At 71.1% G+C, this 46456-nt stretch carries 57 protein-coding genes and 1 riboswitch (1 of these 58 running past the window's edge); of the genes, 18 read left to right on the top strand and 39 right to left on the bottom strand.

Annotation, left to right across the window (positions count from 1 at the left end; genetic code table 11):
- Positions 1-222: the 3' portion of a DUF5684 domain-containing protein gene (locus tag RWH44_RS01065; RefSeq protein WP_298874848.1), read on the top strand. It extends 174 nt beyond the left edge of the window; only the last 222 of its 396 coding nucleotides appear in the window; its start codon lies off the left edge, out of view; the stop codon is at positions 220-222.
- A 43-nt stretch (positions 223-265) separates the two neighbouring features.
- Here the strand turns inward: RWH44_RS01065 and RWH44_RS01070 are convergent, their stop codons facing one another.
- The 5 genes from RWH44_RS01070 to RWH44_RS01090 all read right to left on the bottom strand — a co-directional run bounded on the left by RWH44_RS01070 (position 266) and on the right by RWH44_RS01090 (position 3419).
- Positions 266-577 carry a hypothetical protein gene (locus RWH44_RS01070; RefSeq protein WP_316003148.1) on the bottom strand — a complete coding sequence of 104 codons (312 nt, stop codon included), beginning with the start codon at positions 575-577 and terminating at the stop codon, positions 266-268.
- A gap of 145 nt (positions 578-722) precedes the next feature.
- Entirely contained in the window at positions 723-1892 is a 1170-nt protein-coding gene (locus tag RWH44_RS01075) for an RtcB family protein (RefSeq protein WP_298874844.1), read from the bottom strand.
- Positions 1893-2261: 369 nt separating this feature from the next.
- On the bottom strand, positions 2262-2585 hold the full coding sequence (locus RWH44_RS01080; protein WP_316003149.1) for a hypothetical protein: 324 nt from the start codon (positions 2583-2585) through the stop codon (positions 2262-2264).
- A gap of 103 nt (positions 2586-2688) precedes the next feature.
- A complete protein-coding gene (locus RWH44_RS01085; RefSeq protein ID WP_298874838.1) occupies positions 2689-2826 on the bottom strand; it encodes a hypothetical protein in 138 nt (45 codons plus the stop codon).
- A 38-nt stretch (positions 2827-2864) separates the two neighbouring features.
- On the bottom strand, positions 2865-3419 hold the full coding sequence (locus RWH44_RS01090) for a MarR family winged helix-turn-helix transcriptional regulator (RefSeq protein ID WP_298874835.1): 555 nt from the start codon (positions 3417-3419) through the stop codon (positions 2865-2867).
- 114 nt (positions 3420-3533) lie between these two features.
- On the opposite strand from RWH44_RS01090, the gene RWH44_RS01095 reads away from it, so the two are divergent.
- From RWH44_RS01095 to RWH44_RS01105, 3 genes are all read left to right on the top strand, one after another.
- Positions 3534-3911: a DUF7882 family protein gene (locus RWH44_RS01095; RefSeq protein WP_316003150.1), complete on the top strand. Its 378-nt coding sequence runs from the start codon at positions 3534-3536 to the stop codon at positions 3909-3911.
- Between the two features lies 1 nt (position 3912).
- Entirely contained in the window at positions 3913-4254 is a 342-nt protein-coding gene (locus RWH44_RS01100; protein ID WP_298874829.1) for a hypothetical protein, read from the top strand.
- 189 nt (positions 4255-4443) lie between these two features.
- The gene (locus RWH44_RS01105) at positions 4444-4593 is read left to right on the top strand and encodes a hypothetical protein (protein ID WP_298874826.1); all 150 of its coding nucleotides are present in this window, start codon (positions 4444-4446) and stop codon (positions 4591-4593) included.
- 62 nt (positions 4594-4655) lie between these two features.
- On the opposite strand, the gene RWH44_RS01110 is transcribed toward RWH44_RS01105, so the two are convergent.
- The 5 genes from RWH44_RS01110 to RWH44_RS01130 form a co-directional block, all read right to left on the bottom strand.
- Entirely contained in the window at positions 4656-5726 is a 1071-nt protein-coding gene (locus RWH44_RS01110; protein WP_316003151.1) for a spore photoproduct lyase family protein, read from the bottom strand.
- 9 nt (positions 5727-5735) lie between these two features.
- Positions 5736-6560: a DNA-formamidopyrimidine glycosylase family protein gene (locus tag RWH44_RS01115; RefSeq protein ID WP_316003152.1), complete on the bottom strand. Its 825-nt coding sequence runs from the start codon at positions 6558-6560 to the stop codon at positions 5736-5738.
- A gap of 2 nt (positions 6561-6562) precedes the next feature.
- Complete coding sequence (locus tag RWH44_RS01120) at positions 6563-8044, bottom strand: phytoene desaturase family protein (protein ID WP_316003153.1); 1482 nt, start codon at positions 8042-8044, stop codon at positions 6563-6565.
- Complete coding sequence (locus tag RWH44_RS01125; RefSeq protein ID WP_437127254.1) at positions 8041-8601, bottom strand: SRPBCC family protein; 561 nt, start codon at positions 8599-8601, stop codon at positions 8041-8043. Before RWH44_RS01125 ends, RWH44_RS01120 begins: the two co-directional genes overlap by 4 nt.
- Before the next feature lie 82 nt (positions 8602-8683).
- On the bottom strand, positions 8684-9841 hold the full coding sequence (locus RWH44_RS01130; protein WP_316003154.1) for a sensor histidine kinase: 1158 nt from the start codon (positions 9839-9841) through the stop codon (positions 8684-8686).
- A gap of 128 nt (positions 9842-9969) precedes the next feature.
- Between RWH44_RS01130 and RWH44_RS01135 the strand changes: the two genes are divergently transcribed.
- Positions 9970-10233, top strand: coding sequence for a hypothetical protein (locus RWH44_RS01135; protein ID WP_316003155.1), 264 nt, complete (start codon positions 9970-9972; stop codon positions 10231-10233).
- An 83-nt stretch (positions 10234-10316) separates the two neighbouring features.
- Here the strand turns inward: RWH44_RS01135 and RWH44_RS01140 are convergent, their stop codons facing one another.
- From RWH44_RS01140 to RWH44_RS01160, 5 genes are all read right to left on the bottom strand, one after another.
- Complete coding sequence (locus RWH44_RS01140; RefSeq protein ID WP_316003156.1) at positions 10317-11633, bottom strand: hypothetical protein; 1317 nt, start codon at positions 11631-11633, stop codon at positions 10317-10319.
- Positions 11634-11762: 129 nt separating this feature from the next.
- Entirely contained in the window at positions 11763-12086 is a 324-nt protein-coding gene (locus RWH44_RS01145) for a DMT family transporter (RefSeq protein WP_316003157.1), read from the bottom strand.
- A gap of 13 nt (positions 12087-12099) precedes the next feature.
- Positions 12100-12164, bottom strand: a riboswitch (guanidine-III (ykkC-III) riboswitch).
- A gap of 207 nt (positions 12165-12371) precedes the next feature.
- Positions 12372-13232, bottom strand: coding sequence for a CPBP family intramembrane glutamic endopeptidase (locus RWH44_RS01150; RefSeq protein ID WP_316003158.1), 861 nt, complete (start codon positions 13230-13232; stop codon positions 12372-12374).
- On the bottom strand, positions 13229-13954 hold the full coding sequence (trmB, locus tag RWH44_RS01155) for a tRNA (guanosine(46)-N7)-methyltransferase TrmB (protein ID WP_316003159.1): 726 nt from the start codon (positions 13952-13954) through the stop codon (positions 13229-13231). The genes RWH44_RS01150 and trmB overlap by 4 nt, the downstream gene beginning before the upstream one ends.
- A 104-nt stretch (positions 13955-14058) precedes the next feature.
- Positions 14059-14892 (bottom strand): DUF3097 domain-containing protein, encoded by an 834-nt coding sequence (locus RWH44_RS01160; RefSeq protein WP_316003160.1) that lies wholly within the window; start codon positions 14890-14892, stop codon positions 14059-14061.
- A gap of 126 nt (positions 14893-15018) precedes the next feature.
- On the opposite strand from RWH44_RS01160, the gene RWH44_RS01165 reads away from it, so the two are divergent.
- The 4 genes from RWH44_RS01165 to RWH44_RS01180 all read left to right on the top strand — a co-directional run bounded on the left by RWH44_RS01165 (position 15019) and on the right by RWH44_RS01180 (position 19294).
- Positions 15019-17121 (top strand): TPM domain-containing protein, encoded by a 2103-nt coding sequence (locus RWH44_RS01165; RefSeq protein ID WP_316003161.1) that lies wholly within the window; start codon positions 15019-15021, stop codon positions 17119-17121.
- Positions 17122-17210: 89 nt separating this feature from the next.
- Positions 17211-17966: a PspA/IM30 family protein gene (locus RWH44_RS01170; RefSeq protein ID WP_076674533.1), complete on the top strand. Its 756-nt coding sequence runs from the start codon at positions 17211-17213 to the stop codon at positions 17964-17966.
- 63 nt (positions 17967-18029) lie between these two features.
- Positions 18030-18842 (top strand): arginase family protein, encoded by an 813-nt coding sequence (locus RWH44_RS01175; protein ID WP_316003162.1) that lies wholly within the window; start codon positions 18030-18032, stop codon positions 18840-18842.
- Positions 18839-19294, top strand: coding sequence for a Fe-S oxidoreductase (locus RWH44_RS01180; RefSeq protein ID WP_316003163.1), 456 nt, complete (start codon positions 18839-18841; stop codon positions 19292-19294). The genes RWH44_RS01175 and RWH44_RS01180 overlap by 4 nt, the downstream gene beginning before the upstream one ends.
- 119 nt (positions 19295-19413) lie before the next feature.
- On the opposite strand, the gene RWH44_RS01185 is transcribed toward RWH44_RS01180, so the two are convergent.
- The 3 genes from RWH44_RS01185 to RWH44_RS01195 form a co-directional block, all read right to left on the bottom strand.
- Positions 19414-19878 (bottom strand): SIP domain-containing protein, encoded by a 465-nt coding sequence (locus tag RWH44_RS01185; RefSeq protein WP_298874783.1) that lies wholly within the window; start codon positions 19876-19878, stop codon positions 19414-19416.
- A 69-nt stretch (positions 19879-19947) separates the two neighbouring features.
- Positions 19948-20661 carry a tyrosine-protein phosphatase gene (locus tag RWH44_RS01190; protein ID WP_316003164.1) on the bottom strand — a complete coding sequence of 238 codons (714 nt, stop codon included), beginning with the start codon at positions 20659-20661 and terminating at the stop codon, positions 19948-19950.
- Complete coding sequence (locus tag RWH44_RS01195) at positions 20658-21203, bottom strand: carboxymuconolactone decarboxylase family protein (RefSeq protein ID WP_298874780.1); 546 nt, start codon at positions 21201-21203, stop codon at positions 20658-20660. Before RWH44_RS01195 ends, RWH44_RS01190 begins: the two co-directional genes overlap by 4 nt.
- A gap of 149 nt (positions 21204-21352) precedes the next feature.
- Here RWH44_RS01195 and RWH44_RS01200 point away from each other — a divergent pair, with 149 nt between their 5' ends.
- The 8 genes from RWH44_RS01200 (at position 21353) to RWH44_RS01235 (ending at position 28943) form a co-directional block, all read left to right on the top strand.
- The gene (locus RWH44_RS01200) at positions 21353-22276 is read left to right on the top strand and encodes an alpha/beta fold hydrolase (protein WP_316003165.1); all 924 of its coding nucleotides are present in this window, start codon (positions 21353-21355) and stop codon (positions 22274-22276) included.
- A gap of 150 nt (positions 22277-22426) precedes the next feature.
- Positions 22427-23938 carry an ABC transporter substrate-binding protein gene (locus RWH44_RS01205; RefSeq protein ID WP_316003166.1) on the top strand — a complete coding sequence of 504 codons (1512 nt, stop codon included), beginning with the start codon at positions 22427-22429 and terminating at the stop codon, positions 23936-23938.
- Complete coding sequence (locus RWH44_RS01210; RefSeq protein WP_316003167.1) at positions 23935-24885, top strand: ABC transporter permease; 951 nt, start codon at positions 23935-23937, stop codon at positions 24883-24885. The genes RWH44_RS01205 and RWH44_RS01210 overlap by 4 nt, the downstream gene beginning before the upstream one ends.
- Positions 24882-25751: an ABC transporter permease gene (locus RWH44_RS01215; RefSeq protein ID WP_316003168.1), complete on the top strand. Its 870-nt coding sequence runs from the start codon at positions 24882-24884 to the stop codon at positions 25749-25751. Before RWH44_RS01210 ends, RWH44_RS01215 begins: the two co-directional genes overlap by 4 nt.
- Entirely contained in the window at positions 25748-26617 is an 870-nt protein-coding gene (locus RWH44_RS01220) for an ATP-binding cassette domain-containing protein (protein ID WP_316003169.1), read from the top strand. The genes RWH44_RS01215 and RWH44_RS01220 overlap by 4 nt, the downstream gene beginning before the upstream one ends.
- Positions 26614-27405 (top strand): ABC transporter ATP-binding protein, encoded by a 792-nt coding sequence (locus tag RWH44_RS01225; RefSeq protein WP_316003170.1) that lies wholly within the window; start codon positions 26614-26616, stop codon positions 27403-27405. Before RWH44_RS01220 ends, RWH44_RS01225 begins: the two co-directional genes overlap by 4 nt.
- 160 nt (positions 27406-27565) lie before the next feature.
- The gene (locus RWH44_RS01230; protein WP_298874760.1) at positions 27566-28624 is read left to right on the top strand and encodes a M4 family metallopeptidase; all 1059 of its coding nucleotides are present in this window, start codon (positions 27566-27568) and stop codon (positions 28622-28624) included.
- Positions 28611-28943 carry a protealysin inhibitor emfourin gene (locus tag RWH44_RS01235; RefSeq protein WP_298874758.1) on the top strand — a complete coding sequence of 111 codons (333 nt, stop codon included), beginning with the start codon at positions 28611-28613 and terminating at the stop codon, positions 28941-28943. Before RWH44_RS01230 ends, RWH44_RS01235 begins: the two co-directional genes overlap by 14 nt.
- Before the next feature lie 21 nt (positions 28944-28964).
- Here RWH44_RS01235 and RWH44_RS01240 read toward each other — a convergent pair whose 3' ends face one another.
- The 4 genes from RWH44_RS01240 to RWH44_RS01255 all read right to left on the bottom strand — a co-directional run bounded on the left by RWH44_RS01240 (position 28965) and on the right by RWH44_RS01255 (position 31446).
- Positions 28965-29576, bottom strand: coding sequence for a GNAT family N-acetyltransferase (locus RWH44_RS01240; RefSeq protein WP_316003171.1), 612 nt, complete (start codon positions 29574-29576; stop codon positions 28965-28967).
- A gap of 68 nt (positions 29577-29644) precedes the next feature.
- A complete protein-coding gene (locus RWH44_RS01245) occupies positions 29645-30331 on the bottom strand; it encodes a uracil-DNA glycosylase (protein ID WP_316003172.1) in 687 nt (228 codons plus the stop codon).
- Positions 30328-30813, bottom strand: a complete 486-nt coding sequence (locus RWH44_RS01250) for a phosphoribosyltransferase (RefSeq protein ID WP_298874751.1) — start codon at positions 30811-30813, stop codon at positions 30328-30330. Before RWH44_RS01250 ends, RWH44_RS01245 begins: the two co-directional genes overlap by 4 nt.
- Before the next feature lie 84 nt (positions 30814-30897).
- Positions 30898-31446 (bottom strand): hypothetical protein, encoded by a 549-nt coding sequence (locus tag RWH44_RS01255; RefSeq protein WP_316003173.1) that lies wholly within the window; start codon positions 31444-31446, stop codon positions 30898-30900.
- A 347-nt stretch (positions 31447-31793) separates the two neighbouring features.
- Between RWH44_RS01255 and RWH44_RS01260 the strand changes: the two genes are divergently transcribed.
- A complete protein-coding gene (locus tag RWH44_RS01260; protein WP_298874746.1) occupies positions 31794-32879 on the top strand; it encodes an AAA family ATPase in 1086 nt (361 codons plus the stop codon).
- A gap of 26 nt (positions 32880-32905) precedes the next feature.
- On the opposite strand, the gene RWH44_RS01265 is transcribed toward RWH44_RS01260, so the two are convergent.
- The 17 genes from RWH44_RS01265 to RWH44_RS01345 form a co-directional block, all read right to left on the bottom strand.
- Positions 32906-33214 carry an HU family DNA-binding protein gene (locus RWH44_RS01265; protein WP_316003174.1) on the bottom strand — a complete coding sequence of 103 codons (309 nt, stop codon included), beginning with the start codon at positions 33212-33214 and terminating at the stop codon, positions 32906-32908.
- Between the two features lie 458 nt (positions 33215-33672).
- A complete protein-coding gene (locus tag RWH44_RS01270) occupies positions 33673-34104 on the bottom strand; it encodes a flagellar assembly protein FliW (RefSeq protein ID WP_316003175.1) in 432 nt (143 codons plus the stop codon).
- The gene (flgL, locus tag RWH44_RS01275) at positions 34101-34988 is read right to left on the bottom strand and encodes a flagellar hook-associated protein FlgL (protein WP_316003176.1); all 888 of its coding nucleotides are present in this window, start codon (positions 34986-34988) and stop codon (positions 34101-34103) included. Before flgL ends, RWH44_RS01270 begins: the two co-directional genes overlap by 4 nt.
- Positions 34989-35001: 13 nt before the next feature.
- Positions 35002-36408 carry a flagellar hook-associated protein FlgK gene (flgK, locus tag RWH44_RS01280; protein ID WP_316003177.1) on the bottom strand — a complete coding sequence of 469 codons (1407 nt, stop codon included), beginning with the start codon at positions 36406-36408 and terminating at the stop codon, positions 35002-35004.
- A 3-nt stretch (positions 36409-36411) separates the two neighbouring features.
- Positions 36412-36894 carry a flagellar export chaperone FlgN gene (gene flgN / locus RWH44_RS01285; protein ID WP_316003178.1) on the bottom strand — a complete coding sequence of 161 codons (483 nt, stop codon included), beginning with the start codon at positions 36892-36894 and terminating at the stop codon, positions 36412-36414.
- Positions 36895-37026: 132 nt separating this feature from the next.
- Positions 37027-37275 carry a carbon storage regulator CsrA gene (gene csrA / locus RWH44_RS01290; RefSeq protein WP_298874728.1) on the bottom strand — a complete coding sequence of 83 codons (249 nt, stop codon included), beginning with the start codon at positions 37273-37275 and terminating at the stop codon, positions 37027-37029.
- Positions 37276-37367: 92 nt separating this feature from the next.
- Positions 37368-39428, bottom strand: coding sequence for a flagellar biosynthesis protein FlhA (locus RWH44_RS01295; protein ID WP_298874725.1), 2061 nt, complete (start codon positions 39426-39428; stop codon positions 37368-37370).
- A gap of 58 nt (positions 39429-39486) precedes the next feature.
- Positions 39487-40590, bottom strand: a complete 1104-nt coding sequence (locus RWH44_RS01300; RefSeq protein ID WP_316003179.1) for an EscU/YscU/HrcU family type III secretion system export apparatus switch protein — start codon at positions 40588-40590, stop codon at positions 39487-39489.
- Positions 40587-41348: a flagellar biosynthetic protein FliR gene (locus RWH44_RS01305; protein ID WP_316003180.1), complete on the bottom strand. Its 762-nt coding sequence runs from the start codon at positions 41346-41348 to the stop codon at positions 40587-40589. The genes RWH44_RS01300 and RWH44_RS01305 overlap by 4 nt, the downstream gene beginning before the upstream one ends.
- Positions 41345-41623: a flagellar biosynthesis protein FliQ gene (gene fliQ / locus RWH44_RS01310; RefSeq protein WP_076674472.1), complete on the bottom strand. Its 279-nt coding sequence runs from the start codon at positions 41621-41623 to the stop codon at positions 41345-41347. The genes RWH44_RS01305 and fliQ overlap by 4 nt, the downstream gene beginning before the upstream one ends.
- Positions 41620-42444 (bottom strand): flagellar type III secretion system pore protein FliP, encoded by an 825-nt coding sequence (gene fliP, locus RWH44_RS01315; protein WP_437127255.1) that lies wholly within the window; start codon positions 42442-42444, stop codon positions 41620-41622. Before fliP ends, fliQ begins: the two co-directional genes overlap by 4 nt.
- A 116-nt stretch (positions 42445-42560) precedes the next feature.
- A complete protein-coding gene (locus tag RWH44_RS01320; protein ID WP_316003181.1) occupies positions 42561-42992 on the bottom strand; it encodes a flagellar biosynthetic protein FliO in 432 nt (143 codons plus the stop codon).
- Positions 42989-43645 (bottom strand): FliM/FliN family flagellar motor switch protein, encoded by a 657-nt coding sequence (locus tag RWH44_RS01325; RefSeq protein WP_316003182.1) that lies wholly within the window; start codon positions 43643-43645, stop codon positions 42989-42991. Before RWH44_RS01325 ends, RWH44_RS01320 begins: the two co-directional genes overlap by 4 nt.
- The gene (locus RWH44_RS01330; RefSeq protein WP_298874703.1) at positions 43642-44538 is read right to left on the bottom strand and encodes a flagellar motor switch protein FliM; all 897 of its coding nucleotides are present in this window, start codon (positions 44536-44538) and stop codon (positions 43642-43644) included. The genes RWH44_RS01325 and RWH44_RS01330 overlap by 4 nt, the downstream gene beginning before the upstream one ends.
- Before the next feature lie 27 nt (positions 44539-44565).
- Positions 44566-45378, bottom strand: coding sequence for an OmpA/MotB family protein (locus tag RWH44_RS01335; RefSeq protein ID WP_298874700.1), 813 nt, complete (start codon positions 45376-45378; stop codon positions 44566-44568).
- Positions 45375-46178 (bottom strand): motility protein A, encoded by an 804-nt coding sequence (locus tag RWH44_RS01340; protein WP_316003183.1) that lies wholly within the window; start codon positions 46176-46178, stop codon positions 45375-45377. Before RWH44_RS01340 ends, RWH44_RS01335 begins: the two co-directional genes overlap by 4 nt.
- Positions 46179-46183: 5 nt before the next feature.
- Entirely contained in the window at positions 46184-46402 is a 219-nt protein-coding gene (locus tag RWH44_RS01345) for a flagellar FlbD family protein (RefSeq protein WP_298874694.1), read from the bottom strand.
- Positions 46403-46456 lie beyond the last annotated feature (54 nt).

Below are 46456 nucleotides of genomic sequence, written 5' to 3' on the forward strand. Positions count from 1 at the left end.
GTCGTCATGGTGCGCATCGCCGGTTTCTCGGGGTGGCTGACCCTGCTGTACATCGTGCCGATCGTGAACCTCGTGTTCCACATCATCGTGCACATCCGTGTGGGCCGTGCGTTCGGCCACGGGTGGGTGTTCTCGCTGCTCCTGCTGGTGATCTTCTACGTCATCGGCTATCTCGTCATCGGTTTCAGCGACGACAAGTACCGCCCCGAACGACTGGCCTGAGCGGACGGGGCCCGCGCGGACGGGCCGATGCGGCGGCTGCGGCTCAGGCGAAGCGGAGGCGATCGTCGGGGTGAAGGCTGCGCAGCGGCACCGACCCGTCGAAGATCGCACGGAGGGCCCGCGGGCTGACCTCCAGCTCCGCCGACACGCGCTCCACCCCCGCACCCGACGACAGAGCGCCGCGCAACGCCGCCTCCGCGGCGTGGGCGGCCTCGGCGACGTCGTCTGCTGAACTGCGGACGAACGCGGCGAGCTGCGCCTGCGCGTGTCGGATGCTGCGGCGCTGACGTTCGCGGCCGTCCGCGGGCTCGGCGGTGGGGGCGATTCGCTGCGTGTCGGGCGACATGATCTCCACTCCGGGGGAAGCGTTCGGCTCGCGCGGCTGCGAGCACTTCTCCAGCCTTTCCGACGGCCGGGCGTCCCACATCATCCCTGAGGACGATTTCCGGGCCGTGAACGACGGATGCCACGATCGCGCGGTCGCGATCGTGGCATCCGGTTCAGTCCCCCTTCACGTTGACGATCTGGCGGAGCGTGTGACGCACGGTCACCAGGTCGGCGGCATCCGCCATCACCCGGTCGATCGGCTTGTACGCCTGCGGGATCTCGTCGATGAAGGCGTCGGTGTCGCGGTACTCGATTCCGGTCATCGCTTCACGCAGCTGCTCGTGCGTGAAGGTCTTCCGGGCGGCCGACCGGGAGTACTCCCGGCCCGCACCGTGCGGGGACGAGTTGAGGGCGACGGGGTTGCCGCGGCCCTCGACCACGTAGGAGGCGGTGCCCATCGACCCGGGGATGAGTCCGGGTCGACCGGCGTCGGCCATGATCGCGCCCTTGCGCGACACCCACACCTGCTTGCCGAAGTGCCTCTCGGACTCCGTGAAGTTGTGGTGGCAGTTGATCCGCTCCCGTTCCTCGACGGGGGTGTCGAGGAACCGACCGAGCTGGTTCGCGACCCGGTCCATCATCTCCTCGCGGTTGAGCAGGGCGAAGTGCTGGGCCCACCGCAGTTCCCGGATGTACCGCGTGAACTCGGGCGTCCCCTCGACCAGGTAGGCCAGGTCGGGGTGCGGAAGCTCGATCCACCACTGCTTCGCGAGGCGCTGCGCGACCTTGATGTGGTGCTGCGCGATGCGGTTGCCGACCCCGCGGGATCCGGAGTGCAGGAACATCCACACGTCGTCGTTCTCGTCGAGCGAGATCTCGATGAAGTGGTTGCCGCTGCCCAGCGACCCGAGCTGGTGCCGCCAATGGCCGGCGTAGGACGCGGGGTCGAACTCCGCCTTCTCGGCCAGCGCTTCGAGCTCGGTGACGCGTGGCTCGGCCGTGGCGACGATCTTCCGGTTGTCGCGACCGGCCGAGAGCGGAATGGCGCGCTCGATCTGCTGCCGCAGCTCGGCGAGCTCGCGCCCGTCCAGGTCGGAGGCGTGGAACTGCGTCTTGACGGCGATCATGCCGCAACCGATGTCGACGCCGACGGCGGCCGGCATGATCGCGCCGAGCGTCGGGATGACCGAACCGACCGTTGCACCCAAGCCCAGGTGGGCGTCGGGCATGAGGGCCAGGTGGGGGTGGATGAACGGCATGGTCGAGGAGGTACGGGCCTGCTCGATGGTCTTCTCATCGATCAGGCTCGCCCACGACACCAGTCGTTCGGTGAGCTTCTGCATGGATCCTTTCCTTCTTGTGGAGGCGAGCGCACAACGAGGTGCGGTGCTCGCGCGGGGAGTGAGCCTCAGGTACGGGCGCACTTCCCCCTCCAGGGAAAGGGAAACGCCCCGACCTGACGGTGCGGGGCGTGAGAAGACGGGTGTCTAGACGACCGGCGCCGGAGGGTACGACGAGGGGAGGAACGGCAGGTACTGCTGCTGCTTCCCCTGCTGCTCAGCGCGGCGATCGCGGTTCGCGGTCATCGTCTCGTCTTTCCTCGGCTGTCGTGCCGGTCGGCACGGACTTGCGAACATAACGGATGCCGCCGACTCGGCGCAAGAGTCGCGGCATCCATCCTTCGTCTTCACCCGGACTCCGCCGGGCGGAGGTCAGGCCTGCGTGGGTTGGTCGAAATCCCAGTCGATCGGCTCGTCGTCGTCCTCGCCGGACGTCGGCTCGACCGCGCGCAGGTGCGGCCGCGGGAACAGACGGTGATTCTTCAACTCCGCCGCTGCGTGGGCGAAGTCGGGCTCCTCGTCGTGCCAGTCCATGGGCGCGGACAACACGTCGTTGCCGACGCCGATCACCAGCTCGGCCTGCGCGACCCGCTTGTCGTCGGTGACGATGGGGATGCTGACCGCTTCGGCCTGCCCCTCCTTCGCCACCGCCGCGGTCAACTCGACGAGCGACGCGGCGACGTCGTCGGTGGTCATCACGGTCTCGCCGGCATATGTCACGCATCGCATGGGTTCCACCCTGCGGTCCCCGAATCGACGCGCGGGGTGGGTTGCCTGGACCGCGCGCGTGGGATACGCGTCAGTCCCGGCGCTGCGTGGAACGGAACATCGACTCGTCGAGCTCGAACCAGACCGCGCGGACGGTGTCGAACTCGGCGAACTGTTCCGGCTGGGGATCGGTGAGGGAGAGGCGGTAACCGCGAGGAAGATCATCCACGTGCTGTCCGTCGCGCGGGCCGCCGACGAGCACGTAGATCACGGAGAATCGACCGCCTGCTTGTCGACCGCCACGCCGTCGACGGCGTCGCTCATGCGGTGCAGGAACGCGACCACCGCCGCGGACTCCTCGGGCGTCATGTCGATGACGGCCGCGAGCATGCGGTCGTGCATGTTGCCCAGGGTCTGACGCACCTCGGCATCGGCGCGCGGCGTGGCCTGGATGAAGATGCTGCGGCGGTCGTCGGGGTTGGCGACACGCGTGATGTGGCCGGAGCGCTCGAGACGGTCGAGGATCGCCGTGGTCGACGCGGTCGAGAGCCCGAGGTATCGCGTCAGCTCGCCCGGGCGCACCCGGCGGGTGGCGTCGCGCAGCAGGTAGCGCAGGACGAGGAGCTCGTTCTCTCCCATCGACATGGAATCGCGCGTGCGCCGACGCATGGCGACCTCGGCCGCGCGATAGATGCGCAGGGCTTCGAGAACGGCTTTACTGCGTCGTCGGCGGTCGGTCGGCTCGTCGCCGTACCAGTAGGTGACTTCTTCGGTTGGTCCCGTGGTGGTGAGTCCGCGGGACGTGGTTTCGACGTCTGTCATGACACACTCCTCCCCGCTCGTGCCACGACTATACCGCGTTAAGAATAGTTAGACAAACTAGTTACTAAGCGAGTATGTTCTACACGCAGCTAATCGCTCACGAAGGGAGTTCCCATGGGCCACTTGTTCTACGGCACCGCGACCGAACCGATCCGCATCCCGGACCGCCTTCTCTCGCACCTCAAGGTCGTCATGACGACCAAGCTCCGCCGCAGCGAGAGCTTCACCCTGAGCTGGACCCACGTCGACGGCACCCCCGGCCGCTCCACCCTCTGGCTGCAGCCGGCGATCCCGCTGCGCTTCGTCTTCGACTCGGCAGAACCCGAGACCCTCGACGCATCGACGCTCAGGAGCATGGCGGACATGGCCAACTCCTCCGCGGGCCTCATCGTCGATCTGCAGGTCGAGATCCCCGAGGCGTCGTCGACCCGTGTCGCTCCCGCGCGCACCGCGGCTCCCGCCCGCCGTCGTTCCTTCTCGGTCGCCGCCTGACATGAGCGCTCCCGTCATCCCCGCTCCCCCGACGCCGACCTCGGCCCGCGTTTTGTGGGCGAAAGTCGACACCGGCTTCTGGGTCGCCCATCGCGGCGGCGAGTACGACGGCTGCGTCGACGCGGTCGCCGGTGGATTCGTGTCGCGCGACGCGCACGGCGTCCCGATCGGCCGCTACGACAGCCTCGACGCCGCGAAAGCATCCCTGCGGTCGACGACGCATCCCGCGAACGCGTGGCGCCGACACAAGCTGGAGCGTGCCTCGTTGATCGCCGCGACCTCCGTCGGGGGCACCGCGCTCGCGTTCGCCCTCACCGCGGGCGCCCTGGCGCCCCTGCTGTGAACGACGTGACCGACGTCGAGCTGCGCGACGCCGCCGACGATTTCGAGGACGCCGCGAGCGCGGAGTTCGCCGCCCGGTACGGCGTCACGCCGCTCTGACCGTCGACACGGCGCGGTGACCCTCGTCGACCCCCTGGACGCCGCACCGTCGACGTGAGATCGTCGCCGTCCACCAATGGATGGAGACCCCATGACGATCGACAACGGACGAACGGATGACGCTCCCGACGAGCAGTCGAACGGCTCCGGCAGCGAGTCCCCCGAAGAGGGCGCCGCAGCGCAGCGCGACGCCGACGAGGCCGCGACGACGGACGGCTCCCCCACGGGCGACATCGGCTGAGTGCACGACGACGGCCGACGCGGCTCCCTCTCGGGACGGCGTCGGCCGTTTCGTCTGCCCGGTCAGAACGCGTAGCGCACCCGGCAGTACGGCAGCTTCCGGGCGATGAGTTCGGTGAGCGTCGCGACGCTCTGCGCCTTGAGCGGATGCCGATAGCGCACGTTCACCGCACCGTTCTGCGATCGCTTCTCCTCCTGCACGGACGGCGTCCACAACAGCTCCTCGCCCTTGGGGTGCCACCCGAGGTTGACCTCGTGCAAGCCCCCGTTGTGGGTCAGGAAGATCACCTCGCACGCGAGCTGGGCCTTGGCGCGCGGATGCAGGGCCGCATCGAGCTGGTCGAAGAGCTCGCTCCAGTCCGCGAGCCATGTCGGCGTGAGGATGACCGGCGAGAAATTGACGTGCACCTCGAATCCGGCGTCGACGAAGTCGTTGATCGCGGCGATACGCTCCGCCATCGGCGAGGTGCGGAGATCGGTGACCCGCGCGGTGCCGGCCGGCATGAGCGAGAACCGGATGCGGGTGCGACCCGCCGGGTCCCACTCGAGCAGATCGCGGTTCACGAACTTCGTCGCGAACGACGCCTTCGCCGTCGGTGTCATGCGGAACAGGTCGCACACGTCGCGGACGTTCTCGCTGATGAGCGCATCGACCGAGCAGTCGCCGTTCTCGCCGATGTCGTACACCCAGGCGTCGGGATCGCACTGATTGGGCTCGGTCTTGGGCCCTCTCGCCGCGATGTGGCGCGCGAGGTGTCGGGTGGTCTGATCGATGTTCGCGAACACGGTGATCGGGTTGCTGTAACCCTTGCGGCGGGGCACGTAGCAGTAGGCGCACGCCATCGCGCAGCCGTTGGAGAGCGAGGGGGCGATGAAGTCGGCGGAGCGGCCGTTCACGCGCGTGGCGACGCTCTTCTTCACCCCCAGCACGAGGGCCTCGGTCTTGATGCGCACCCAGCGGGCGACGTTGGTCTCATCGCCGTGAACCTCGGGGATCTGCCAATGCGAGGCGATCGGAACGATGTCGGCGTCGGGCCAGCGCGCGACGATCTCCCGCCCGCGCTCGAGCTCGAGGGCGGCGTCCTCCGCGTAGATGCGCGTGACGCGCAGCAGGTTCTCCCGTTCGACGGCCATCGTCCCGTTCTACCCCGGGGTTCCGACATCGCCGCCCGTCGGCATCGGCTGGCACCGCGGACACCACCACGTGCGGCGTCGCTCCGGGTCGTTCGCCACCTCGTCGCGCACCCGGATGCGCGTTCCGCACCGCAGACACGGACGCCCCGCGCGGCCGACCACCCAGTGCGACGCGCCTCGGCGACGATCCCCGGTGGTGACCTGGTACATCCCCGCCACCGTCGCCGACACGCGCAGGCACCGCGCGGCGAGCGCCACCAGGGCGTCGAGGTCGGTCGCCCCGATCGGAGCGAAGGGATGGATGCCGCGCAGGAACGCGAGCTCGTTCACCCACAGGTTGCCGAGCCCGGCCATCCGGCGCTGGTCGAGCAGCGTCGCCACGAAGGGACGATCGGGGCGCGCGGCCAACCGACGCACCGCCTCGGCGGCATCCCAGTCCTCGCGGAGCGGATCGGGACCGAGGTGTCCGACGACGTCGCGTTCGCGCGCGGTCGGCACGAGCTCGACGACCGGCAGATCGAGCCCCCATACGTCGCGGCCGTCGTCGAGCCGCAGGCGCACGCGGGCCTTCTCTCGGACCGCGGTCGGCAGGGACCTCCCGGGCCTGGTGATGGTCCACGACCCCTGCATGCGCAGGTGCGTGTGCAGCGTGTCGCCGCCGTCGAATCGCGTGAGCAGGTGCTTGCCGTGCGTGTCGTAGCCGACGATCGTACGGCCGGCGAGGGACAGACCGGCGGCGTTGCCGGCACGCAGCTCCCCCTCGGCCACGTGAGCACCCGTCGTCGCCGCCGCCAACCGTTGACGGAGGCGGAAGACGCTGTCGCCCTCCGGCACGGTTAGCGCGCCGCGGGGATGAGCTGATCGCCGCGCGGGGCGAGATCGGGGCGCAGGCGCGTTCCGAACTCGTGGCGAAGGGCGCTCAACGCGGCCTGCCACCCGGCCAGGCCGTGGACTCCGGGCCCCGGGCTCGTCGATGAGGAGCACAGGTAGACGCCCGTCATCGGGGTGCGCCAGGGGTCGGGGCTGTAGACCGGCCGACCGAGCAGCTGGGTGAGGGTGGGGGCTCCCGCGGAGATGTCGCCGCCCGGGAAGTTGGGGTTCCACGCCGCGATGTCGACCGCGGTGCGCGAGCTCGACGCGAGCACCGTGTCGCGGAAGCCGGGCGCGAAACGCTCGATCTGCCGCACGACCGCCTGCTCGCGATCGGCGGGGCTGCCGGACGGGACGTGGGTGTACGCCCAGAGCACGTGCTTGCCCTCGGGCGCGCGGGTGGGGTCGAACAGCGTCGGCTGCGCGGCCAGGACGTAGGGCGCATCGGGGAGCTCTCCCCGCGCCACGGCGTTCTCGGCGTCGGCGATCTCGGCCCGTGTGCCGCCGAGGTGGACGGTCCCGGAGCGGGCGACGTCGAGGGCGGCCCACGGCACCGGCTCGCTCAGCGCGAAATCGACCTTCGCCACTCCCCCGCCGTAGCGGAACCGTTGCAGCGCTCGACGGTACGCCACCGGCATCCGGTCTCCGGCGAGGCGGATGAGGGCTCGCGGCGTGGTGTCGAGGAGCACGGCGCGCGCCGGGGGGAGCTCGTCGAGCGAGGTCACCTCGACACCGGCGTGCAGCACGCCGCCGTGGGCCCGGATGTCGGCGATCATCGCGTCGGCGATGGACTGGCTGCCGCCGACCGGGATCGGCCATCCGCGACCGTGCCCGTAAGTGGCCAGCACGAGACCCGCCCCACCGGCCGCGAGACTCGGCTGGTGCAGGATCGTGTGGGCGGAGACGCCCGTCATCATGCTCGGCACGACCTCATCGCGGAACCGCGCGTTCCACCACGGACCGCCCTGCTCGAGGGCCCGGATGCCGAAGAAGAACGCCGCGAGCGGATCGCCGGGGATGCGCAGCAGCGCGTTCCCGGTGAAGTCGGCGACGCCGCGCAGGTGATCGACGAGCGGGCGCATCAGCCGCTCGTAGGCGGGACCGTCCACGCCCAGGCCGTCGGCCGCGCGCGCGAGATCGCGGAACGCCAGGGCGGCGCGGCCTCCGTCGAGAGGGTGGGCGTACGAGACCTCGGGCACGACGAACGGCACTCGGCGGTCGAGCCCGAACTCGCGGAAGAACCACGACTCGAGGGCGAGAGGATGCACCGCCGAGCCCACGTCGTGGTGGAAACCCGGGAGGGTCAGTTCGGCGGTGGACGCCGCTCCGCCGAACGTCGGCGACTTCTCGTAGACCGCGACCGACAGCCCGGCGCGCGCGAGGGTGACCGCGGCGGCCAGGCCGTTGGGACCGGAGCCGACGATGATCGCGTCGTACTGCTCGCTCATCGCTGGATCGGCTCCTTTTCGGCGGTGGATTCGCGCCCGACCGCCGCGGCTCCGCCGTCGGTGCCGGGAGCGCCGCCCTCGGCGAGGTAGGCGAGACGGTGCAGCGTCTCGGCGTTGCGCCAGCGGGTGATGGCGTCGAAGACGGTGTCGGGGAGAAGCCGGGCGGGTCCGGTGACGGGCTCCTCCTGGATGCGCACGACGCACCCCGCTCCTCGCCTCTTGACGTCGATCGCGACGCGCGCGACACCGATCGGACCGCCGTGCGGTTCGAGGACGGCGCGATGAGGCGGATCCCAGACACGCATGACCGTGATGTCGTTCGTCACCAGGGGCCACGACCCGAACGAGTGGTGCAGTGTCGCGCCCTCGGCGGGCCACGACTCCCCCACGTCGCGCATGCGCGAGGTCCCCACCACCCACAGCGGATAGAGCCAGCCGTTCGCGAGCACCCGGAACACGTCTTCCGGGGTGCAGTGCAGCAGACGGACGTTGCGGGCCATGGATCGCTCCTCATCGTCGTCGCGGAACGGGCGGATGCCGGGGAGGGTGTCCGACAACGCTCAGGCTACGACCCGCCCTCGACATCGGTCGCGGTGGTTGCGCCTCGGCGCGGTGGCCGATATCGAGACCGCCGTCGGCTCACGCGGCCGCGGGCAGGACGAACCACGCCCGCGTCCCGCCGGCCGGGGAGGCGTCGAGGCCGATCGTCCCGCCGTGCGCCTCGACGATGCGTCGACACGTCGCCAGACCGATGCCGATGCCCTGCACGTCGGCGCCGTGCCCGCGCTGCATGGGCTCGAAGACGCGCTCGCGCAACTCCACCGGCACCGTGTCGCCGTTGTCGTCGACGCTGATCCGCCAGCCGTCGGGCAGTGTCTCGACGCTCACGCGGACGTCGGGCACCTTCTCGGCCGCGACGGTGAACTTGACGGCGTTCGCGATGAGGTTCTGCAGCAGAACGCGCAGCAGGGTGTCATCGCCCCGGACGAACGTCGAGGCCTCCACCGTGACTTCGGCGCCCGTGCGGACGAGTGCACCGTCGAGGTCTTCGAGCACGGCATCGACGGTCTCGGCCACGTCGACCCGCGTGATGTGGGGGCGGGCACCGCCCATCCGCGCGAAATCGAGCAGGTCGGTGACCATCGAGGTCATCCGGCCGGCCGCCGCCTCGGCGCGGGCGAGCGACTGCGCCGCGCGGGGAGCGCCGGCCATCTCCGGACTGTCCGCGGCGAGCTCGAGGAAGCCCGTGAGCGCCGTGAGCGGGTTGCGCAGGTCATGGCTGACCTGCGTGGCGAAGCTCTCCAACTGCTCGTTCGACTCGAGGAGGTCGCGCTGGACGCGGCGCAGCTCCAGCACGTCGATCACCTGGTGGGCGAGCAGGTCGAGCGCGCGGCTGCTGGCATCCGAGAGCTCCCCCACCTCGTCGTCGAAGACGCAGAGCGTGCCGATCGCCACACCCGAGGGCGTGATGAGCGGGCTCGATGCGTAGAAACGCACGTTCGCGATCTCTCCCGTGACGAACGCGTTCTGCGCGAAGCGGCCATCGAGCCGGGCGTCGGGGACCACGACGCGACCCGGCTGGGAGATGACCGCCGCGCACATGGAGTCCTCGCGCTCGCAGGACGCCGCCTGGATGCCGACCGCGGCGACCTGATGCTGCATGCGGTCGTCGATGATGTTGATGACCGCGGTGGGCACGCCGCACACGGTCGCGGCGAGCTCGACGAGTCCCTGGAGGTCGGGCTCGGACGGCTCGCCCACGAGACGGTACTGAGCGATCGCGTCTCGCCTGGTCACATCGTGCGCAGTCGACACGGCATCCCCCTGGTGGTCTCGCCGACGAGCCTAGCGGCTGCCGGCTACACCGAGACGGCCGGGAGAGGAAGGGGCTCGCATGCGCTGGCCGTTCGGCGCAGAGTCGCCCCATGAGCACTCCGGCCTTCCCCCAGACTCCGTCCGAGCCCACCACACCGACCCCCGCCGAGCCGACCACGCCGGCGCCGTCCGAGCCGACCGTCCCCCTCCCGCCCGAGACGCAGCCCGCCCCGGCGGGCGAGGCCGGATCCGACGCGGCCGGTGCGTTCGCGCAGGAGCCCGACGAGGCCATCGGCTCGGCCGACACCGTCGCCGACAACGAGGTCGAGCAGGCCGTGGTCGACGCGGTTGACCCGGGCGGTAGCCCCGACTGACCCCGCTGAGACGAACGAAGGGGGTGGCGCCGAACCGGCACCGCCCCCTTCGCACAGTCAGGCTCCGTCGCCCCGAGCACGGATCACGGGTTGCCGCGCGTCCACAGCAGGAGGATCGCGACGGCCTGCAGCACGAGGCATCCGACGAGGATGGCGGTCCGCCGGCGCGGCGTCGAAGACCACCGCTCATCGCCCATGAGCGGCGCCATGGGCATGAGCAGGCGGAACGTGCTCTGCTGCGGGAGGAACACCGCGAAGATGTAGACGCCGTAGCTGAACCCGTACGCGACGACCATGAGGCCGAGCTTGCGGACGGGACGCGACCACATCAGTGCGAGGAAGGCCACGATCAGCGCGATCACGAGCACGATGCCCACGACGCCCAGGTGCGTGCCGGCCTGACGGAACCACGGGGTGAACGGCGTGAACTCGTCGTTGCCGACGTAGTCGAGCCACCATCCGAGCTCGGTGCGGATGTAGGCGTTGTGCGTGCCCGTGACGAACTGGGCGATGTGGTTCCACGACAGGCCCGCGACCGCGATGACCAGACCGGATGCCATCAGCGACGCCCACTCGCGCACCGGGAACGGGTCGACACGGCGGCGGAAGAAACGCACGAGGAAGACGATGCCCAGGGCCAGGCCGAGCGCCAAGACGCCCGGACGCGTGTACGCCGTGATCAGCCCGATGGGCAGGATCCAGAGATAGCGCCGCTTGATCGCCAGCAGCATGCCGGCGAACATCAGCAGCATGAACAGGCCCTCGCTGTAGCCGATCACGAAGAGGAACGACATCGGCGCGAAGGAGAAGAACACCACCGCCCACCAGGCGGGCTGGGGCTTGGTGACGGTGCGCAGCAGGACGAAGAGCAGCCACGTGGCACCGAGGCTCGCCCCGAGGCTGAGCAGAACGGCGACGGGCTGCCACCCGAGACCCGTCGCCCCCGAGATCACCCGCACCATCGTGGGGAACACCGGCAGGAACGCCCAGTTGTTGGGGAGGATGTCTCCCGAGACGTTCATCGGCAGCGACATCGGGTAGCCCTGCGCCGCGATCTGGCCGTAGCGATCGGCATCCCAGCCCGTGAGGTAGTCGAAGAACGTGCCGAGGCGCTCGCTGTCGGGCCCGAAGCCCCAGCGTGCGGCCTTGGCGATCGAGTAGAAGCCCCAAAGGAGGCCGAAGTTCACGGTGCGGGCGATCGCCCACAGGATCAGGACGCGGGTGAAGGCCCCGCGTTCGATGGGGACGATGCCCTCGGGCGTGCGCAGCACATCGCTGCCGTACTGCCGCAACGCGCGCCCGATCCGCGAATCGCGGAGGCGATCGAGGCGTCGCGACGGACGCCCGATGACCCTCGACGGTTGGGTCGGGGTGACAAGCTCGCTCGGCGGTGCGCTCACTCGGAACCTTTCACAGGGGAGGCTGAGGGCGAGTGACGACGGTGTCTGGCCCGGGGAAGTGCAGTGAGGCCAGATGGTACCGGATGAAACTGACCGTTCACTACCGTTGACTTCCAGGGAAATCCCTGGTCAGTGGGTGTCGCCCACGAGTTTCAGGCCGATCACGCAGCCGACCAGGCCGAGCACCAGGAGCACCTTCACCACCGAGATCGCCTCGGTGCCGGTGATCATGGCGACGACGACCGTGAGCGCGGCTCCGATGCCGACCCAGACCGCGTAGGCCGTGCCGGTGGGGATCTCGCGCATCGCGACGGCGAGTCCCCCCATGGATGCCACGAGGGCCACACCGAAGATCACGCTCGGCCAGAGCTTGGTGAAGCCCTCCGATCGACCGAGGGCGGTGGCCCAGACGGCCTCGAGGACGCCGGAGAGGATGAGGATGATCCACGACATGACGGTGCAGCTCCTTGGCCAGTCTTGTCGCTGTCCGGGTACTGATCCCTCGTCCGGGGACGCGGTGGGCGTCCGGTGTCCAGGGTAGCGACCGCGCCTGTGCAGTGCCCGTGCAGTCGATCCGCTGCCGCTCCCGCTCCCGCGCCCGCGCCCGCGATAAACGCTCTCCCTGCCGAGACACGCCGTCACGCCGCGTGTCTCGCACGCATCGGCGTTTATCGCGGACCACGCGGAGCACCCGGACGTCGAGGGGAAGCGAGACACTGGACACCGTGGCATCCGGGATCAGATCAGGAAGATGGATGCCGCGCCGGGATTGTGGGCGTGGACGAGCACGCCGAAGACGACGGCGTCGAACAGCAGGTGCACTGTCACGATGTACCAGAGCGAGCGCGTCTTCAGGAACAGGAACCCCTGCACGATCGCGAACGGGATCGTGAGGAAGGGGCCCCAGGCCTGGTAGCCGAGCTCCCACAGGAACGACACGAAGACCACGGCCTGGAGGAGGTTCGCGGTGAGGTCGGGGAGGTGTCGCCGCAGCAGCACGAAGACCGTGCAGATGAAGAAGAGCTCGTCCCAGATGCCGACCGCGCCGACGCCGACGAACAGGCGCGCGATGAGATCGGGAGTGGTCACGGCGGGCCAGTTCAGGTAGACGCCGCTGGTGATGAAGTAGAACGGCAGGATCAGGTAGCCCAGCACGATGACCCCGCCGAGCCACGCCCACTGCCACCACGTCCACCGTCCGCCGCCGCGCCAGGGGAAGCGGATCGCGTGATCGCGGTAGACGAAGCGCGAGACGACGTAGGGCACCACCACCGCCCCACCGAGGGCGAGGGTGAAGCGCACGAAGGCGGCGTCGTCGAGCTCGGCGTGCAGCGGGATGAGGCTGACGATGAACTGGCCGATCGCGATCAGCGACACGTCGCGCGCGATGCTCGGCTCCTCGCCGCGCGCGAGGGCCACGCCGTTGCGACGGTCGACGAGAACGGCGGATGCCACGGCGAGAGCGAGCAGGATCCAGCCGAGCCACACGATCTGCGCGACGAACAGCGCCGGGGCGGCGAGGCACACCGCGAGCGCCGGAACGAGCTTCGGCGTCCACGTGGAACGCTCGCGGACCGGCACCGCGGTGTGCGCGGTCACGGCGAGACCCGCGTGTAGGTCAGGTCGCGGATGTCGCGGCCCACGCGCAGGCCCTTGCGCTCGAACGCGGTGAGGACGCGACCCTCGAAGCGGTCGGCCCACTCCCCCGCGAAGGCCCGATCGAAGCCCGGGGCGTCGTCGAGCACGTCGCGCATCTGATCGGCGTAGTCCTGCCAGTCGGTCGCCAGACGCAGGGTGCCGCCCGGACGCAGGGCCAGCGCGGCGATCCGCGCGAAGTCGGGGGCGACGAGACGGCGCTTGGTGTGCTTGTTCTTGTGCCAGGGGTCGGGGAAGAACACCCACAGCTCGTCGACGGATGCCGCCGGCAGCAGGTGCTCGAGCGCCTCGGGCGCGTTGGCCTCGACGAGGCGCAGGTTCTTCACGCCCTCGCGGTCGGCATCGAGCATGGTCCGGGCGAGACCCGCGGTGAAGACCTCGACGGCGAGGAAGTCCGTGTCGGGGTCGGCGGACGCGGCCGACACGATCTGGTGGCCCTGGCCGGAGCCGATCTCCACGACCAACCGGCCACGGCGACCGTAGACCTGCTCGAGGTCGACGGCGGTCCCCGCCCTGACGCTGGTCGCGGCCGCGGCCCGCTCGACGGGGAGCAGGTAGAACGGCGAGAGCTCGGCCCACGCGCGGTCCTGGGCCTCCGACATGCGGCCGCTGCGGCGCACGAACGACACCGGCTTGTCGCGGAACACGGGGGCGGCGGCATCCATGTCATCCAGGCTATCCGCCGCGTGACTCGCCATCATTCGTCGCTTCTCCGCCGCGGAAGCGACGGATTCCGACGACTCGCGCGAGAGCGCGCGCTTGCGGCCGCTCACGGGACGGTCACGAAATCGATGAGCTCCTCGACGCGGCCGAGCAGGGCCGGCTCGAGGTCGCGGAACGTGGTGACCTTCGACAGGATGTGCTGCCACGCCCGCGCGGTGTCGGCCTGCTCCTCGGCGGGCCAGCCGAGGGCTCGGCACACGCCCACCTTCCACTCGATGCCGCGCGGCACCTCGGGCCACGCGGCGATGCCGAGGGCGCGCGGGGTCACGCACTGCCAGACGTCGACGAACGGGTGGCCCACGATGCGCACGTGCGCGCCGTGGCGGCCGCGCGCGATCTTCTCGGCGATGCGCGATTCCTTGGAGTTCGGCACGAGGTGGTCCACCAGCACGCCGTAGCGTCGCTCGGCCGTGGGGGGCTCGGCATCCAGTCTCTCTTCGAGCAGGTCGACGCCCTCGAGGAACTCGACCACGACGCCCTCGGCGCGCAGGTCTGCACCCCAGACCTTCTCGACGAGCTCGGCGTCGTGCTTGCCCTCGACGAAGATGCGGCTGGCGCGAGCGGTGCGGGCGCGCTGGTCGGCGACCGCGAAGGACCCGGATGCCGTGCGCGTGCGCCCCGTGGGGGCCGCAGTCGGAGCGGTGAGCACCACCGGCTTGCCCTCGACGAGGAACCCGCCGCCGAGGGGGAACAGCCGGCGCTTGCCGAAGCGGTCTTCGAGCTCGACGTTCATGCCGTCGATGCGGGTCACCGCGCCGACGTACCCGTCGCCGGCGACCTCGACCACCAGATCGGCGGCGGCCGCGACCTGGGCGGGCTTGACCCGCCCGGCGTCGCGCCAGCCGCGCGCGAGCACGTCGGTGCCGTAGCGATCGTCCATGGTGCTGTACCTCCGAGCGTTCGAGCCTAGGCGTCGCGCCGGTGCGCCGAGAGCGGACGCGCCGCTCCTACCCCGGTGTCGGTGGTCGTTTATAGGGTGGATCCGTTGCGCACCGAAGGGGGATGCATGCGGATGCCGAGAGTGGCGCGGGCGGTCGTCGCCGTCTTCCTGGCGATCGTCGCGGTCCTGGGGACGCCGCTGGCCGCGGCCGCGGTCCCCCCGCCGTCGCTCGGCTCGAGCTACGTCGTCGATCGCATCGACGCGCTCACCGACGCGCAGGAGGCCGAGGTGCAGTCGCGCCTGGTGACGTTGTCGCAGCAGACCGGCCTCGATCTGTGGGTCGTCTACGTCGACGCCTTCACCGACCCCTCCGATGCGCAGGACTGGGCGAACGACACGGCCAACCAGAACAAGCTCGGCCCGCATCAGTACGTCCTCGCGATCGCGATCGACGGCGACACCTTCTCGTTCTACCTCTCCGGCGACGTCGACGACGGGGAGCTGTCGGCCGCGCAGCTGTCGTCCATCGAGCAGGATCGCATCCAGCCGGCGCTCGAGGCCGGCGACGACGCGGGCGCCGCGATCGCCGCCGCCGACGGCATCCGCACCGCGCACGCGCAGGCCGGGGGCAACCTGCCCGTCCCTCCGCCGACGCCGGCGACCGACAGCGGTCCCGCCCTCGGACCGATCGTCCTCGTCGCGGTGCTCCTGCTGGCCATCGCGGGCGTGCTCCTGTGGCTGTTCTTCCGACGCCGGAGGGCGACGGCGACCGCGACGGCGCCCGCGGAGAACGTCGACGACCTCGCCCGGCGCGCAGGCTCCGCGCTCGTCGCCACCGACGACGCCATCAGGACCAGCGAGCAGGAGCTCGGGTTCGCGCGCGCCCAGTTCGGTGACGACGCCGCTGCCCCCTTCGCCGATGCCCTCGCGCAGGCCAAGGCCGACCTCGACCGGGCCTTCGCCCTGCAGCAGCAGCTCGACGACGACGTGGCCGAGACCCCCGAGCAGCGACGAGACGGCTACACCGAGATCCTGCGCCTGTGCCAGGCGGCCGACGAGGCCCTGGATGCCAAGGCCGCGGCCTTCGACGAGCTCCGCGCCCTCGAAGCCGACGCTCCCGCCGCGTTGCGGACGGCGCGCACCCGACGGGAGACCGTCGCCGCAGCGCTGGCCGCCGCGGACGACGACCTCCAGCGACTGCGCTCCCGCTACGCCGGCGACGAGCTGAGCCCCGTCGCCGACAATCCCGCCCAGGCCCGATCGCGTCTGGATCTCGCCGCGGCGCAGGAGGCGGAGGCCGAAGCCGCGCTGTCGGCCGGGCGCACCGGCGAAGCGGCCGTCGCCATCCGTGCGGCCCAGACCGCCGTCGCCCAGGCGGACACGCTCGAACAGGCGATCGCCACGCTCGGCTCGACCCTCGACGCCGCAGCGCAGCGTGCGGGTGCCCTCGTCGCCGAGATCGAAGGCGATCTGGCCGCCGCCGCGAGCCTGCCCGATCCCGACGGACGGGTCGCCGCCGCGATCGCGTCGACGCGCGCGCAGCTCGACGCCGCGCGTGCGCTCCTCTCGGCCGAGCGTCCGAGCCCCCTGCGTACCGTCGACGTGCTCCAGCAGGCGAACGCGACCATCGACGGCGTGCTGGACGCGGCCCGCGACGCCGAGGAGCGCCGCCGACGCGCCGAAGGGCAGCTCGACACCGTGCTCGCCCAGGCCCGCGCCCAGGTGACCGCGACCGAGGACTTCATCGCGGCGCGCCGAGGCGCCGTGGGGCCGACGGCCCGCACCCGTCTGGCCGAGGCGGGAGCCGCGCTGGTGCAGGCCGAGCAGCTCCGGGCGAGCGATCCAACCACGGCGTTGACCACGGCGCAGCGCGCGGCGCAGCTGGCCGGCGACGCCGCCTCGCTGGCGCAGAACGACGTCGGATCGTTCGGCGGCGGCGCGGGAGGCGGCGGCGGAGACCTCATGGGCGCGATCCTCGGCGGTATCGCCATCAACGCGCTCTCCGGCGGCGGACGACGCCGTGGCGGCTTCGGGGGTGGCGGTCTCGGCCCGCTCGGCGGGCTGGGCGGCCTCGGCGGACTCAGCGGCGGCGGGTTCGGCGGGCGCTCGCGATCGGGCGGCGGCGGCGGGTTCTCGGGCGGCGGCCGGTCGCGAAGCGGTGGCGGTCGCGGGTTCTCGAGCGGCGGCGGTCGCAGCCGCGCCGGGGGCGGAGGAGGCCGACGTCGCTGACCCCCTCGCGGCGCAGCGCCCGATCACAGAGAATTCGTAGCATTCGACACCAGACTCGACATCGTCGCCCTCAGGAAGGAACACCCCGCATGGCCAAGCAGTCCATCTTCGGTCGCATCTCGACCCTCGTCCGCGCGAACATCAACGCGCTCCTCGATCAGGCCGAGGATCCGCAGAAGATGATCGACCAGCTCGTGCGCGACTACTCGAACTCCATCGCCGACGCCGAGTCCGCCATCGCCGAGACCATCGGCAACCTGCGCCTGCTCGAGCGCGACCACCAGGAAGACGTCCAGGCCGCGGCCGAGTGGGGCAACAAGGCCCTCGCCGCGAGCCGCAAGGGCGACGAGCTGCGCGCGGCGGGCAATGTCGGCGAGGCCGACAAGTTCGACAACCTCGCCAAGATCGCCCTGCAGCGTCAGATCACGGCCGAGGGCGAGGCCAAGGCCGCCGCTCCCACGATCGCCGCGCAGACCGAGGTCGTCGACAAGCTCAAAGACGGCCTGAACGGCATGAAGACCAAGCTCGATCAGCTCAAGGCGAAGCGCAACGAGCTCACCGCCCGCGCCAAGGTCGCCGAGGCGCAGAACAAGGTGCACGACGCCGTCAAGTCGATCGACGTGCTCGACCCGACCAGCGAGCTCGGGCGCTTCGAAGACAAGATCCGCCGCGAAGAGGCCCTCGCGGCCGGCAAGCAGGAGCTGGCCGCCTCGAGCATCGACGCGCAGTTCAACGCTCTCGAAGACGTGGGTGAGCTGACCGAGGTCGAGGCACGCCTGGCCGCCCTGAAGGTCGGCGGCCCGCAGCGCGCGGCGATCGACGCCCCCAGTCCCGACCAGCTCTGATCGACTCCGAGCGCGCCGTCCGAGCACCGGGCGGCGCGCTCCCCTCTCCCGTCGAGGACACCCATGGCCCGATTCATCGTCGCCCCGCAGTGGCAGGGCTCGTCGTCGTCGCGCGCGATGCAGCTGATCGACGGGGCCGAGGCGATCGCGGGTGATCTCCCGCGCGGCTCGACGACGGTCCTCGATGCAGTGACCGAGGCCGGCGACGCGCAGGGCACGCGCGTGCACCGGCTCAGCGCCCTCGTGCGCATGCGCGAGCGCATCGAAGACGCCGTCCGCGGTGCAGACGGACCCGCGGTCGTGATCGGAGGCGACTGCGGAGTCGCCCTGGGCGCCGTGGCGGCCGTGGCGGGCGACGACCTCGCCGTGGTGTGGATCGACGCCCACGCCGACCTCAACACCCCCGACTCCTCCCCCAGCGGAGCGTTCCACGGCATGGTGCTGCGCGCCATCGCGGGCGAAGGAGAGTCACCGCACCGCCTCGAACCCGGGATCTCCCCCTCCCGCCTCGTCCTCGCCGGCACCCGCTCTCTCGATGCCGAGGAGCAGCGCTTCATCGACGAGCACGCCGTCCCGGTCATCGCTCCGGCCGACCTCGCCGACCCCGACGCCCTCGCCGACGCGGTCATCGCGACCGGTGCCGCGCGAGTCCACGTGCACATCGACCTCGACGTGCTCGACCCGGCGGAGATGACGGGGGTCGCCCTGCCCGAGCCTTTCGGGGCGCGCGCGGCCGACGTCGTGGCATCCGTCCGCCGTCTGCGCGAGCGCCTGCCACTCGCCGGGGCCACTCTGACCGAGTTCTCCCCGTCCAGTCCCGCGGCTGCCGTCGACGACCTGGGCACCATCCTCCGACTGATCGGTGCGCTCGCATGAGCCCCCTCCCCCGCCCGCCGGCCGGGTGGCGCGAGCGCGCCGAGCGCGCCGTCGCTCGCGGTCGCCGGCTCGACCGGTTCATCCCCGGCGTGCTGCTCGACTCCCCGATCAGCCGCGTCGGCTATTGGTACGGATGCACCGTGGGGTGGGTCTGGGGCTCGATCTGGAGCACCGGGCGGATCGAGAAGCGCCACGGCCTGTGGGTGTTCCGCGGCCTGCCCGCGTGGGCGTTCCCCCGCGGGGGCGTCTGCGTCGGCGGCTGCTTCCTGACCGGCGACGACACGCCCACCGACGCCGTCCTCGGGCACGAGGCCGTGCACCGGCGGCAGTGGCGACGCTACGGCTTCCTCATGCCCGTTCTGTACGCCCTCGCGGGGCGTGATCCGCTGCGCAACCGCTTCGAGATCGAGGCCGGGCTCATCGAGGGCAACTACGTGCCCCGCGGGAGCTGACTCGGCGCGCGACTGATCCCCCGCGACTCACCCCGCGCGGCCGCGTCCGTGACCGTTTCGCACGTCCATGACGCGCCGCACGGCGCGGCGAGCTCACGGAGTGCCCCGCGGGAGCTGACTCAGCGCGCGGTGGCGAGGCCGAAACGCTCGGGCGTGTGGATGGAGAGCGGCTCGACACCGTGACGCGTGACGAGCTCGTCGACGATCTCGGCGGTGCCGAGGTATCCGCCGAGCAGCACGACGCGAGTCGCGTCGTCGTCGCAGCAGAGCATCTCGCCCGCCCAGGCCGAGACGGCGCGGGCAAGGGCCTGACCCGGGGCGCAGGCACGGCCGGTGCCGGGGGCACCGCCGCGGCGCGAGCGGTCGAGCCACGCGATGGTCATGCGGGCGGGGGCGGCGACGCGGCCGATCCACGACGCGTCGGGGACCTCGATGAACACGCGCCCGGTCGAGCAGATCGGCAGCGTCGCCAGCAGCGCCTCGAGCTCGGCGAGAGAGGTCTCGTCGGCGGTCACGAGGTGCTGGACGCGGGTGTGCCGCGACGCGCGGCAGGCCGCGTCGTTGTGCTCGGAGGAGGTGGACATGATGAGGTCGAGTATACCCCCGACGAAGGGTTGCCTAACCTGTGTTCCTCCTGGTGGTCCACGCGTGGATCACTCCACGAGCACCTCGCGCAGGCGGCCGATCTCGGCATCCGTCATCCCGTGTGCGCGCAGGTAGCCGGCGGCGGAGCCGTACGTGCCGTCGAGGTGCGCCAGCAGCGCGCGCATGGCCCGCGCGGGCGAGCGGGTCGCCAGATCCTCGGCGTGCACGTTCTCGGGGTGCAGCGCCCGGATCGCCGAGAGCACCCGGGCGTTGCGACCGGCGGGCAGCAGGGCTTCGGTGCGCGCATAGTCCGCGACGACCGCCTCGGGGTCGACGCCCGCCGCGGCGAGCGCGATACCGACCGTCACCCCGGTGCGGTCCTTCCCGATCGTGCAGTGGACCAGCACCGGCTGATCGGCCAGGATGCCGCGGACGGCGGCGACGACCCGGTCGGCGGACGCGTCGGCGATCTCGGTGTAGAGCTGTTCGAGGCTGAGGTCGCGCGCGAAGAACGAGGCGACCGACCCCAGGAAGAGGGGTTCGTGCTGCACCTCGACGGGCAGGTCGTCGAGGCGGCTGGGGTCGACCGCGAGCTCGCTCTCGTCGCGGAGGTCGACGACGCGGCGCAGGCCGATCGAACGCAGCGTGTCGATGCCGTCGTCGTCGACCGCGACGAGGTTGCCCGAGCGGAACAGCACGCCGTCGCGCGTGCGGCCCTCGCCCGCCGGGAGACCGCCGACGTCGCGGAAGTTGACCGCCCCGGAGACCAGCGACCCGCTCACGCGGTGCCGTCCGCGTGCACGTGCGGAGCGCGGGGCGCCGCCGCCGCGGCGGCTCCCGTCGTCGGGCCCGCGGCAGCCGGTGCACGGGGCGGGACGGGGTACCGGCCGGCGATCGCGACCCGGTTGAAGGCGTTGATGGCCACGAGCACCCAGCTGAGGGCGACGTACTCGGCTTCGCTCAGGATGCCGCCCGCCTGGTCGTACACCTCGTCGGGGATGCCGTCCTCGTGGATGAAGGTGAAGGACTCCGTCAGTTCGAGCGCCGCCCGCTCGCGCTCGTCGAACACCCCGGACTCGCGCCACGTCGCGATCTGGGCGATGACGTCGGCGTCGAGTCCCGCCTTCACGGCGCCGTCGACGTGCACGCGCACGCAGTACGCGCAGCCGTTCAACTGCGAGGCGTGGATCTGGACGATCTCGCGCAACCGGGCATCGATGCCCGCGTCGGCGGCGATCCGGCCCACCGTCGTCGAGAACGCGCGCAGCGCCGCGTACGCCTCGGGAGCCGACCTCGACAGGTGCACACGTCGTTCCTCGCCCATGGCGACAGCCTAGGACGGCCGCGGCCGACCGGCGCGAGAACGACGGCGACGCCCCGGCATCGCTCTCCCACCCTCGGGATCCGACACCTCGTGACGCCGCGCGGCACCGTGGTGGCGGCATCCGGTCGACGGATGACAGGCTGAACCCCATGCCCGAGCTCGACGAGTTCTCGTTCCTCCCCGCCCAGGCCGCCGATCTCGGCGCCGTCGTCCCCGCCGTCTCGCGCGTCGACCTCGCGCTCGCGGACGGGCGTCGGCTGAGCGGGTTGCGGTGGGGCGCCGCTCCCCCGGCAGTGACGCTGCTGCACGGTGCCGGGCTGAACGCGCACACGTGGGACACGACCCTGCTGCACCTCGGACTCCCCGCCCTCGCGCTCGACCTCCCGGGGCACGGCGACTCCTCCTGGCGCGACGACGCCGCCTACGTCGCGCGTGTCCTCGCGCCCGACGTGGTGCGCGCGCTCGAGACGTGGACCGACGGGCCGCAGGTGCTGGTCGGCCACTCGCTCGGCGGTCTCACGGCGGCGGCCGTGGCGGCATCCCGTCCCGATCTGGTGTCGCGGCTGGTCGTCGTCGACATCACCCCCGGCGTCGACCCGAGTGCGGGCCCCGCGCAGATCCGCGCGTTCTTCGCGGGTCCGACCGACTGGGCGTCGCGAGAGGAGCTGGTCGAGCGGGCGCTGTCGTTCGGGCTCGGGGGGTCGCCCGAGGCGGCCGCGCGGGGGGTCTTCCTCAACTCCCGCGTCCGCGACGACGGGCGCGTGGAGTGGAAGCACCACTTCGCCCACCTCGCCGCCGCGGCCGCGAACGCGGGCACCGACGCCACGACCCCGGATGCCGTGCGCGCGGTGCTGGCGGAAACGGGCTGGGACGACCTGGCGCAGGTCGACGCGCCGCTGACCCTCGTCCGCGGAGAGCGCGGTTTCGTCACGGCGGCGGACGCCGAGGAGCTCCGGCTTCGGGTGCCCGCAGCCGAGGTCCGGGTGCTCCCCACCGGTCACAACGCTCAAGAGGAGGACCCCGCCGCCCTCTCCGCGCTGATCCACCAGGTCGTGCTCGACGCCGCGCACTGAGCCGCTCCACCCCCCTGAACGACACGTCACAAACGGCCGCGCACCGTCACACACGACGGTAAGGGAATGCGGGTGAAAGTAGGCTGTTCCCACTCCTGCACGGCATCCACAGCACTCGGATGCCATCGGCCTGCGAAAGGACACCCCGCAATGCTGCGCCGCACCGCCCTCGCCACGAGCGCGCTCCTGATCGGAGCGCTTCTGCTCACCTCCTGCACCGGCACCACCACCTCGCCGGGACCGACCGGCGACCCCGACCCGAACGCGACCCTCACGGTGCGTCTGTCGCTCGAGCCGTCGAACCTCGACATCCGCCGCACCAGTGGCGCGTCGCTGGAGCAGGCGCTCATCGACAACGTCTACCAGGGCCTCGTCACCCGCGACAGCGACCAGGACAACGCCGTCGTCCCCGCCCTCGCCACGGAGTGGGAGGTCTCTCCCGACGGCCTCACCTACACCTTCACTCTGCGCGAGGGTGTGACCTTCCACGACGGCAGCGCGCTCACGGCCGACGACGTCGTGACCTCGTTGCAGACGGCCAAGGACGACGCGACGATCCAGAACAGCTCCGATCTCGCCGGCGTGAGCTCGATCGCCGCTCCCGACGCGACGACGGTGGTGATCACCCTGGCGCAGCCGAACATCGACTTCCTCTTCGCGATGACCGGCCGCGCCGGGCTGATCTTCAAGAACGGCGACACGACGAACTTCCAGACCGCGGCCAACGGCACCGGCCCGTTCCGCGTCGAGAGCTGGAGCACCGGTCAGAGCCTGACGCTCGCCCGCTTCGACGAGTACTGGGGCGACAAGGCCGGCGTGGCGGAGGTCGTGCTGGATTACATCCCCGACCAGAGCGCGGCCACGAACGCCGCCGTCAGCGGCGACGTCGACGTCGCCCTCGAGATCGACCCCGAGCTGCAGAGCCAGATCGAGGGCACCGGTAACTTCACGATCGAGTCGAGCCTGACCACCGACAAGGGGACGCTCGCCTTCAACAACGCGAAAGCACCGCTGAGCGATCAGCGCGTCCGCGAGGCCCTGCGGCTCGCGATCGACCACGACGCCCTCGCCGAGACGCTCGTCACGGCGCAGCCCCTGAACGGGCCGATCCCCCCGCTCGACCCGGGCTATGAAGACCTCACCGGCAGCATCTCGTACAACCCCGACCGCGCGCGCGAACTGCTCGCCGAGGCCGGCGCCGAGAACCTGAACCTGACGTTGACCATCCCCAACGTCTACCCCGGCACCCTCGCGACCTTCCTGGTGTCGTCGTTCGCCGACGTGGGCGTGACCCTCAAGGTCGACCAGGTGGACTTCTCGACCTGGCTGACCGACGTGTACACGAACCACGACTACGACCTGAGCTTCGTGCGTCACGTCGAGGCGCGCGACTTCGGCAACTGGGCCAACCCCTCGTACTACTTCGGTTACGACAACCCCGAGGTGCAGAGCCTGTACGCCCAGGCGCTCGCGACCACCGACGAGCAGCAGTCGTCCGACCTGCTCTCCGAGGCCGCCCGCATCGTGGACGACGAGGATGCCGCCGACTGGCTGTTCCTGTCGACCCCGCGCACCGCGGTGTCCACCGCCGTGGCGAACTTCCCGAAGAACTCCCTCAACGTGCGTCTGCCGCTGGCGGGCGTGACGGTCGCGGCGGAGTGATCCGCTACACGCTGACACGGCTGGGCCTGCTCGTGCTGGGCCTGGCCGTGGCCAGCGTGCTGATCTTCCTCTCGCTCCGGGTGCTCCCCGGCGATGTCGCGCAGCTGGTCGGGGGCACGCAGGCGAGCCCCGATCAGATCGCGGCGCTGCGCGAGAGCCTGGGCCTGAACGCACCGCTGTGGCAGCAGTACGCGGCGTGGATCGGCGGCCTGTTCCGCGGCGATCTGGGGACCTCGCTGCTGACCGGGACACCCGTGGCGACCGAGCTGCTCGACAAGGCGCAGGTCACCGTGCCGCTCGCGGCGATGTCGTTGACCGTTGCCGTGGTGGTCGGCATCCCGTTCGGGGTCCTCTCGGCGCTCGGGCGTCGCCGGGCCGGGGGCACGGCGCTCAGCGTCGGGGCGCAGGCCCTCGCGGCGGTCCCGGTGGTGTGGGCCGGCATGATGCTCGTCGTCGTGTTCGCGGTGTGGCTGGGGTGGCTGCCTCCCCAGGGCTTCCCGCGCGCCGGGTGGAGTGATCCGGGTGCCGCCGTGCGCGCCCTGATCCTGCCCGCTCTCACGATCGGCGTGGTCGAGGGGGCGATGCTGCTGCGCTTCGTGCGGAGCGCGACCCTGCAGGCGCTCGGCGAGGACTACGTGCGCACGGCCGCGGCGAAGGGCCTCACCCGCACCCGCGCGCTGCTGCGACACGGCCTGCCCAACGTCGGCCTCTCGGTCATCACCGTGCTGGGTCTGCAGATCGCGGGCATCATCGTGGGCGCCGTCGTGATCGAGCAGCTGTTCACGCTGCCCGGGGTGGGCCGCATGCTCGTCTCCGACGTCGCCGCGCGCGACCTGCCGAAGGTCCAGGGCGAACTGCTCGCCCTGACCGGCGTCGTCCTGATCGTCGGCGCGGTCGTCGACCTCGTGCACCGCCTGATCGATCCCCGCCAGCGGGAGGCCGCATGAGCACCCTGAGACGCCTCCTCGCGCTGGGCACCGGCCGTTTCGGCATCCTGGTGGCGGGTCTGGTCGTGCTGATCGCGCTGATCTCGCTCGTGTGGACGCCGTTCGACCCGGGAGTGGTCGACGTGCGCAACCGCTGGGCCGATCCGTCGTGGCCGCACGTGCTCGGCACCGACAACAGCGGACGCGACATCGCCAGTCTCCTGATGGCGGGGGCGCGCACGACGGTGGTCGTGGCGGTCGGGGCGGGGATCGTGGCATCCCTCCTCGGCATCGCCCTCGCGGCCCTCGGGGCGCTCACCGCCCGGTGGGTCCGCGAGAGCGTCGCGGTGCTCGTCGACATCCTCGTGGCGTTCCCCGTGCTGATCATCGCGATGATGATCTCCGCGGTCTGGGGCGGGTCGCTCGCGGTGGTGATCTGGTCGGTGGGCATCGGGTTCGGCGTGAACGTCGCCCGCGTCACGCGGCCCGAACTGCGGCGGGTGCTGCACAGCGACTTCGTGCTCGCCGGTCGGGCCGGCGGCCTGTCGACGTGGCAGAACCTCACCCGGCATCTCCTGCCGAACGTCGCGCCGGTCTTCATCGTGCAGCTGTCGTGGGCGATGGCGGTGGCCGTGCTGGCCGAGGCCGGCCTGTCGTACCTCGGCTTCGGCGCCCCGGTCACCCAGCCGTCGTGGGGCGTGCTGCTGAGCGATCTGCAGGCGTACATCGCCGTGCACCCCCTCACGGTCGTGTGGCCGGGATTGGCGATCACCCTCACTGTGCTCGGACTCAACCTGCTCGGCGACGCTCTGCGCGAGGCCGCCGACCCCACCCTCGCCGAACGCACCCCCTCGGCGCGGACGCCCGTTCCGGGAGTGGTCGCATGAGCCTCGCGGTGAGAGACCTCCGCGTCGAGATCGGCGGGCACCCGGTCGTGGACGGCGTGTCTTTCGACGTGCCCGACGGCGCCCGGGTGGGGCTCATCGGCGAATCCGGTTCGGGCAAGTCGCTCACCGCTCTCGCGATCCTGGGCCTGCTGCCCGAGGGCGCGCGCGCCACGGGCAGCGTGCGCTGGAACGACCGCGAGATCCTGGGCCTACCCGACGCCCAGCTCGCGACCCTGCGCGGCGACGACATCGGCATCGTGTTCCAGGAGCCGCGCACGGCCCTCAACCCGATCCGCACCGTCGGCCGCCAGATCGGCGAGTCCGTGCGGATCCACGAGGGCGTCTCCCGCCGCGAGGCCCTGCGCCGAGCGGTCGTCGAGGCCGAGCGGGTCGCCCTCCCGGATCCGGAGCGACTCGTCTCGCGCTACCCGCACCAGCTGTCGGGAGGGCAGCGTCAGCGCGTCGCGATCGCCATGGCGCTCGCCTGCCGCCCGCGCCTGCTGATCGCCGACGAGCCGACGACCGCGCTCGACGTGACGATCCAGGCCGGCATCCTGTCGCTGCTGCGGACCCTGGTCGAGGACGCCGGGATGTCGCTCGTGTTCATCACGCACGATCTCGCGGTGCTGGCCCAGGTCGCGACCCACGCCGTCGTGCTCGAGCACGGCCGGGTGGTCGAGGACGGCGCCGTCGACGATCTGCTGCGCGCGCCGTCGTCGCCGGTCACCCAGGCGCTGCTGCGCGATGCGACGGCGACCCTGTGGCATCCGGAGCGCTCGGCCTCCCGCGCTCCGGCGTCGGAGGGGACGGATGCCGGCACCCCGGCGGCGACGGCGGACCGCACCGACGGCGAGGAGGAACGGTGAGCGACACGGTGATCCGCGCGCGCGGGCTCTCGCGCGACTACCTCACGCCGCGGACCCGCGGCTTCGGCCGGGCCGAGCGGACCGCCGGGCTCACGGACGTCGACCTGTCGGTCACGGCGGGCTCCTCGGTGGGGATCATCGGCGAGTCGGGCTCGGGCAAGTCGACCCTGGTCCGTCTGCTCCTCGGGCTCGACGTTCCGAGCGCCGGCAGCGTCGAGGTCGAGGGGCGCGCCGTCGACGGCCGCGGGTCGGCCCGCTCGCTGCACTGGCTCCGCCGCGCGACGGGCATCGTCTTCCAGGATCCGTACGCCTCGCTCGACCCGCGCATGAACGTGGGGCGCATCGTGGGCGAACCGCTCTGGGCGCTCGGCATCGAGGGCGACCGCCGGGCGCGCGTGCGCGAGGTGCTCGAGCAGGTGGGGCTCGACGCCGACATGGCGGCGCGCTTCCCGCACGAGTTCTCGGGCGGACAGCGCCAGCGCATCGCCCTCGCGCGGGCGATCGTGCACCGCCCGCGCATCCTCGTGGGCGACGAGCCGCTCTCGGCCCTCGACGTCACCGTGCGGGCGCAGATCCTGCGCCTGATCGCGCGGTTGCGCGCCGAGGAGCAGCTCACGCTCGTGCTCGTCTCGCACGACATCGGCGTGGTGCAGAGCATCTGCGACCAGGTGGTCGTGATGAAGGACGGGCGCATCGTCGAGCAGGGGCCCACCGAGAAGGTGCTGTTGCAGCCGCAGGCGGCCTACACCCGCCAACTGCTCGCGTCGATCCCGACGCTGCCCGCCTGAGACCCAGTCCCGCCGGGACTCGCGGCGTCCGGGGTCGCACCCTGTGCGGCCTCACACCGTCTCCCATCGCGGCTCCTCCCCCGCCCGCGAGGATGAGAATCCCCCACAGGTCGCGATCAAGGGATGCCGCGATGTCGGGGGTCGGCGTTAGCCTCGCCCCATGACCCCCGGTATCGTCCCTCCGTTCCTGCTCGACCGCCTCGCGCAGACCGACGACCCCCGCCTCGCGCGGGCGGCGGCCGCCGCGCGGAAGACCCTCGCTCTGCCGCGTCCGCCGCGGCCCACGCGCACGCGCCTGCGCCTGTCGATCGAGGGCGACGCCCTGGTCGCGGAGGCCGGTCCCGCCCCCGACCGCATCATCTCCGACGCCGCGAACACCGAGAACCTGCCGGGGCGCCGCGTCCGCAGCGAAGACGACGCCCCCACGGGCGACAGCGCGGTCGACGAGGCCTACGACGGCCTCGGCGAGACGTACGACTTCTTCTGGGACGCCTTCGCCCGCGACGGCATCGACGCGGCGGGCGGGTCGCTCCTGGCGACGGTGCACTACGGCGACGACTACGACAACGCGTTCTGGAACGGGGAGCGCATGGTCTTCGGCGACGGCGACGGCGACGTGTTCGTCGGGTTCACCCGTTCGCTCAGCGTCATCGCCCACGAACTGGGTCACGGCGTCACGGAGGCCGCCGGAGGGCTGGAGTACGAGGGGCAGTCGGGTGCGCTCAACGAGTCGCTGTCCGACGTGTTCGGCGCCCTCGCCGAGCAGCATCACCGGCGGCAGCGCGCCGACGAGGCCTCGTGGCTGATCGGTGCCGGGATCTTCGCCGCCGCCGTGCAGGGCGAGGCCCTGCGGTCGATGAAGGCTCCGGGCACGGCGTACGACGACGACGTCCTGGGTAAGGACCCACAGCCCGCCCACATGCGGGACTACGTCGAGACCGAAGACGACAACGGGGGCGTGCACATCAACTCCGGCATCCCGAACCACGCGTTCTACCTCGCGGCGACGGCCCTCGGCGGGTTCGCCTGGGAGCGCGCCGGGCTGATCTGGTACCGCACCCTCACCGGCGGAGAGCTGACGCCCACGGCCGACTTCGTCGCCTTCGCCTCGGCGACACTGCGCACCGCCGCCACGGAGTACGGTGAGGAGTCCGAGGAGGTCGCCGCCGTCCGGGCCGCATGGGCCGGGGTCGGCGTCGTGAAGGATGCCGCAGCCTGACACCGAGACCGTCGAGCCCGAGCGTCTCGTCGTCGTGGTCGTGCGCTCGGGCGGCATCGCGGGACTGTCGAAGCAGTGGCGCGCCGAGCCCGAACCCGCACGGGTGCCGCACTGGCGGGAGCTCGTCGAGCGTTGTCCGTGGGATGCCGCGGAGGCGCCGTCGACGGGTGCCGACCGGTATCAGTGGCGCATCGAGGTGCATCGCGGCGATGACGCGGTTCACCAGGCCCGCCTCGGCGACGGCCAGATCGAGGGACCGTGGCGAGTGCTGGTCGACGAGGTGCGGCAGGCCGCGTCGCCGTCGTCACGCGGCCGCTGAGGCTCTGCCGACCGCGGTCGATCAGCCGAACAGCTTCCGCCGCTTCTTCTTCGACGGGATGCTCTTCTGCAGGTAGACGACCCCGAGCCAGCGTCCGAACTTGAAGCCCACGCGTCCCATCCGACCGACCTCGGTGAAACCGAGCTTCTCGTGCAGCGCGATCGAGGCGTCGGCGCCCTTGTCGCTGATCGCGGCGACCATCTCGCGGATGCCGAGCTCCTGGCAGGCGGCGATCAACGCCTCGAGCAGCGCCCGACCGAGGCCTTTACCCGCGGCCGCCTGTCCCAGGTAGATCGAGTTCTCGACCGTGTAGCGGTACGCCGACTTGGACTGCCACGGCTGCACGAGCGCATAGCCGAGGATCTGGCCGCTGGGCGACTGGGCCACGAGGAAGGGAAGGCCGAGCTTGTGCAGGGTGGCGAACTTGTCGCGCCACTTGGCGATCGACCAGGCCTTCTCATCGAAGGTCACCACGGAATTGCGCACGTAGTAGTTGTAGATCTCGCGGATGTCGGGGATGTCGGCCTCGGTGGCCGGGCGTATCTCGAACGAGAAGGGCCGCTCGGGTTCGGGTGCGCGCCGCAGATGTGCGGGCAATCGCCGACGACTCTTCTCGTACTCCTCTTCCAGCACCCCGCCACTCTACGGGCGCGGCGGTTTCGGGCGTGTGTCCGCCGCCCGTGGCGGCGACGCCGCGGGCCTCAGGCCGGGATGCGCCAATCCACGGCGTCGGCGCCCTGCTCCTGCAGCAGAGCGTTCACCCGCGAGAAGGGGCGTGAGCCGAAGAAGCCGCGGCTGGCCGACAGCGGCGACGGGTGCGGCGACGACACGGTCGCCGTCGAGCCCAGCAGGGGCGCGAGGTTCATGGCATCCCTCCCCCAGAGCACGGCGACCAACGGCTGATCGCGCGCGACGAGCACCCGGATGGCGTGCTCGGTCACCCGCTCCCAGCCCCACCCGCGGTGGGACGCCGGCTGCCCGGGGGCCACGGTGAGCACCCTGTTCAACAGCATCACGCCCTGCGAGGACCAGGCCGAGAGGTCGCCGTGCGGGGCGGGGGTGATGCCGAGGTCGTCGTGCAACTCGCGGTAGATGTTCGCCAGGCTCCGCGGGAGCGGGCGCACGTGCGGGTCGACCGCGAACGACAGACCGATCGGATGCCCGGGCGTGGGGTACGGATCCTGACCCACGATGAGCACGCGCACCGCGTCGAGGGGAGTGCGGAAGGCCCGCAGCACGAGATCTCCGGCCGGGAGATAGGGCGCGCCCTCGGCGCGCAGACGCTCACCCAGGGCCGCGATGTCGTCGGCGACCGGGGCGAGGGGCTGCACCCACGAGGCGTCGATCAGCCCGGCATCCGCCAGTTCGGCGAGCAACTTCGCGGTCACGCCGCGTCTTCTTCGTGCACCGACCCCTGATGCGACCACGGGAAGTCGATCCAGAGCGAAGTGTCCTTCCAGGCGTAGTCGGGCTGCACCACGGTGGTCGGCTTGGTGTAGATGACGGCCGAACGCGCCTCGGCGCCGTGGCGGTCGAGCAGTTTGATGGCCAGGTCGAGGGTGCGACCGCTGTCGGCGACGTCGTCGACGAGCAGCACGCGACGCCCCGAGAGGTAGGACAGATCCAGCGCCGGAGGCAGCACCTCGGGGGCGTCCAGCACCGTGCCGATGCCGGTGTAGAACTCCACGTTCAGCGCGCCGCAGTTCTTCACGCCGAGACCGTAGGCGATCGCCCCGCCGGGCAGCAGACCGCCGCGCGCGATGGCCACGACCACCTCGGGGTGGAATCCGTCGGCGACGATGGCGCGGGAGATCTCCCTCGTCGCGATCCCGAAGTCGTCCCAGCTCAACCGTTCGCGTTCGTCAGCCACTCGAAGGCCCCTCTCATCGTCTCCCCTCACCCTAGAGCGCGCGGGATGCCGCGCCCGCCCGAGGACGACGGGGCGGGGCGCTCCTCACGGCCGCGAGCCCACGGGCAGCAGCATCGCCGCGGTACCGGGGATGTCGACGAAGCCGATGCTCGCCCAGTGGGCGCGACGCTCGGCGACGTCGGCGGGATCGACCACCGGCCCGCCCGCCGAGGGAGGGAACGCCCCCGCGAGGAGGATGGCGATCGTGTCGCCGTCGAAGACGCGGGCGATGCCGCGGACGAGGGTGTGGCTGACGAGCGAGCCGATCGCGGCGTCGTCGACATCGACGGAGGAGATCACGCACAGGCTGTCGGTGAACAGCGACGACTCGTCGATCATCGAGATCAGCTCGCGATCGGTGAAGGCGGATCCGATCGACGACAGGTCGGGCACGGCTTCGAGCAGTTGCTCGGCCCAGGACGGGTCCGCGTAGTGGACGCGGTGGAGTGTCGCCGCCGTCAGGACACGCGTGGCCGCATCCGCCTCGTCGCCCGAGTGGATGACCGCGCGCCAGACCTCCGGCTCGATGCGTCGCGCGTCGATCCGGACGGTGAGGCGGAGCGCCATCGCCCCGATATCGGTGTCATCCTGCATGGGCCCCCCAGAGGTGGTCGCGCGTCACCCGTGCGCCTCCTCTCGTCATTCGCTCCATCGTTTTCCGTTCGTCGTCGAAAAGCGCACCGGAGGATTCCGCGAAAGTCGCGCATCGTCGGCCACGGTGTGCGGCCCGATGACGGCGCCTTCGCGTTTCCTCTCCTTTTCGAGTCGTTTCGCGCCCCCCGACGCTCCGCCGTCCCGACAGCGCACCGCTCGTCATTGCTTTACCTCAAATGGTGTTGCGGCACGCCTTCCGGGGCTTACATTAGAAAGTACTCATCTCATTCTTAGGGTATTGACAGCCCTTTCGGAACGCCCCTTCCCCCCTAGAGGAGCACGACCACGTGAGCAGCACCTACATCGAGACCGGCGGCCAGGTCCGGGTCTACGATTCCGCCGTGAAGGCTCACGACTCCCTGCCTCTCGGCACCTATCGCGTGCGCTTCAGCAGCAAAGAGGGCTTCAGCCTCGTGCGCACCGCGGATCTCGCCGTCGGCGCAGAGAAGGTGTACGGGCAGCGCGAGGCGAAGGTCGACAAGATCTTCCGCACCTACGCCCGGCTCGACCGCAACCTGGGCGTGATGCTGTCGGGCAACAAGGGGCAGGGCAAGTCGATGTTCCTCCGCATGGTGGCGGAACGCGCGATCGCGCAGGAACTCCCGGTGGTCCTGGTCACCGAGGATGCCGACGGCATCGTGGACTTCCTCGACACCCTCGACGAATGCCTCGTCATCTTCGACGAGTTCGAGAAGGTCTTCGCATCCGGCCGCGGTCACCTCGCGGAGCCGAACCGCCAGAACCAGTTCCTCACCCTCTTCGACGGCATGTCGTCGGTGCGACGCATCTACTGCGTGACGGTCAACGACGTGCAGGACGTCAGCCACTACATCGTCAACCGGCCGGGCCGCTTCCACTACCACATGCGCTTCGACTACCCGGGCCCGGACGAGGTGCGGGAGTATCTCGCCGACCAGGCGCCGCACGCTGCGGCATCGGAGGTCGAGAACGCGGCTCTGTTCTCGCGTCGTGTGAACCTCACCTACGATCATCTGCGCGCGATCGCGTTCGAGATGAACCATCCCGAGGCGAAGTTCTCGGAGATCGTCGAGGACCTCAACATCAAGGCGATCGAGCCGAGCACCTATCGCGTCGAGGCGAAGTACCTCGACGGGACGATCCTGGCCGACGAATCGGTGCTCAACCTGCACGAACGCGGCGACGTGCGGCGCACGATCGAACTCCGCAGCACGCAGCGTGCGCTGTTCTTCTCCTTCGCCCCACGCGATGTCGTGTTCGAGGACGACGGGAGCATCTCGATCCCCGTCCACACGATCGATGCGATGGACGAGGACGAGGAGATGCCCGACGAGCTCCCCGCGCGGATCACCCTCACCCTCGTCGGCCAGACCAGCTACTCGTTCGATCGCTGACCCCCGCGGCCCCGCGCGGGCCGGGACTACGTGTCGTCGCGGGAGCGGGGCGGAACCGTCACCTTCTTGTTGACTTCCCGGGTCGCGGAGAACTTCAGCACCGCGTAGTCGTCGACCTGCCCGCGGGCGTGCGCGTCGTCGCGGATGTTCAGGACGACGTTGTGCCCCTTGTGCGGCTGGGCGTAGAACTTGCCGAACCCGGTCAGGGTGACGCGGTTGCCCGCGTTCACCAGGTCGAGGATCTCCTCGAAGATCGCGTCGTAGGCGAGCTGGGTCGTCCGCAGGGACAGACCCGCGCGCTTGGACACCCGCTGGACGAACTCGCGCTTGCTCACCTTGGGCTCATCGGACCTCGTGACAGGCATATCTCACCATCCATTGCTCTTGCTCGTGAACGAGCGTATGTGTCGCCCCTGTGACCGGCGTCGGGGTTGCCAATCGGGGACGACAGGTGGACCGTGCTGCGACGCGGACTCGGATCCTTCGGGTGAAGACGCCGGCGGTACGCGTCGTCGCCCGCCGACGCGGCCCGTCTCCATGAGCGCGACGGTCGATCCGGCGGCGCGTGCGCGACGCCGAGCTCGCCGCCGTCGCCCCTCGGATCGAGGTCACGTACCGCGGGCTGACTCCGCCCCGCGCCCCTTCGGGAGGGCGCACACCGCATTCGGGTCGCGGTGCTGGGTCGGTTTCTGCTCGTTTTCGTGATGATCCTAGCGCCTCGGAGCTCGTCCCGGGCGATTTTTTCGGCGACGAGGACACGCCGCCGGGCACGCGGCCCGCGGACGGACGACCGCTAAGCCGCCCCCAGCTGCGCGCGCAGCGGGTAGGACGTGTCCTCGAAGATGATCTGCGCCGCCGCGCCCGTGCGCTCGTTGAGCAGGACGGGCGCGCGCAGGTTCACGAACACCCCCTCGTCCGAGGGGTTCGCCACGACGAAGACGCGGACGGCATCCTCGTCGGAGCCGATCTCGTCGCGCATCCCGGCGGTGATACGGGGGTGATACCCAGAGACCACCGTCGCGGGGTCGACGAGGAACAGCCGTACCTCGTCACCCGTCGAGCGCAGGGTGTACAGCCCCCGTGCCCCCTCGATGCGCGTCAGCCGGAAGGACGTGAGCGGGCCGAGCCCGGGAGGGGACGACGCGAACTCGACGTCGAGATCGCTGATCTCGGCGGGGGTCCCGGTGGCGGGGGTCCCGGTGGCGGTCGTCGTAGCGGTGGTCATCGCAAGAACTCCAGGAGATTGGTCTGCAGGCTCTTGGCCGTCACCTGCAGGGCGGATTGGTATACGAGCTCGGCGGACTGCAGCGCGATGTAGACCTCGAGGGTGTCGACGTTCTCGACCTCGGCGCGGCGGGCCTCGAGGTCGACCCCGAGACCGGTGTTGGCGGCCGACGCCCGCTCGATCTGGGCCTGCCGCGCCCCGGCGACGCCGCGGGCGGTCGTGAGGTCTTCCAGGTGCGCATCGATCGTCGCCAGTCGCGGTCCGACCTCCGCGCCCGCGCGCAGGTCGGCCGCGATCCCCCGCAGAGCCGCGAAGACGCTGTCGGCGCCCTGCCCGAAGACCTGCGCGCCGTCGAGGTCGACGCGCACCTTCTCGCCGTCGGAGACGCGCCGCTCGACCCCCGCGCCGCCCGCCCCCGAGAACGCGAAGGTCGTCGGATCGAAGGCCGACCCGCTGTCGCCGGTTCCGGCGAAGACGGTGCGTCCGAGCACCGTCGTGTTCGCCTGCGACAACAGCTCGGTGCTCAGGCTGTCGAGCTCGGCGGCGATCGACTCGCGGGCCGACGCGCTCAACGCCCCCGAGTTGGCCCCCTGCGCGGTGAGGTCGCGCGCGCGATTGAGCAGGTCGATGCTCGCTCCCAGCGCCGTGTCGGCGGTGGTGACCCAGGCGAGGCCGTCGGTGATGTTGCGGGCGTACTGCGACACGCGGGCCTGCTCGCCGTGCACCCCGAGGATCGCGGCCGCGACCGCCGGATCGTCGCTGGAGGTGCGGATGGCGCGTTGCGAGGTCGCCTGGTCCTGCAGCCGCGCCCGGTCGGCGAGACCCGCCTGCAGGGTGCGCAGCGCCTGCTGGTTGACGGTGCTGCTGGTGATGCGTCCGATCATGGCCACTCCGGGGTCAGCGGCCGACGAGGCCGACGCGGTTGATGAGCAGGTCGAGGGCTTCGTCGACCGCGGTCAGCACCCGGGCCGCCGCCTGATAGGCGGTCTGGTACTTCAGGAGGTTGATCGTCTCCTCGTCGCCGTCGACCGACGCCTGCGACTGCTGACCGCTGATCGCCGCGATCGCGCTGCGATCCGCCGTGTCGGCGCGCTGGACGTCTCCCCCGACCGCCACGCCGAAACCCGTGACGAAGCTCGACCACGTCGCCGACGGACCGGTCGACGACGACCCGAGCACCGAGATGCGGTCGGCGATCGAGGTGTCCAGCGCCCCCGCTCCCGGCGCGGCCAAAGCGAGCTGATCGAGCCCGGTGGGCACGACCCGCAACCCGCGCGAAGCCGGGCCCGTGGCATCCACCGAGAAGAAATCCCCACCGGCGGCGCCCGTCGCGGTCTGGCCGGACCGATGGATGTCGTTGACGGCGGCGGCGAGCGCGGTCGCGACGGCGTTGTAGGCGTCGGCCACCGCCGCCAGCGTGCCCCCCTCGGATGCCGGTGCGAGAACGCTCAGCGCACCCCCCACCGACCCGCCGGTGATCGCGACCGCGACGTCGGGGCGGTCGGTCCAGGAGACCGTGATGCGGGCCGGGTCGGTCAGCTCGCGCGGCCCCGTCACCGCCAGGGTGCGGCTGGCGTCGCCGGCGACCAGCGCATTGCCATCGAGGCGGAGGGTCATCGTGCCGTCGTCCTCGAGGCGTCCGGTCGCCCCCACGACGGTGGACAGCTGCTGCGCCAGGGTGTTGCGCTGGTCGATGAGCTCGTTGGCCGAGCGCCCCGACTGGAGCGCCGTGCGGATCTGCCCGTTGAGGGTCGCGACCTGGGCCGCCGTGGCGTTGACGTCGGCGACCTGGCGGTCGATCTGGGCGCGCAGGTCGGTCCACTGCCCCACCACGCTGTCGTAGCCCGAGGAGATCTGCGCGGCCAGCACCGTGGCGTTGGTGAGCACCACCTGCGCCGCCGCGGGCTCGGGGGTGTTGGCCAGGTCGGACCAGCCCGCCCAGAAGCGATTGAGGTTCGCGGCCAGACCGTCTTTCGTCGGCTCGGCGAGCACGGCCTCCGCGCTGCCCGCGGCCGCGGCGCGCGTCGACCAGAACCCGGATGCCGACAGCGCATCGCGCACGCGCGCGTCCAGCACCTCGTCGCCGAGCCGTGCGATGCCCGTCACCGTGACGCCGCCGCCGACGCCCAGGCCCGATCCCCACGCGGCGACGGTTCCGGGAGCTGCGACCGAGGTCTGATCGATGCGTTGGCGGGTGTATCCGGGCGTGGTCTCGTTGGCGATGTTCTGCCCGGTGACGGTCATCCCGGCGCGCGCCGCCGCCAGGCCCGACGCGGCCACCTGGAGCCCTGCGAAAGTCGACATGCCTCAGACCTGCACGTCGAGCAGACGCGATCCGGCACCACCGACGAGCGCCCCGCTCGCGGCGTACTCCCCGGTGGGCTCCCCCAGTCCGGCGATCGTCTCCTGCGTCACGCGCAGTGCCGTGCGCAGGTGCTGGTTGACGGCGTTCCTCTTCTGCGCGATCTCCTCGGCCAGACCGGTCATGACCGCGTGGTGCGAGCCCATGACCTCGCGCCAGGCCTCGGTCGGGGCGATCTCGACGAGCTCGCGCAGCGTGGTGGCCTCCGGAGCGCCCCACTGCGTCGCGACGTCGACGAACATCGTGTCGCGCAGGATCGCCCCCGAGGCGAGGGCCTTCGCGACCCGCTCGACCTCGGACGTGGCGTGCTGGACCCAGCGCGTGCGCCCGGTCGTCACGAGCATCTCGAGCTCCTCGAGCTTGAACAGCATCAGCTCGAGCAGTTCGCGCTGACGCAGCAGCTGCATGCTCAGGTCGGTGGCGGCCACGGAGTCTCCTCGTTCGGGTCGAGTCCTCGTGACAGGTGCACCCGTCACGACAGCCACTATCGCGACGACGCGGGGCACCAGTAACCCGCGGCGCCTCCGGCCCGCGCCGCGTCGGGGCGACCGCCGCGCGCCCTACTCGGTCGGCGTCGACGCGCGCAGCGCGCTCAGCAGCGCGCCCTGCGCCTCGTCGGAACGGGCCGCCGTCAGGGCGTCGTGGTTCTCGGAACCGACGGCGACCACGATCTCGCTGCGATGGATGCGGGTGTCGCGGGGCGCGTCGATGCCGATGCGCACGCCCGTCGCCGTCACCCCCAGCACCGTGACGGTGACGTCGTCGCCGATCATGATGCTCTCGTTGGGGCGTCGTGTGAGTACGAGCATGTCGGAGTGACCGCCTTCCCTGGCTTCTGCGCGGAGCGCCGTCCTGCCGACGAATATACCTTTTCCGCTCGATCACGAGCGGATTCCGCGCCTTACGGGGAACCGATGGCGACCTGCTCGAGGCGCACCACGCCGACGACGTCGGTCGCGAACCCGCCGATCGCGGCTTCGTCGTACGACAGGATCGGCATCCCCGCGACCTGCCCCGACACCAGGGCGCGTACTCCCTGGCGCAGCGAGGGCGCGCACACGAGGATCGGCTCGGCGCCGGCCGGGTCGAGTTCGCCGACGGTGCGGCGGATGCCCTCGAGCAGCTGCATCGTCGCCTCGGCGCTCAGCACGATCTGCGGGCGCCCCTCCACCTGACGCAATCCCTCGAGCATCTGCTGCTCGAGCACCGGGTCGAACATGACCACCCGCAGACGACCGTCGCGGGCGAACCGCGCCGCGATGGCCGGGCCGAGTGCGCTGCGCGCGGCCTCGACGAGCGAGGGGATCTCGGTCGACGACTTCGCACGGAGGGCGAGGGCCTCGTAGATGCGTCCGAGGTCGTTGATCGACACCCTCTCGGCCAGCAGGCTGGCCAGCACCCGCTGCACCACGGCCAGAGGCAGCAGGGTCGGGGTGAGCTCGTCGACGGCCGCGGGATTGGACTGTTTCAGGTGCTCGGTGAGCTGACGCACGTCTTCGAGCGAGAGCAGCCGGTGCGCGTGCGCGTGGACGATGTCGGAGAGGTGGGTGATGATCACGCTCGACCGGTCGATGACCGTCGCTCCGGCCAGGTCGGCCGCGTGCGACATCTCGGTGCGCACCCATTTGCCCTCGAGACCGAACACCGGGTCGACGACCGGCGTCCCGGGGAGGCTCTCGAGACCCGTCCCGAGCGCCAGCACGTGCCCGCGCGGGACGATCCCCCGTCCCGCCTCGACCCCGGCGACGAGGATGGCGTACGTCTCGGCGGGCAGTTCGACGTTGTCGCGCGTGCGCACCGGGGGCATGAGGGCGCCGAGTTCGAGGGCGACCTTGCGCCGCAGCGCCTTCACCCGGGTGAGCAGGTCGCCCTGCCCTCCCGCCGCCAGGTCGACGATGTCGGGGGCGAGCGAGATCTCCAGCGCGTGCACGCGCATCGTGTCCATGAGGTCGTCCGGCCGCTCCGCCGCGGCCTCGACGGCGAGCTGCGCCTGCGCGTCGGCCTCGTCGGCCGCGGCGCGATCCGCGTTCGCCTTCACGCGCGACGCCGCGAACAGCAGGACGGCGCCGATCGCGAGGAAGGCCAGGAACGGCATCCCCGGAATGAGCCCCATCCCCAGGGCGGCCATGGCCGTGATGATGAGCGCGTTGCGCGACTGGAGCAGCTGGCGCCCGGCGGCGCGGCCGAGCTCGGCCTCGGCGTTCTCGCGCGTGACGATCATGCCCGTCGACACGGCCATCAGCAGCGCCGGGACCTGGGTGACGAGCCCGTCGCCGATCGTCAGCAGGCTGTAGGTCTCGAGCGCCTTGTCGATGCTCATGCCGTGCATCGTCATGCCGATGACGATGCCGCCGGCGAAGTTGATGACCAGGATGACGATGCCGGCGATCGCGTCGCCCTTGACGAACTTGCTCGCTCCGTCCATCGCGCCGTAGAAGTCCGACTCCGCGGCGACTTCGGCGCGCCGTCGACGGGCCTCCTCGTCGGTGATGAGGCCCGCGTTCAGGTCGGCGTCGATGGCCATCTGCTTGCCCGGCATGGCATCCAGGGTGAAGCGGGCCCCGACCTCCGCGACGCGTTCCGCTCCCTTCGTGACGACGACGAACTGGATGACGGCCAGGATGAGGAAGATCACGGCACCGATGACCAGCGACCCGCTGATGGTGATCTGACCGAACGCCGCGATGACCTGGCCGGCGTGCGCCTCGCTGAGGATCAACCGCGTGGATGCCACGTTCAGACCGAGGCGGAAGAGGGTCGCCACCAGCAGCAGGCTCGGGAAGACGGAGAAGTCGAGCGGCTTCTTCACGAACATCGCCGTGAGCAGGATCAGCAGCGCGAAGGCGATGTTCGACACGATGAGCACGTCGAGCAGCGGCGCCGGGATCGGCACGATCAACAGCAGGATGATCCCCACGACGCCGAGGGGCACGGCGCCCTTCGACAGCACTGCACCGATCATGATCTCCGCTCTCTCCTGGTGTTGCGATATCCGAATCGGTCCGTCACGGGTCGCGCCCTCACAGGTCGCGCCCGACGAGGGCCGCGGGGGGCATCGTGTGCGTCCCCGCGCGCGAGCCCCTCTTGTTCAGCTGCTGGACGAACGCGAGCACCTGCGCGACCGCGGTGTAGAGGTGCTCGGGGATCTCGTGCCCCACCTCCACCGCCGCGTGCAGGGCCCGCGCGAGCGCGACGTCGCGCACCATGGGCACCTTCTCGCTCTCCGCGCGCTCGCGGATCTTCTGCGCGATGACTCCGGCGCCCTTCGCGACCACGCGCGGGGCGGCCTTGCCCGGCTCGTAGCGCAGGGCCACGGCGATGTGCGTCGGGTTCAGCAGGACGACGTCGCTGTCGGCGACCGCCGCGATCATGCGATTGCGGCTGACCGCCATCTGGCGCGCCCGGCGCTGCGACTTGATGAGCGGGTCGCCCTCGCTCTTCTTGTGCTCGTCGCGCGCCTCCTGCTTCGTCATGCGCGTGTGCTGACGGTTCCGTTTCATCACCACGAACACGTCGATCGCGGCGAGCAGCAGGCCCACCGCCACCGCCACCTGCAGCAGGGTCGCCACTCCCCCGCCCGCGAGCTCCAGGAGCCAGGCGACGGTGTGCCGCCCGCTGCCCATCAGCACGGGGACGAGGCCCGCGACCACGATCCAGAGGGCCGCCCCGATGGCGGCCGTCTTCAGCAGTGCCTTCACGCCCTCCCACAGCGCCGCCTTCCCCACGGTGCGCTTCAGCCCCGCGAGGATGTCGAACTGCTCGATGCGCATCGGGATGCCGCGCAGGCGGATGCCGCCCTGCGCGATCGCCGTGGCGGTCGTGGCGACCAGCACGACGGCGAGCAGCGGGGCGAGCACTTCGCCGACCGTGCCGACCGCGGCGCCGATCGCCTCGACCGCCCGCGCGGGATCGGGGTCGCGTGCCACCGCCGTCAGAGCCGCGAGGGGGTGCGACACGGCTCGGGACGCGGCATCCACCGTGGACGGGATCATCACGCCCGCAGCACCGATGCACACCCACGCCGTGAAGTCCTGACTGCGACCGATCTGGCCCTTGCGGATGGCGGTGCGCAGGCGCTCCGGCGTCGCCTTCTCGGTGCGTTCCCCGGTGTCGGTGCCGCTCACCGCGTCACCCCGATCAGCACCTGCGCGGCCTCGCCGGCGAGCGAGGAGACGATGGCGGGAAGGGCGGTGAAGACGAACCCGACCAGCAGCAGGGTCAGCGCGATCTTGATGGGGAAGCCGAGCGCGAAGGCGTTCAGTGCGGGCGCGACGCGGGAGACGAGCCCGAGACCCACGTCGGCGAGGAACAGCACGATCAGCAGCGGACCGGCGATCTGCACGGCGCTCACGAGCATCTGCCCCACCGCGTCGGTGAGCACCTCGGCGGGTCGGCCGAGGTCGATCGTCCCGGCGACGGAGACGGCGTCGAACGAGCGGAAGAGACCGCCCAGCACGAGCTGGTAGCCGTTGGAGGCGAAGAGCAGCAGGATCGCCGTCATCTGGAACAGGCGCGTGAACTGGGCGCCGTTGACGTTCATCCCGGGGTCGTAGGCCTGGGCGAGTTGGAAGCCGCCGAAGGTGTCGACGAGGAAGCCGGCGCTCTGCACCGCGCTGAAGAGCACCAGCACGAGGAAGCCGAGGAGGCTCCCCACCAGCACCTGACCGGCCAGCGCGAGCAGGAACCCGCCGGTGTCGAGGCGTTGGTAGCCCGCCACGACGACGGGCGACACGGCAAGGCCCAGACCGACGCCGAGCAGGGCGCGGATCCGCATCGGGATCGCCCCGTGGCTGAAGGGCGGGGCGATGACCAGGAACGCCGTGATGCGCACGATCGCCAAGGCCGTGGCCTCGAGCCAGACGAAGTCGACGGGGATGTTCATCCGCCGCCGTTCAACAGCGACGGGATGCGCGCGAACAGCTCGTTCGTGAACGCGATGCTCTCGGCGATCATCCAGTTGCCGCACACCAGCAGCGCGATGCCCACGGCGATGAGCTTCGGCACGAACGACATCGTCATCTCCTGCACCTGCGTGATCGACTGCAGCAGCGAGATCGCGAAGCCGACCACCAGCGCCGTGATGAGCAGCGGCGCACTGAGCTTGGCCGCCAGCATCAGCGCGCTCAGACCGATGTCCATGACCGCTTCGGGCTTCATCCGGCACCCCGATACGACTGCACGAGAGAGGTGATGACGAGCCCCCACCCGTCGACGAGGAGGAACAGCAGGATCTTGAAGGGAAGCGAGATCATGACCGGCGGCAGCATCATCATGCCCATCGACATCAGCGCGCTCGAGACGACGAGATCGATGATGAGGAACGGGATGAAGACGATGAAGCCGATCACGAACGCCGCCCGCAGCTCGCTGAGCATGAACGCGGGGATGAGCGTGTACAGCGGGATGCTGTCGGGCGCGGTCGGGTTGTCCATCTGCGCCGCGCGGTGCATGAGCGCGATGTCCTCCTCGCGCGTGAAATGCAGCATCCAGGTGCGCAGCGGCTGCTGGGCCGCGTCGAAGGCCTGGCCGAAGTCGATCTGCCCCGAGGTGAAGGGCGTCACGGCCACCTGATTGATGTCGGCGAGGACGGGCCACATGATGAACAGCGTCAGGAAGAGGCTGAGTCCCGCGAGCACCTGGTTCGGCGGGATGGACGGCAGCGACAGCGCGTTGCGGGTGAGCGCGAGCACCACGAAGATCTTCGTGAAGCTCGTCATCATCAGCAGCAGCGCGGGGGCGACGCTGAGCACCGTGATGCCGAGAAGGGTCGTGATGCTGTCGGAGGGCGACCCGTTGATCCCGTTGATGCTGATGCCGCCGGGCTCCCCCGTCGCCGCGGAAGCCGCGTGCGCCGTGAGCAGGTCGAGCACGCCGGCCGACGCGATCACCCCGACGCCCAGGAACGCCCCCCGCACGACGGGCGGGAGCCGCCTGGGATCGTCGCGCGCCGCGACGACACGGGAGACGGGTGCGGGCACGACGGCACTTTCGCGAGGGTGTCGAGGCCGATCCGTAGCCAGGGGTGCGAGCGATCCGTGCTCGCGACCGACTATCGCGACGGTGGCGGCGTGCGTAACCGGCGACGCCGCCCCGGTCACGCCGCGGTGCTGGCCCCGGCATCCTCTCCGCGGCTGCCGCCGGCCTCGGCGAGCGGGATGACGTTCTCGGACCCGTCGACCTCGGCCGTCGGAGCCTCCTGCGTGTCGACGACGTCGATGCCCTTCTCGCTCACGCCCAGGACGTACCGGATGCCGCCGAACTCGGCGACGACGAGCTGGGCCTTGGCGCCGAGGGTGGTGCGGGCCACGAGCGTGATCTTCTCGGTCTTGCCGCGCGGCGCGGCGGCGACGCGCGCGCCCGCGAACTCGCGCAGCCGCCCCAGTCGACGCGGCACGAGAGCCGCGAACGGGCTGCCGCCTGCCGCTTGGCCCTTCTGCAGCCGCCGGCCGAGGAACAGCAGCAGCCCGATGACGGCCGCGAGCGAGACGATCGTGCGCAGCGCCAGGAGCAGCTCGTCGCCGCTCATGCGCTCTCGGCCTGGTCGATGATGCGCTCGACGCGCACGGCGTAGTCGCCGTCGGCCACCACGACGGTGCCGTGACCGATGAGACGCCCGTTGAGGGTGATGTCGGCGGGTGAACCGGCGGCGCGGTCGAGCTCGACCACCCGGCCGGGCTCGAGCGAGAGCACGTCGCGCACCGCCATGCGCGTGCGGCCGATCTCGACGACGAGCTCCATCTCGACCCCGGCGATGCGGCTGATGCGCGTGGGGGCCGCCGGGGCCGCCGCCGCGGCGTCGTCGATGCGGACGGCCGCGCGCGCGACGACCGAGCCGTCTTCGCGCACGAGGTCGAAGACCTGAGCGCCGGCGAGAGTGAACACCCCCGCCGCGTCGACCTCCTCGCCGTCGCCGAGAGTGCCGGTGCCCAGCACGGCGACCGCCGCTTCGAAGACCGGGTGCAGGCGGTCGGCGAGGGCGCTTCCGGTGGACCCGTCGTCGAGCGTCGCGACGTCGGCGACCTGGATGGCGACGGTGGCCCCCGGGGCTCCGGTGAAGGCGACGGCCACGGCGCGGCCGGTGGCCCCCGGGTCGGTCGAGGGGGCGGGGAGCACCGGGAACGCGAACGGGAGCTTCGCCGCGATCGCGGCGGCCATGGCGGCGGCGTGGAAGGTGCTCATCGGGTCTTCTCCTCGTGGATGGTGGTGATGGTGCAGGCGAGGCGCGAGCCCTGCGCCCCCGGGACCGCGCGGGCGATCGGGGTGTCGCCCACGACGAGTTCGAACGGCTTCGTCTCGGGATGGGCGAAGCGCAGCAGGTCGCCGGGGGCGAGATCGAGCACCTCGCCGGCGGCGATCACCCGGGGCGTGACGCGCAGTGACACCTCGAGCGGCGTGTCGTTCACCTGATCGCGCATCGCGCCGTCGCGGTGGGCGGTCGCGGCGTGGCGGTCGCTCTCGGCGAGCTGGTCCACGACGATCGCGGCCGGGAGCATCACCGTCGCCGTGCTGCGCGCCTCGCCCGCGCTCATCGCGAAGCGCGCCACGATGACCGCTTCACCGGGTGAGATGACCTGCATGTACTGCGGGTTGTAGTGCAGGCCCGAGAACGTGACCGCCCCCGGCAGCAGCGGACCCATGCACGCGCTGAGCAGCTCGAAGGTGCCGTCCATCAGCTGCAGGATCAGCGCCGTCTCGATCGGGGTGAGGGTGCGCGGTTCGATGTCCCCCGCGGGTTTGCCGCCCAGCATCTGCACGACCCACGTCAGCGCGCTGTCGAGACCGAACTGCACGACGCAGGGCTCCTCGCGCCCGGCCGTGGAGCCGGCCACCATCGCCGTGGTCGTCGGCAGGGTGTCGGCGTACTCCTGGTACGACACCAGTTCGAGCCCCTCCGGGACGAGATGGGTGCGCAGGCGCACCTTGGCGGTGAGCTGAGAGGCCCACTGGCGTGCGAACGTCTCGAACGCGGCCTCGAGCTGACGGGTGTGCTCGCGGCCCAGCTGCGCGGGGCGGCTGAAGTCGTACGCGGGATAGCGACGAAGGGGGTCGTCGCGAACGGCCGCTGTCGTCATGGCGTGTCCTCCAGGGATCTTCACGGGTCAGCTCTGCGCTGCGGCCTGCACGAGACCGGGGATGAGGGAGCGCACCTGCTCGTCGGCGGTGGACAGCACGACGATGTCGACGCGGCGGTTGGCGGCGAGGTCTTCCGCGCTGTCGCCGGCGGCGATCGGTCGCTGGTCGGAGAAGGCCACCGCCTGCACGCGCGTGCCGGCGATGCTCTTCTGCTCGACGAGGAAGCGCGCCACCTTCGTCGATCGTCCGCTGCTCAGCTCCCAGTTGCTCTCGAACGGCGGGACGGCCGCGCGGTGGTCGGCGTGGCCCTCGATGCTGATCTGATTGTCGGTGGCCGCGAGCACGTCGGCGATGAGGGCGAGGACGCGATCGGCCTTCTCGCTCAGATCCGCCCGGTTGTCGGCGAAGAACGTCTCGGCCCCCACGAGCCCGATCTTCAAGCCGCGCTCGTCGATGACGAAGTCGACCGTGTCCTGCAGACCCTGGGATGCCAGGGCGTCGGTGATCTGCTGACGCATCTTCTCGAGGCCGTCCAGCTCCTGAGCGGCCCGTGTCGCGACGTCGCGCACCCCGTTGTCGTCGAGCAGCTCCGGCGGGATCACCAGACCCTCGGTGAGATCGCCGCCGCCCTCCACCTGCGACTGCCCGAACGCGGCCGCGAGACCGTTCTTGAGCTGGTCGTACTTGGTCTCGTCGACGACCGACACGGCGTACAGGACGATGAACAGGCACATCAGCACGGTCACCATGTCGGCGTACGACACGGCCCATCGCTCGTCGGGTTCGTCGTGCCCGGCATCCTCGTGTCCGCGTCCGCCCGCGCGTCGGGCGCTCGTCACGCCGCGTCCTCGACCGCGGGGGCGGCGTCGGCGCGCGGGGGCTTCTTCTTCGCGGGCGCGGAGGTCGTCATGGCGAGCAGCCGCTCCTCGAGCAGCCGGGGCGGACTCCCCGCCTGGATGGCGAGGATGCCCTCGCACACCAGCGTCATCCGCTCCTGCTCGAGGGTGGCCATGCGGTTCAGGCGCCCCGCGATGGGGTTCCAGATGAAGTTGGCCGAGAGCAGGCCCCAGAGGGTCGCGACGAAGGCCGCGGCGATCATGTGCCCGAGCTCGTCGGGCTTGCTCAGGTTCTCGAGCACGTGCGTGAGCGAGACGACGGTGCCGACGATGCCGATCGTGGGGGCGTACCCGCCGAGCGAGGCGAAGAATTTGGCAGAGACGCGGTTGCGCGCCGACTCCGAGTCGATCTCGTCGAGCATGAGGGTGCGCAGGTCTTCGGCATCCACGCCGTCGGCGAGGGCCTGCACGGCGCGACGGGTGTAATCATCGGGAGCGGTGCCGAGCTCCTCCTCCAGGCGCAGCAGCCCGTCGGTGCGGGCCTTCTCGGCGTAGCCGACGAGGACCGGGATGACGGCGGCGGGGGTGGACCGCGGGCCGCGCACCATGCGACCGAGAGAGCCGAACGCGGCGATCGCATCGCGCAGGGTGTGGCTGGCGATGCCGACGCCGATGGTCGACCCCAGCACGAGGATCATCGGGGCGGGCAGGAAGAGCGCGCTCAGCGACGCACCCTCCATGGTGATCATCGCGTAGAGGGCGCCGAAGGCGGCGACCACGCCGATGATGAATGCGATGTCCACGTCGGTCAGTCCTGGGCGGCGGATGCCGTGAGCGCGGACGCCGCCGCGAGCACGCGCGCCCGGTAGGCCACGATCCGCGCGATCAGCTCGTCGAGGCTCTCCTCGACGTTGTAGACCCGACCGTCGACCATATGCAGGGTCGTGTCAGGGGATTCGTGCACGCGCTCGATGAGATCGGGGTTCACCGCGAACCGTGTGTGGTCGAGGCGGGTGAGCGTGATCATCGGGGACGGTCTCGGCTTTCGCTGCGGAAGGGGACGGGGCGGACTATCGCGACG

This window comes from Microbacterium phycohabitans, assembly GCF_032464935.1.
GTDB classification, from domain to species: Bacteria; Actinomycetota; Actinomycetes; order Actinomycetales; family Microbacteriaceae; genus Microbacterium; species Microbacterium phycohabitans.

Excerpts from the sequence above, each read along its gene's own strand:
- RWH44_RS01165 (WP_316003161.1), top strand. The coding sequence starts at position 15,019 with ATGCGGATGCCGAGAGTGGCGCGGGCGGTCGTCGCCGTCTTCCTGGCG.
- RWH44_RS01330 (WP_298874703.1), bottom strand. The coding sequence starts at position 44,538 with ATGACGACAGCGGCCGTTCGCGACGACCCCCTTCGTCGCTATCCCGCG.
- RWH44_RS01235 (WP_298874758.1), top strand. The coding sequence starts at position 28,611 with ATGCCGCAGCCTGACACCGAGACCGTCGAGCCCGAGCGTCTCGTCGTC.
- RWH44_RS01195 (WP_298874780.1), bottom strand. The coding sequence starts at position 21,203 with ATGGGCGAGGAACGACGTGTGCACCTGTCGAGGTCGGCTCCCGAGGCG.
- RWH44_RS01145 (WP_316003157.1), bottom strand. The coding sequence starts at position 12,086 with ATGTCGTGGATCATCCTCATCCTCTCCGGCGTCCTCGAGGCCGTCTGG.
- fliQ (WP_076674472.1), bottom strand. The coding sequence starts at position 41,623 with ATGAAGCCCGAAGCGGTCATGGACATCGGTCTGAGCGCGCTGATGCTG.
- RWH44_RS01180 (WP_316003163.1), top strand. The coding sequence starts at position 18,839 with ATGAGCCCCCTCCCCCGCCCGCCGGCCGGGTGGCGCGAGCGCGCCGAG.
- RWH44_RS01135 (WP_316003155.1), top strand. The coding sequence starts at position 9,970 with ATGAGCACTCCGGCCTTCCCCCAGACTCCGTCCGAGCCCACCACACCG.
- RWH44_RS01220 (WP_316003169.1), top strand. The coding sequence starts at position 25,748 with ATGAGCCTCGCGGTGAGAGACCTCCGCGTCGAGATCGGCGGGCACCCG.
- RWH44_RS01095 (WP_316003150.1), top strand. The coding sequence starts at position 3,534 with ATGGGCCACTTGTTCTACGGCACCGCGACCGAACCGATCCGCATCCCG.
- RWH44_RS01295 (WP_298874725.1), bottom strand. The coding sequence starts at position 39,428 with ATGATCGGTGCAGTGCTGTCGAAGGGCGCCGTGCCCCTCGGCGTCGTG.
- RWH44_RS01080 (WP_316003149.1), bottom strand. The coding sequence starts at position 2,585 with ATGACCACCGACGACGTCGCCGCGTCGCTCGTCGAGTTGACCGCGGCG.
- RWH44_RS01305 (WP_316003180.1), bottom strand. The coding sequence starts at position 41,348 with ATGAACATCCCCGTCGACTTCGTCTGGCTCGAGGCCACGGCCTTGGCG.
- RWH44_RS01270 (WP_316003175.1), bottom strand. The coding sequence starts at position 34,104 with ATGACCACCGCTACGACGACCGCCACCGGGACCCCCGCCACCGGGACC.
- RWH44_RS01105 (WP_298874826.1), top strand. The coding sequence starts at position 4,444 with ATGACGATCGACAACGGACGAACGGATGACGCTCCCGACGAGCAGTCG.
- RWH44_RS01160 (WP_316003160.1), bottom strand. The coding sequence starts at position 14,892 with ATGGACGATCGCTACGGCACCGACGTGCTCGCGCGCGGCTGGCGCGAC.
- RWH44_RS01120 (WP_316003153.1), bottom strand. The coding sequence starts at position 8,044 with ATGAGCGAGCAGTACGACGCGATCATCGTCGGCTCCGGTCCCAACGGC.
- flgK (WP_316003177.1), bottom strand. The coding sequence starts at position 36,408 with ATGTCGACTTTCGCAGGGCTCCAGGTGGCCGCGTCGGGCCTGGCGGCG.
- RWH44_RS01175 (WP_316003162.1), top strand. The coding sequence starts at position 18,030 with ATGGCCCGATTCATCGTCGCCCCGCAGTGGCAGGGCTCGTCGTCGTCG.
- csrA (WP_298874728.1), bottom strand. The coding sequence starts at position 37,275 with ATGCTCGTACTCACACGACGCCCCAACGAGAGCATCATGATCGGCGAC.
- RWH44_RS01200 (WP_316003165.1), top strand. The coding sequence starts at position 21,353 with ATGCCCGAGCTCGACGAGTTCTCGTTCCTCCCCGCCCAGGCCGCCGAT.
- RWH44_RS01170 (WP_076674533.1), top strand. The coding sequence starts at position 17,211 with ATGGCCAAGCAGTCCATCTTCGGTCGCATCTCGACCCTCGTCCGCGCG.
- RWH44_RS01345 (WP_298874694.1), bottom strand. The coding sequence starts at position 46,402 with ATGATCACGCTCACCCGCCTCGACCACACACGGTTCGCGGTGAACCCC.
- RWH44_RS01255 (WP_316003173.1), bottom strand. The coding sequence starts at position 31,446 with ATGCAGGATGACACCGATATCGGGGCGATGGCGCTCCGCCTCACCGTC.
- RWH44_RS01205 (WP_316003166.1), top strand. The coding sequence starts at position 22,427 with ATGCTGCGCCGCACCGCCCTCGCCACGAGCGCGCTCCTGATCGGAGCG.
- RWH44_RS01110 (WP_316003151.1), bottom strand. The coding sequence starts at position 5,726 with ATGGCCGTCGAACGGGAGAACCTGCTGCGCGTCACGCGCATCTACGCG.
- trmB (WP_316003159.1), bottom strand. The coding sequence starts at position 13,954 with ATGGATGCCGCCGCCCCCGTGTTCCGCGACAAGCCGGTGTCGTTCGTG.
- RWH44_RS01325 (WP_316003182.1), bottom strand. The coding sequence starts at position 43,645 with ATGAGCACCTTCCACGCCGCCGCCATGGCCGCCGCGATCGCGGCGAAG.
- RWH44_RS01230 (WP_298874760.1), top strand. The coding sequence starts at position 27,566 with ATGACCCCCGGTATCGTCCCTCCGTTCCTGCTCGACCGCCTCGCGCAG.
- RWH44_RS01090 (WP_298874835.1), bottom strand. The coding sequence starts at position 3,419 with ATGACAGACGTCGAAACCACGTCCCGCGGACTCACCACCACGGGACCA.
- RWH44_RS01320 (WP_316003181.1), bottom strand. The coding sequence starts at position 42,992 with ATGAGCGGCGACGAGCTGCTCCTGGCGCTGCGCACGATCGTCTCGCTC.
- RWH44_RS01100 (WP_298874829.1), top strand. The coding sequence starts at position 3,913 with ATGAGCGCTCCCGTCATCCCCGCTCCCCCGACGCCGACCTCGGCCCGC.
- flgL (WP_316003176.1), bottom strand. The coding sequence starts at position 34,988 with ATGATCGGACGCATCACCAGCAGCACCGTCAACCAGCAGGCGCTGCGC.
- RWH44_RS01215 (WP_316003168.1), top strand. The coding sequence starts at position 24,882 with ATGAGCACCCTGAGACGCCTCCTCGCGCTGGGCACCGGCCGTTTCGGC.
- RWH44_RS01185 (WP_298874783.1), bottom strand. The coding sequence starts at position 19,878 with ATGTCCACCTCCTCCGAGCACAACGACGCGGCCTGCCGCGCGTCGCGG.
- RWH44_RS01075 (WP_298874844.1), bottom strand. The coding sequence starts at position 1,892 with ATGCAGAAGCTCACCGAACGACTGGTGTCGTGGGCGAGCCTGATCGAT.